The sequence below is a fragment of the Ohtaekwangia kribbensis genome, assembly GCF_042676245.1.
GTDB classification, from domain to species: domain Bacteria; phylum Bacteroidota; class Bacteroidia; order Cytophagales; family Cyclobacteriaceae; genus Ohtaekwangia; species Ohtaekwangia kribbensis.
On the sequence record NZ_JBHTKA010000007.1, the window covers coordinates 1,211,099 to 1,268,769 of the forward strand.

37 protein-coding genes (2 of these 37 running past the window's edge) are annotated in these 57,671 nt (G+C 44.9%); 18 read left to right on the forward strand and 19 right to left on the reverse strand.

Features of this window, described 5'->3' with window-relative positions:
- The 6 genes from ACFQ21_RS20025 to ACFQ21_RS20050 all read left to right on the forward strand — a co-directional run.
- Nucleotides 1–560: the 3' portion of a glycoside hydrolase family 88/105 protein gene (locus tag ACFQ21_RS20025; RefSeq protein ID WP_377581708.1), read on the forward strand. The gene continues 544 nt to the left of window position 1, outside the view; only the last 560 of its 1,104 coding nucleotides appear in the window; the start codon falls outside the window, past its left edge; its stop codon occupies nucleotides 558–560.
- 46 nt (nucleotides 561–606) lie between these two features.
- The gene (locus tag ACFQ21_RS20030) at nucleotides 607–1,851 is read left to right on the forward strand and encodes a DUF2264 domain-containing protein (protein ID WP_377581710.1); all 1,245 of its coding nucleotides are present in this window, start codon (nucleotides 607–609) and stop codon (nucleotides 1,849–1,851) included.
- A gap of 12 nt (nucleotides 1,852–1,863) precedes the next feature.
- On the forward strand, nucleotides 1,864–5,958 hold the full coding sequence (locus tag ACFQ21_RS20035; protein ID WP_377581712.1) for a hybrid sensor histidine kinase/response regulator: 4,095 nt from the start codon (nucleotides 1,864–1,866) through the stop codon (nucleotides 5,956–5,958).
- A gap of 29 nt (nucleotides 5,959–5,987) precedes the next feature.
- Nucleotides 5,988–7,244 (forward strand): family 43 glycosylhydrolase, encoded by a 1,257-nt coding sequence (locus ACFQ21_RS20040; RefSeq protein WP_377581714.1) that lies wholly within the window; start codon nucleotides 5,988–5,990, stop codon nucleotides 7,242–7,244.
- A gap of 156 nt (nucleotides 7,245–7,400) precedes the next feature.
- Nucleotides 7,401–9,266 carry a glycoside hydrolase family 35 protein gene (locus ACFQ21_RS20045; protein ID WP_377581717.1) on the forward strand — a complete coding sequence of 622 codons (1,866 nt, stop codon included), beginning with the start codon at nucleotides 7,401–7,403 and terminating at the stop codon, nucleotides 9,264–9,266.
- A gap of 36 nt (nucleotides 9,267–9,302) precedes the next feature.
- Complete coding sequence (locus ACFQ21_RS20050; RefSeq protein ID WP_377581720.1) at nucleotides 9,303–11,159, forward strand: glycoside hydrolase family 2 protein; 1,857 nt, start codon at nucleotides 9,303–9,305, stop codon at nucleotides 11,157–11,159.
- Between the two features lie 113 nt (nucleotides 11,160–11,272).
- Here ACFQ21_RS20050 and ACFQ21_RS20055 read toward each other — a convergent pair whose 3' ends face one another.
- The 7 genes from ACFQ21_RS20055 to ACFQ21_RS20085 all read right to left on the reverse strand — a co-directional run bounded on the left by ACFQ21_RS20055 (nucleotide 11,273) and on the right by ACFQ21_RS20085 (nucleotide 23,883).
- Entirely contained in the window at nucleotides 11,273–12,808 is a 1,536-nt protein-coding gene (locus tag ACFQ21_RS20055; RefSeq protein ID WP_377581723.1) for a RagB/SusD family nutrient uptake outer membrane protein, read from the reverse strand.
- Between the two features lie 19 nt (nucleotides 12,809–12,827).
- Nucleotides 12,828–15,866 carry a SusC/RagA family TonB-linked outer membrane protein gene (locus ACFQ21_RS20060; protein WP_377581725.1) on the reverse strand — a complete coding sequence of 1,013 codons (3,039 nt, stop codon included), beginning with the start codon at nucleotides 15,864–15,866 and terminating at the stop codon, nucleotides 12,828–12,830.
- A gap of 305 nt (nucleotides 15,867–16,171) precedes the next feature.
- Nucleotides 16,172–17,299, reverse strand: a complete 1,128-nt coding sequence (locus tag ACFQ21_RS20065; protein WP_377581728.1) for a glycoside hydrolase family 43 protein — start codon at nucleotides 17,297–17,299, stop codon at nucleotides 16,172–16,174.
- A 23-nt stretch (nucleotides 17,300–17,322) separates the two neighbouring features.
- On the reverse strand, nucleotides 17,323–17,790 hold the full coding sequence (locus ACFQ21_RS20070) for a CAP domain-containing protein (protein WP_377581730.1): 468 nt from the start codon (nucleotides 17,788–17,790) through the stop codon (nucleotides 17,323–17,325).
- A 93-nt stretch (nucleotides 17,791–17,883) separates the two neighbouring features.
- Nucleotides 17,884–18,720, reverse strand: a complete 837-nt coding sequence (locus tag ACFQ21_RS20075; protein WP_377581733.1) for a glycoside hydrolase family 16 protein — start codon at nucleotides 18,718–18,720, stop codon at nucleotides 17,884–17,886.
- Nucleotides 18,721–18,880: 160 nt separating this feature from the next.
- Nucleotides 18,881–22,996 carry a hybrid sensor histidine kinase/response regulator transcription factor gene (locus ACFQ21_RS20080; RefSeq protein WP_377581735.1) on the reverse strand — a complete coding sequence of 1,372 codons (4,116 nt, stop codon included), beginning with the start codon at nucleotides 22,994–22,996 and terminating at the stop codon, nucleotides 18,881–18,883.
- Nucleotides 22,997–23,046: 50 nt separating this feature from the next.
- Nucleotides 23,047–23,883 (reverse strand): glycoside hydrolase family 16 protein, encoded by an 837-nt coding sequence (locus tag ACFQ21_RS20085; RefSeq protein WP_377581737.1) that lies wholly within the window; start codon nucleotides 23,881–23,883, stop codon nucleotides 23,047–23,049.
- A gap of 256 nt (nucleotides 23,884–24,139) precedes the next feature.
- On the opposite strand from ACFQ21_RS20085, the gene ACFQ21_RS20090 reads away from it, so the two are divergent.
- The gene (locus tag ACFQ21_RS20090; protein ID WP_377581739.1) at nucleotides 24,140–25,651 is read left to right on the forward strand and encodes a right-handed parallel beta-helix repeat-containing protein; all 1,512 of its coding nucleotides are present in this window, start codon (nucleotides 24,140–24,142) and stop codon (nucleotides 25,649–25,651) included.
- A 73-nt stretch (nucleotides 25,652–25,724) separates the two neighbouring features.
- Here ACFQ21_RS20090 and ACFQ21_RS20095 read toward each other — a convergent pair whose 3' ends face one another.
- The 3 genes from ACFQ21_RS20095 to ACFQ21_RS20105 form a co-directional block, all read right to left on the reverse strand.
- Nucleotides 25,725–26,291 (reverse strand): DUF4240 domain-containing protein, encoded by a 567-nt coding sequence (locus ACFQ21_RS20095; protein ID WP_377581741.1) that lies wholly within the window; start codon nucleotides 26,289–26,291, stop codon nucleotides 25,725–25,727.
- Nucleotides 26,292–26,441: 150 nt separating this feature from the next.
- The gene (locus tag ACFQ21_RS20100; RefSeq protein ID WP_377581743.1) at nucleotides 26,442–27,305 is read right to left on the reverse strand and encodes a helix-turn-helix domain-containing protein; all 864 of its coding nucleotides are present in this window, start codon (nucleotides 27,303–27,305) and stop codon (nucleotides 26,442–26,444) included.
- A 115-nt stretch (nucleotides 27,306–27,420) separates the two neighbouring features.
- Nucleotides 27,421–28,329: an alpha/beta fold hydrolase gene (locus tag ACFQ21_RS20105; protein ID WP_377581745.1), complete on the reverse strand. Its 909-nt coding sequence runs from the start codon at nucleotides 28,327–28,329 to the stop codon at nucleotides 27,421–27,423.
- A 378-nt stretch (nucleotides 28,330–28,707) separates the two neighbouring features.
- On the opposite strand from ACFQ21_RS20105, the gene ACFQ21_RS20110 reads away from it, so the two are divergent.
- The 4 genes from ACFQ21_RS20110 (at nucleotide 28,708) to ACFQ21_RS20125 (ending at nucleotide 32,496) form a co-directional block, all read left to right on the forward strand.
- Entirely contained in the window at nucleotides 28,708–29,544 is an 837-nt protein-coding gene (locus tag ACFQ21_RS20110) for an SDR family NAD(P)-dependent oxidoreductase (protein ID WP_377581747.1), read from the forward strand.
- Nucleotides 29,545–29,594: 50 nt separating this feature from the next.
- Nucleotides 29,595–30,512 carry a helix-turn-helix domain-containing protein gene (locus tag ACFQ21_RS20115; protein WP_377581750.1) on the forward strand — a complete coding sequence of 306 codons (918 nt, stop codon included), beginning with the start codon at nucleotides 29,595–29,597 and terminating at the stop codon, nucleotides 30,510–30,512.
- A 117-nt stretch (nucleotides 30,513–30,629) separates the two neighbouring features.
- The gene (locus ACFQ21_RS20120; protein WP_377581753.1) at nucleotides 30,630–31,472 is read left to right on the forward strand and encodes an SDR family NAD(P)-dependent oxidoreductase; all 843 of its coding nucleotides are present in this window, start codon (nucleotides 30,630–30,632) and stop codon (nucleotides 31,470–31,472) included.
- Nucleotides 31,473–31,572: 100 nt separating this feature from the next.
- A complete protein-coding gene (locus ACFQ21_RS20125; RefSeq protein WP_377581756.1) occupies nucleotides 31,573–32,496 on the forward strand; it encodes a helix-turn-helix domain-containing protein in 924 nt (307 codons plus the stop codon).
- A 115-nt stretch (nucleotides 32,497–32,611) separates the two neighbouring features.
- Here ACFQ21_RS20125 and katG read toward each other — a convergent pair whose 3' ends face one another.
- The 7 genes from katG to ACFQ21_RS20160 all read right to left on the reverse strand — a co-directional run bounded on the left by katG (nucleotide 32,612) and on the right by ACFQ21_RS20160 (nucleotide 45,280).
- Nucleotides 32,612–34,855, reverse strand: a complete 2,244-nt coding sequence (katG, locus tag ACFQ21_RS20130; protein ID WP_377581758.1) for a catalase/peroxidase HPI — start codon at nucleotides 34,853–34,855, stop codon at nucleotides 32,612–32,614.
- A 245-nt stretch (nucleotides 34,856–35,100) separates the two neighbouring features.
- On the reverse strand, nucleotides 35,101–36,348 hold the full coding sequence (locus ACFQ21_RS20135; RefSeq protein ID WP_377581761.1) for a family 43 glycosylhydrolase: 1,248 nt from the start codon (nucleotides 36,346–36,348) through the stop codon (nucleotides 35,101–35,103).
- A gap of 209 nt (nucleotides 36,349–36,557) precedes the next feature.
- Nucleotides 36,558–38,033, reverse strand: a complete 1,476-nt coding sequence (locus ACFQ21_RS20140) for an arabinan endo-1,5-alpha-L-arabinosidase (protein WP_377581764.1) — start codon at nucleotides 38,031–38,033, stop codon at nucleotides 36,558–36,560.
- A gap of 146 nt (nucleotides 38,034–38,179) precedes the next feature.
- Nucleotides 38,180–39,721 (reverse strand): RagB/SusD family nutrient uptake outer membrane protein, encoded by a 1,542-nt coding sequence (locus ACFQ21_RS20145; protein WP_377581767.1) that lies wholly within the window; start codon nucleotides 39,719–39,721, stop codon nucleotides 38,180–38,182.
- Between the two features lie 48 nt (nucleotides 39,722–39,769).
- Entirely contained in the window at nucleotides 39,770–43,180 is a 3,411-nt protein-coding gene (locus ACFQ21_RS20150; RefSeq protein ID WP_377581769.1) for a SusC/RagA family TonB-linked outer membrane protein, read from the reverse strand.
- Nucleotides 43,181–43,318: 138 nt separating this feature from the next.
- Nucleotides 43,319–44,359: a FecR family protein gene (locus ACFQ21_RS20155; protein WP_377581771.1), complete on the reverse strand. Its 1,041-nt coding sequence runs from the start codon at nucleotides 44,357–44,359 to the stop codon at nucleotides 43,319–43,321.
- Between the two features lie 252 nt (nucleotides 44,360–44,611).
- Nucleotides 44,612–45,280, reverse strand: a complete 669-nt coding sequence (locus ACFQ21_RS20160; RefSeq protein WP_377581774.1) for an RNA polymerase sigma factor — start codon at nucleotides 45,278–45,280, stop codon at nucleotides 44,612–44,614.
- 376 nt (nucleotides 45,281–45,656) lie between these two features.
- Between ACFQ21_RS20160 and ACFQ21_RS20165 the strand changes: the two genes are divergently transcribed.
- Together ACFQ21_RS20165 and katE are read left to right on the forward strand one after the other, a co-directional pair.
- Nucleotides 45,657–46,211 carry a YciE/YciF ferroxidase family protein gene (locus ACFQ21_RS20165; protein WP_377581776.1) on the forward strand — a complete coding sequence of 185 codons (555 nt, stop codon included), beginning with the start codon at nucleotides 45,657–45,659 and terminating at the stop codon, nucleotides 46,209–46,211.
- 42 nt (nucleotides 46,212–46,253) lie between these two features.
- Nucleotides 46,254–48,443: a catalase HPII gene (gene katE / locus ACFQ21_RS20170; protein WP_377581779.1), complete on the forward strand. Its 2,190-nt coding sequence runs from the start codon at nucleotides 46,254–46,256 to the stop codon at nucleotides 48,441–48,443.
- 117 nt (nucleotides 48,444–48,560) lie between these two features.
- Here katE and ACFQ21_RS20175 read toward each other — a convergent pair whose 3' ends face one another.
- Both ACFQ21_RS20175 and ACFQ21_RS20180 read right to left on the reverse strand, forming a co-directional pair.
- Nucleotides 48,561–49,610, reverse strand: coding sequence for an alpha/beta hydrolase (locus tag ACFQ21_RS20175; RefSeq protein WP_377581782.1), 1,050 nt, complete (start codon nucleotides 49,608–49,610; stop codon nucleotides 48,561–48,563).
- 400 nt (nucleotides 49,611–50,010) lie between these two features.
- Nucleotides 50,011–50,721 carry a helix-turn-helix domain-containing protein gene (locus ACFQ21_RS20180; RefSeq protein ID WP_377581784.1) on the reverse strand — a complete coding sequence of 237 codons (711 nt, stop codon included), beginning with the start codon at nucleotides 50,719–50,721 and terminating at the stop codon, nucleotides 50,011–50,013.
- Between the two features lie 69 nt (nucleotides 50,722–50,790).
- Here ACFQ21_RS20180 and ACFQ21_RS20185 point away from each other — a divergent pair, with 69 nt between their 5' ends.
- The 5 genes from ACFQ21_RS20185 to ACFQ21_RS20205 all read left to right on the forward strand — a co-directional run.
- Entirely contained in the window at nucleotides 50,791–51,183 is a 393-nt protein-coding gene (locus ACFQ21_RS20185; protein ID WP_377581787.1) for a YbjN domain-containing protein, read from the forward strand.
- 41 nt (nucleotides 51,184–51,224) lie between these two features.
- Nucleotides 51,225–51,926, forward strand: coding sequence for a PspA/IM30 family protein (locus ACFQ21_RS20190; RefSeq protein WP_377581790.1), 702 nt, complete (start codon nucleotides 51,225–51,227; stop codon nucleotides 51,924–51,926).
- Nucleotides 51,927–51,950: 24 nt separating this feature from the next.
- Nucleotides 51,951–52,631 (forward strand): hypothetical protein, encoded by a 681-nt coding sequence (locus tag ACFQ21_RS20195; protein WP_377581792.1) that lies wholly within the window; start codon nucleotides 51,951–51,953, stop codon nucleotides 52,629–52,631.
- 61 nt (nucleotides 52,632–52,692) lie between these two features.
- Nucleotides 52,693–54,720, forward strand: coding sequence for a flotillin family protein (locus ACFQ21_RS20200; RefSeq protein WP_377581794.1), 2,028 nt, complete (start codon nucleotides 52,693–52,695; stop codon nucleotides 54,718–54,720).
- 140 nt (nucleotides 54,721–54,860) lie between these two features.
- Nucleotides 54,861–57,671, forward strand: partial view of a DNA repair ATPase gene (locus ACFQ21_RS20205; RefSeq protein WP_377581797.1) — the 5' portion only. The gene runs 2,031 nt beyond the window's last position; 2,811 of the gene's 4,842 nt are visible here — the first part of the coding sequence; its start codon is at nucleotides 54,861–54,863; its stop codon lies off the right edge, out of view.

Here is a 57,671-nt window from a genome sequence, read left to right on the forward strand (position 1 = left end):
TTCTCAACACGATGTTCTGGGATGCGCATGAATTTCTGTATGATCCGCAGGAACATCTTTTCTATCGCGATCAATCGTACTTTAACAAGAAGACACCGCAGGGTAAAAAAACATTCTGGGCTCGGGGCAACGGTTGGGTTATGGCCGGAACCGTACGTGTATTGCAGGTGCTTCCCAAAGATAATCCGGCCTATGAAAAATATATAGCCTTGCTTCGCGAGATGGCAGCCTCTGTAAAAGCTATACAGGGTAAAGATGGTCTGTGGCGCCCAAGCCTGCTGGATGAAAGCGAAGTGCCGCACCCGGAAACCAGCGGTACAGCATTCTTCTGCTACGCATTTGCCTGGGGAATTAACCGGGGATTGTTAGATAAAACAGAATATTTACCGGTTGTCAAAAATGCATGGGAAGGACTAAATAAATACGTCACGAAAGAGGGTAAATTACAGTGGGTACAACCCATCGGAGCTTCACCCGATAAAGTTACCATTGACAATTACCAGGAATATGGTGCCGGTGCATTTTTACTGGCCGGAAGCGAAATTTATAAAATGGAATAGCACACGGTATATATACCTATATATCAATGTACGGGAACGATAAAAAATGATCAGGAGAAATTTTTTAAAAGGCTTTTCGCTGCTGGGAGCCGGCAGCACGTTAGCACCGCTGTTGAGTATCAAACAACCGGAACTATATTTCAAAGAAGTCCGTACCGACCGTGAGTACTGGGTCAACATGGTAACGCGTGTCGCGGAGCCGGTCTTATCGGCACTGCAGCAGGATCGTATCAAAGAACTGATGCCTGTAGAGTGTGTGGAGGGAGAGTTGTCTTCGCGAAAGGAAGTTACGTACCTCGAGGCATTGGGACGCACGCTGGCCGGACTGGCGCCCTGGCTTGAGCTCGGTGCTGATCAAACCAAAGAAGGTCAGCTTCGACAGAAGTTCATTGCGTTATCAGCGAAGGCTATTCAGCATGCTGTTACACCTGCAGCGAAGAGCTATATGAACTTTACGCAGTTGCGTCAGCCACTGGTTGATGCCGCGTTTCTCGCACATGCACTGTTGCGCGCACCGAAGCAACTCTGGGGCAATCTTGATGCGGCAACACAGCAACATCTTGTTACAGCACTTCGCTCAACCCGTGTTATAAAACCGTATTATTCCAACTGGCTTCTTTTCAGCGCGATGATTGAAGCTGCGCTGTTGAAATTTACCAACGACTATGATACCGTGCGTATAGACTATGCGTTGAAATCGCACGAGGAATGGTATAAAGGCGATGGTATATATGGCGATGGTCCGGATTTTCATTTCGACTATTACAACAGCTACGTTATCCAACCGATGCTGCTGGATATACTGAAGGTGTTGAATGAAGGAAAGGACGATGGCAAAGAATTGTCAGCGAGGGTACTCAAGCGCGCGCAACGCTATGCTGAAATTCAGGAACGACTCATATCACCGGAAGGAACATTTCCTCCGGTCGGTCGCTCGCTGGCCTATCGGTGCGGTGCATTTCAATTGTTGAGTCAGGTGGCATTGCAAAAGCAATTGCCTGCGCATATCAAACCGGCACAGGTTCGCAGTGCACTTACTGCGGTGATCAAAAAGACACTGGAAGCTCCGGGAACGTTCGACACCAACGGCTGGTTAACGATTGGTTTGGCCGGACATCAGGCGGAGGTCGGTGAATCCTATATTTCAACGGGAAGCTTGTATTTGTGTACCGTTTCTTTTCTTCCGTTGGGTTTACCAGCAGACGATGAATTCTGGAATTCTCCTGATGCCGATTGGACAAGTAAAAAAGCTTTTGCAGGAATGAAGTTCCCGATTGACAAGGCGATTTAATATCTTCAAGGTATGTACCGGACTGAATATAGCTTCCGTCTTTTATTTTCGATAGCGCTGATGCTGGCGTGTGGATTTTCTCATGAGAGTTTCGCGCAGCCTATTCGTGACAAGATCATCAAGCGCTATAGTATAAAAGACGGATTGTCTCAGGCGGTAGTGAACAGTATATCGCAGGACGATAAGGGATGGATGTGGTTTGCCACAGACGATGGACTGAACCGCTTCGATGGCTATGCCTTCACGGTATTTAAGTTCGATAAGAGCGGACCCAACCAGTTTCACGACAACTTCGTGCAACGGATATTTAAAGATTCACAAGGAAGATTGTGGGTGTCATCCCGAAGAGGACTATATCAATTCGATCTGTCTACACAAAAGTGGACCGTGTTTCTGAATCCAAACGGCAAAAACGATGTATCCTATATTTCCGAAAGCAATACCGGTAAATTGTGGATCGGCTGGTATTTTGGTGGTATAGGTATATTCTATCCGTCTACGGGTAAATATGATACAACGCAAACTTTCAAGCTGAACAGTACAGCGACCATCACTGTTTTCGAAGACAGCTATGGCTATATATGGTCGGGCGCACAGAATACGGGCCTCGATGTATTCCGCACGCGTGAAGGAAAAAATCATGAAAAGATTGAAGCATATTCTGCCAGCGACATCTTGCCTTCGCAGTATGTGAAATGTTTCCTGGAAGATCACCTCGGCAACATCTGGATCGGTACCACCAAAGGACTCGTACTTTTCATTCGGGCAGAGGGTAAATTTGTTGTGCTCGATACTATACTTCCTGCGCAGCGTGGTGTGTTTTCATTGCTGGAGGATAAAGATAAAACGCTCTGGATCGGAACACAGGGAAATGGTATCTATACCGTAAACCTGCAGGACTTCGATGGTCGCAAGGTAGATCGATTGTCATCGCGACACGTTACCGCCCTGGATGCATTTGATATATCTCAGCATACCATCCGGTCTATATATCAGGATCGTGACAACAACATCTGGATCGGTACCCACGGCGATGGTATCTATATGGTGAGCAGTGAAGAGAAGAACTTCATGAAGGTGGAGGTGAAACGCATTGTCGGTGCTGCCGAGAGCATGGTGCCCTTCTATGGATTGTGTAATGATGACGATGGTAATATATGGGCTGGTACAGACTCCAAAGGGATCTATAAATTTTCTGCTGAAGGTAAACTGCTGCGTCATTACGATGCAGATGGAAAGCCGGGGAGCATTGGCGATGATGTAGTCTATAGTGCACTTCGCGATTACCATGGTAATTTATGGTTTGGAACGTTGGCACATGGTATATATCGATACGATGAGAAAACCGATTTATTTGTACACTATCCGCGGTCAACGAATGATGCTCCGGTACCGCTGGGACATCGCGTATCGCTTCTCTTCGAAGATTCAAAACGAAATATATGGGTAGGAGCAACGCGCGGTGGCCTCAGTATGCTTGACAAAGCAGACAGGACCTTTAAAATAAATAAAGATGCCTCTATATTTTCGACCATCGATGTGCGTGCCATGGCAGAAGACAAGAACGGAAAATTATGGTTAGGGTGTTATGGCAACGGTCTGTTGTCCTATGATCCGGACACACGGCAGGTGGAGAATATTTTCTCGGGCACGGAGTCTACCAACCTTTTGCAGAGCAACGTTGTACACGCGTTGGCCATTGACAAGGACAATACACTCTGGATCGGAACCGGTGGTGGACTCGGTGCTTATAACCTGAATGATAAAACGTTTAAGCGCTATACCGATGAAGACGGTTTGATCAACAACACGGTCTTTGGTATACAGATTGACGAACAGCAAAATGTATGGTGCAGTACCATCAGCGGTATATCGCGATTTGATCATGCTACCAAAACTTTTTCCAATTATACTTCCAACGATGGTTTGCAGGTGGGACAATTTACTCCGGGCTCATCGTTGAATAATATACCGAAAGGATATATAGGCTTTGGCGGAACGTATGGTTTCAATTTGTTTTACCCGCAGAAAGTAACGAATAGCAAAATCGTACCCGACATAAAACTTTCGGGGTTTCGACTGTTTAACAAGCCGGTAAAAATTGGTGGCGACACTGAAGATGATATTCTTGAAAAGGTAATTGATGAAACGGAGCATCTCACGTTGCGGCACGATCAGGCTTCGTTTACGTTCGAGTTCACAGCACTGGACTACAGCGGGCCAGAGAAATGCGAATATGCCTATAAGCTTGAAGGCGTTGATGCAGACTGGAACTATATCGGTAATCAGCGAACGGCATCGTATCGCTATTTGTCACCGGGTACGTACGAGTTTAAAGTGAAAGCTACGAACCAGTCCAATACCTGGCCGGCAAAGTTTGCTCACGTTAAGGTAACTGTAGCCCCACCGTTGTGGCGTACGCCCCTGGCATACGTTACCTATGCACTTATACTCGGACTGGCCGGCTGGAGTATATTTTCCATTCGCAAGCGGCAGCTCTATCTGAAGAAGCGCGTGAAGAGCGAGAAGAACAAACGCAGACGCGAGCGTCAGGTTGTGCACGACAAGCTCGCTTTTTTTACTGAAGTGTCGCACGAGTTCAAAACACCGCTAACGCTGATCATTGGGCCGTTGGAAGAAATGATGTCCAAAGAGAACAATGATACACCCAATAGCAAGAAGTTGCACATGGTGCATCGCAATGCGCACAAGCTGTTAACACTTATCAACAAGCTGCTTGATTACAGAAAGATCGAGAGCGGCAAGATGATGCTCACCATCCGCCAGGTCGACATTGTACCGTTCATTGAAGATATATTCATAAATTTCAAGGAGTTGTCCAACCGGCCGAATGTACACTTTGAATTCTATACGGAAGAGAAATCCATCTATACCTGGATCGATCCGGAAAAAATGGAAATGGTGCTGACCAACATCGTTTCAAATTCTTTTAAATATATAGGGGAAGGCAACGCGATCAGTATCACCGTAAAAAAGGAACTGTGTGTTGATGGTAAAGAGTGTGTTTGTATCGAAGTAAAAGATAATGGCATTGGTATCGAGAGAGACCAGGTGCGGTATATATTTGACTGGTTTTATCACGGCAACGCCAATAATCACATAAGCTCCGGTATAGGGCTGGCTTTGGCCAAGAAACTGGTATACCTGCACAAGGGTGAAATATATGCTGATAGCACGGTAGGATCAGGTTCCGTATTCAAGGTAAAGATACCCTTGGGTAAAGATCACTTTGAATCGCACGAGGTTATCATCGATACGGATAAGACAACCGAGCTCGAAGCCGAACTGCAGGAGCAGGAAGAATACGAAGAGGGACAGAGCACGCATGCAAAAAAAGGACTTAAGACAATCCTCCTGGTGGAAGATGATGAAGAGGTACGTTCGTTCCTGAAAGAGTATCTGAGTCCCGGCTATCGAATTATTGAAACGAGTGATGGCAAGCAGGCCCTGGAAGCTGCGTTCGATAATAATCCGGACCTAGTCTTGAGTGATATCATGATGGCTGAGATGGATGGTATGGAACTCTGCCACGCTCTCAAGCAGAACATCAAGACCAGCCATATACCGGTTGTACTTTTAACAGCGCGTGCAGCACATAGCCAGCACAAAGCAGGATTGGAGACAGGTGCAGATGCCTATATAACAAAGCCGTTCAGTCCGGAGATATTGTCGCTTACGATCAACAATCTTTTGCAGGCGCGCGAAAATTCAAGACGCTATTATCGGACACTCTTCCTCACAGACGAGAAGCCAACGATCGCCTCTCCGGATGAAAAGTTATTGCAACAGATATTTGAAGTTGTAAAAGTAAACATGAACAATGCTGACCTGAGTGTTGATGCTGTTAGTCATGAAGTAGGCTTGAGTAAAACTATTCTTTATAAAAAGATAAAGCAGCTTACAGGGCTATCGCCCATCGAGTATATCCGTTCCTTGCGGATTTCAGAGGCAGCCAAACTGTTGCGTACACAGCAATATAAAGTATATGAGGTGGTATATATGGTGGGATTTTCAGATCTCAAATATTTTCGAAAGTGTTTTATCAAAGAATTCGGATATCCGCCATCACAGCTTCTTGAAAAGTAAAATGTTAAATGTTGCAAACCTATAGCAGAATGTATCGGATTTTTATACTGTTCATAATATCAGTTGTATTGAGTTTTGTTGCCAGTGCTCAATCAGAACAAAATGAAGCGAAACCGGAGCCGGATAATATACCGCTGCGTTCGCAGTCAACATATGTTAAGCGTAATAATATGGTGTATAACGATTCGCTTAAGCTTGTCTCACTGCCGGTAAAGCCCGGAACGAATCTTAAAACATTCGACCCTGCGTTTGCATCAGATGCCGGTGTGAAAATATATCCTTCCGGCAAAACCGATTTCAGCAAAGGTCCTGTAGAGTATACCGTTTCAGCGCAAGGTAAAACAACCCGGTATAAAGTGGAAGTATATATAGCGGGCAACCCCGTGCTGGAAGGTTACTTTGCAGACCCGGATATACTATACTCGTTCAACAAGAAAAAATTCTATTTATATCCTACCAGCGATGGTTTTCAGAGTTGGTCAGGCACGTATTTCAAAACCTTCTCATCAAGCAACCTCATCGATTGGAAAGACGAAGGTGTTATTCTCGATCTAAAGAAAGATGTACCGTGGGGACCTCGTAATGCCTGGGCACCTACAGCGATCGAACGTCTTGTGAACGGGAAATATAAATACTTCTTTTACTTTACAGCTGCACAAAAGATTGGTGTGGCAACTGCTGATGATCCTGCCGGACCGTTCAAGGATTCCGGTACACCATTGATTGATTTTAAACCGGCCGGTATTACCAATGGACAAGAGATCGACCCGATGGTGTTTGCTGATCCCGTCTCCAAAAAATATTATTTATACTGGGGAAATGGATACCTGGCGGCAGCCGAACTCAATGACGACATGCTCTCCATCAAACGTGAGACACTTACCTTGATGACTCCGGATGAAACGTTTCGCGAGGGCACCTATGTGTTTGTGCGAAACGGTATATATTATTTCATGTGGTCGGAGGATGATACGCGGAGTCCTAACTACAAAGTCAGGTATGCAACCGCATCGTCACCGCTGGGACCTTTAACGATCGGAGAGGGCAACATCGTGATCCGGAAAAATCTGTCAGCACAAATTCATGGCACCGGCCATAATTCAGTGATACATGTACCGGGCACCGACAATTGGTACCTGGTATACCATCGGTTTACCTACCCGAAAGGTATAACGATGGGACGTTCGGCTGGATTTAATCGCGAGGTTTGTATCGATGAACTCCGGTTTGATGCGGCTGGAACAATTATAGAGGTAGTACCGACTCTGCAGGGAATTGCGCATTGACACATGTCGTTTACCTCCGTTCTGTGTTACTATACACCCTGAACAAACCCGATAAGATCAAAGCACCAGCAAAGTATATCAATTTGCCCCCTTCATAACATGTGACAAACGTTGAATTTTAGCATAGATATTTAAACTATTAGCCCTTTGTTTATTATGACTACCAACCACAACTCCCGGTTTTTCCGAACCCCTGTTATTCTCTTGCTCATGCTCCTGCTGGTGTCTCATTCCGCATGGACACAAACGAGTAAACATACCTTTGCCTTAGGCGACTCCACATTTCTGCTGGATGGAAAAACTTTCCTGATGATCTCGGGAGAGCTTCATTATCCGCGTATACCCAAAGAAGCATGGCGCCACCGCATGCGCATGGCAAAGGCTATGGGGTTGAACACGATCGGTACCTATGTTTTCTGGAATGTACACGAACCCGAAAAAGGCAAGTATGATTTTTCGGGTAACAATGATATAGCGGCCTTTGTAAAGATCGCGCAGGAAGAAGGACTGTGGGTGGTGCTGCGACCAAGCCCGTATGTTTGTGCCGAATGGGAATTCGGAGGATATCCATACTGGTTGCAGAAGGAAGAAGGACTGGTCGTTCGAAGTCTGGAACCGAAATTTATCACGGCTTATCGCAAGTATATACATGAAGTAGCCAGGCAGCTTGCACCGCTCCAGGTTAATCACGGGGGTAACATTTTAATGGTGCAGGTTGAAAATGAATATGGTTTTTATTCAAATGATAAAGCATACCTCGAAGAGAACAAGCGCCTCTTTATTGAAGCGGGTTTTGATGGCTTGCTATATACCTGCGATCCGGCTCCGAAAGTAAAGGATGGACATATACCGGGATTGTTACCCGCTGTAAATGGATTGGACAATCCGAAAGACGTAAAAGCACTTGTGCGTGAATATCACAATGGTAAAGGGCCGTTCTATATAGCGGAGTGGTACCCGGCATGGTTCGACTGGTGGGGTACTCCGCATCACACCGTTCCTGCCAAAGATCATGCTCCTAAACTTGATGCTGTACTGGCGGCTGGTATTTCCATTAACATGTATATGTTTCATGGCGGTACTACACGCGGATTTATGAACGGTGCAAACTATAACGATAAGAATCCATACGAGCCGCAGATCAGCAGCTACGATTATGATGCACCGCTGGACGAAGCCGGCAATGCTACTGAAAAATTCATGGAGTTCAGAAACGTGATTCAGAAGCATCTTCCGAAAGGACAGGTGTTGCCTGCTGTACCCGCACCTAAAAAAGCAGTAGCCCTTCCGTTGATTAACTTTTCAGGTGAATTGAATGCATTCGATATCGTATCTGCACCTGTAAAAAATGTACGTCCGCTTACATTCGAAGACCTGAACCAGGCGTATGGTTTTGTTCGGTACAGCACAACCCTGACGAACAAGAGTGGTGCCGGTATTCTGAAGATCAACGAGCTTCGCGATTATGGAATTGTTTTCATCAACGGCAAACGTGTTGGGGTATTGGACCGCAGACTTCGTCAGGATAGCCTCTCCGTTGTGATACCTGCCGGTGAGGTAAAACTGGATATACTCGTAGAGAACTTAGGCCGCATCAATTTCGGACCCTATTTGTTGAAGAACAGAAAAGGCATTACCGCTTCGGTAACGCTCAACAAGACTGAGTTACTGAATTGGGAGATGCGTTCATTGCCATTCAACAGTATTTCAAATCTCAAATTTACAAGAGCAGACAGGAAACTAACAGAAGGTCCGGTTATCAAAGTGGGAGAGTTTACATTAAACGAAGTTAACGATACCTACCTGGATATGCGTAAATGGGGTAAAGGTGTAGTGTGGATCAACGGACATAATTTGGGAAGATACTGGTCGATTGGTCCGCAGCAGACTATATATGTACCGGCAGAATGGTTAAAGGTTGGCAAGAACGAAGTTTATGTGTTGGAACTGCTGGAAACTTCTCAAAAGAGTATCGAGACATTGGCTAAACCAATTCTTGATTCAATCTCATCCGCTAATTAGAAACTATAGTTATGTTTAGGGTGTAATTCACGTGTTATGTTACCAGACTTATATCGATCAACTCTAAGATATGCATCGCTGTTGGCGTCTATTCTGTTGTCCATTGCTTCAAATGCACAGCAGGGCCTGATCGCCAATGTTGCCGCCAGAAAAACAGTAAGCCTCAATGGTGATTGGCAATATATAGTTGATCCGTATGAGACGGGTTTCTATAACTATCGCTGGCAGGAGCGGAGTGAGAATGATCGCGAGGCCTATTGGAACACGGATGTACCCGAGAACAAAACAGAGCGCAAGGAACATGGCTATACGGACGAGTATATACTACAGGTTCCGCAGGATTGGAACTCGCAGGATCCGAAGTTTCTATACTATGAGGGAACGGTGTGGTATAAAAAATCATTTAATGCTACGCTGCCATCGAACAACGAAAGTGTATATATACACTTTGGTGCTGTGAACTACGAGGCACACGTGTATCTCAATGGCCAGAAGCTGGGTATGCACACCGGAGGTTTTACGCCATTCAATTTCGAAATACCGCGTGGACTGCTAAGAGAAGAAAATAATTTCCTGGTAGTAAAGGTCGATAACAGGCGGCACAAGGATGCTGTACCAACCTTGAATACCGATTGGTGGAACTACGGTGGAATTACCCGTGATGTTAATCTCATTACGGTTCCTGCTACGTATATCCAAGACTATTTCGTTTCGCTGGACAGAGCATCTATTCATGAGAAACAGAAAACAATCAACGGCTGGGTGGTTCTTCACGGCGCTATCCGCAGTGATGTTACCATTGAAATACCCGAGTTGAAAGTAAAAACGAAAGCGGTGTATAAAACCGATACAGCATACTTTTCGATCAAGATAAAAAATCTGCAGTTGTGGACGCTTCAGTATCCGAAGCTATACCAGGTGATTGTCTCATCCGCAAACGACAGGGTTATTGACAAGGTTGGCTTCCGTACCATTGCAGTAAAGGGAAAGCAGATACTGCTTAATAATGTACCCGTATTTCTGCGCGGTATATGTATACATGAGGAAATACCGCAGGAGATGAGAAGAGCCAACGGGCGCAAAGATGCGCTGCAGTTACTCGGTCAGGCAAAGGAACTGAATGCAAACATGGTACGCCTGGCGCATTATCCGCACAACGAAGCGATGATGAAAGTTGCTGACTCACTCGGTATACTGGTGTGGTCTGAGATACCGGTATACTGGACAATTGATTTTGCAAATGCGGAAGTATTAAACAAAGCAAAGCAGCAGTTGCAGGAAATGATACAACGCGATCGCAACCGGGCCAGCATCGTGATCTGGTCGGTCGGAAATGAGACACCGGTGAACGAGTCGAGAACTAATTTTATGCGTGAGCTTGTATTCCGTGCCAGGGCATTGGACAATACACGCCTGGTTAGTGCTGCTCTCGAAGTACACAACGTAAACAGTACACAAACTATCGATGATCCGTTGGGACAATACACGGATATAGTATCGGTAAATGAATACCTTGGCTGGTATGGTGGACTGCCCAACAATTGTCGCAATGCAAAATGGGCCGTTAAGTATGACAAACCTTTATTCTTCAGCGAGACAGGAGCAGAGGCTCTTGGTGGTTTTCATGCTGATTCACTCACGCGTTGGAGTGAAGAATACCAGGAATGGTATTACCGTGAACAAATTGAAATGATGAAGCGCATGCCTGATAATTATGTAGGTATATCTCCGTGGATACTCAATGATTTTCGTTCACCAAAACGCAACAACCCGCTCTACCAGGAGGGCTGGAACAACAAAGGTCTCTTCGATCAGAAAGGCAACAAGAAGAAAGCGTTTTATGTGCTGAAACGATATTACGATGAAGTAGAAAAGGGGAGGAAGTCTCAATAGCAGACTATACAACGAGATAACCACGTATATATACTTCAACGCAAAGTCTCAAGTACACGGTAAAAAATAGAAAAGCCTCAGCGTTATTCTGAGGCTTTTTGTTTGTTCCGGCATTACCGCCACTCGTCATGTTGTATCAGGTTCTTGTTAACGTTGATCTCGCTTTGCGGCAATGGCCAGCGATATGATATAAACTGACGCGGGTATGCATCCGGGTAACCAAGCGCTTGTATGGCGGTCAGTTCATTCGCCATATACCATTCATAGCGTTCGCCAAGTTCTTCCCAGCGTACCAAGTCGAAGTAACGTAATCCCTCGAATGCCAGTTCTACTCTGCGTTCATGTTTAATTACTTCGAGAAGCGCTTCCGCAGTGAGGCCCGTTCCTTCTACATCTTCAACATGCGGCATGTCTACACGGTCGCGCACCTGGTTGACCAGTCCAATCACTTCACTTTCACTATAGCCACCTGCACTTACCAGTGCTTCAGCACGCATCAAGAGTATATCAGCATAACGTATTACATAGAAGTCCTGTGGCGAATCGAAATGATCTTCATCATTATTCTCCTCGGTATATTTGCGCTGATAATAAAAACCTTCCTGGTCCGTAACGGCATTACCTTTCCACGTGTCATTGTTGGAAACAAGGGTTGTACGGAAACGCGGATCACGGTTCGCAGAAGGATCAGCAGGGTCGTAGAGTGCAGATTCTGTTATTGGCAATCCATCGGTAGTGTAAAACTCTTCTGCAAGGTTCGGTAATGCACGTTGATAGTCGATCATCCCCCAGTAACCCGCGAAGGCAGAGCCATCATCGAGGAAGCGATCAAATGTAACGGCGAAAATTACTTCCTTGTCCTGTTCATGATCTGTTGTAAACAACGTGCTATAGTCAGCCGCTAAAGAATAATAACCAAGGTCGATCACTTTTTTAGCAGCCTCTGCAGCCTTGGTATATTCGTTATGATAAAGATATATACGGGCCAGTGTAGCGAGTGCAGCACCGCGGCTTATTCTGCCATATTCCGTGCCTGGAATTTCTCCCGGCAATGGTAAATCATTTACGATCGCTTCCACATCGCTTGTGATGAAGTTCACGATTTCATCGTGTGTATTTTTAGGCACCGATGCTTCCTGTACACTTTGTGGTTCGGTGATCAGCGGAACATCGTGAAAGGTCATCGCCAGAAGTGTATATACAGTAGCGCGAATTACTTTCGCTTCGGCTATCATACGATTCGCTGCCTGCGGATTGATGTTTGGAATCGTTGGGACATTGGCAATAACCTGGTTGGTGCGGCCTATAGCACGATACGCTGAACGCCATGTGTCGCCTAAGATCCATGATGTAGAGTTGTGCGTACCTTGTGCTATATCTCCGCCCGGCATCCATTGCCATGCGGTATATCCGTTGTCGGAGAGATAGTCGAGTCTCATCACACCGCCTGTCCACGGGTCTGAATCAAACAGCCATTGATCCTGCAGGGCAGAGTAACACCCCATGAGTGCCATCTTGGCATCATCTTCCGTTGTCCAGAAAGAATCGGAGCTTAAGTCGTTAAGCGACTTGCGATCAAGGAACTCGTCTGAGCATGCCGAGAATATAGTCAGCAGCGCGATCGTGATATATAGCTTGATATATTTCATATCGAAATGATTTACAAGGTTAGAAAGTAATGTTGAGACCGAATGAGTATGACTTCAGACCCGGGTATGCGCGGTTGCGTTCATCGCCTGTCGGACGCTCGGGATCAAACTCTTCAACATCGGTGAAGGTGACGAGGTTTGTACCGGTGAAGTACAGTCGCAGGTTTTGCATGGACAATCTTTCCGTCCACGCTTTCGGGAAGGTATATCCGAGTTGTACATTCTTCAGTCGCAGGTACGAAGCATCGCGCAGCCAGAAGCTCGACATAGCAAAGTTGTTGCTGTTGTTACCGAAGCGCGGGTACGCAGCATCTGTGTTTGTAGGAGTCCAATGATCCAGAACAGAGCTTGTAAATTGCCCAACGTTCTCTGTGTTATACCAATAGAAACGTTCTATACCGGATACACCCTGGAAGAACAGACTTAAGTCGAAGCCTTTATAGTCAGCACCCAGGTTAAATGCATAACTGAGTTTTGGAAACGGTTCACCGATGATCTGGCGATCATAATCGGCCGTGATCTTTCCATCCGGTATACCATTGGGACCGCTTATGTCTTTATACTTGATATCACCGGCACGCAGCGTTCCGAATTGCGTGGGCGCGTTCGCGAGTTCTTCTTCGGTATAGTATCCATCAGCAACATAACCGTAGTACGCACCGATGGGTTGACCGACTACATTTATCGTGTTGCCGCTGATCCAGTTCTCGAGTCCTGCAATGTCCGTAATTTCATTTTTTACCTGCGAGAAGTTTACACTGGCTGAGTAACCGAGATCACCTTTCCGATCCTGGTATGCTATATTTAGTTCCCAGCCTTTATTATCAACGGCTGCTACGTTTTGATACGGACCATTGTTAACACCCAGTGTTCCGGGTATAGGCAGGCGAATCAGAATGTCAGATGATTTCTTGTTAAAGTAATCGGCTGTGATCTGTAGTCGATCGTTCAGGAAATTCATATCCAGACCGATGTCTGTGATTGTAGTCTTTTCCCATGTTATATTTTCATTGGCAAGATCATTAATCGCTACACCTCCTGATACAATGCCACCGATCAGGTAATTGTTACCGGTAGCAAAATTCTGCGTATAGGCATAGTTACCAATTTCCTGGTTACCGAGTTGTCCCCAGCTCGCGCGTAGTTTCATAAAAGATATAACGTTGTTGTCAGCCAGGAAACTTTCACTGCTGATTACCCAGCCAGCGGATACAGAGGGAAACAAGCCATACCGTTCTGACTTTGGCATACGCGATGAGCCATCGTAGCGCATGTTCGCTTCGAAAAGATATTTATCATTATATATATAGTTGACGCGACCAAAGAATGATTGCAGGGCAACTTCATACGCATTGCCCGCTACCTGCGGGTTTTGTGATCCGGCATCAAGCTCGTGCAGGTTGTTGTTCGGAAAATTCTGACGATACGCATACATATAGTCGTTGCGTTCATATTGAGCGGTGTGTCCTAACAATACATTTATAGCATGCTGTCCTATAGTCTTGTCGTAGGTGAGGATATTTTCGAGCAACTGTCTTTTAAAGGTTGTGTTAGTGTTGCTCAGGTTGTTGTTTACATTCTGACTGATCACAACACCTTCCGGATTCAATTGTTTATAGGTGGGAACGAATCGTGAGTTTACACCGGAGACATTGATAGCACCCACACTGGTTTTAAACTTCAGCCCTTCGGTAAATTCATAGCTGGCAAACAGCTTGCCTTCCAAACGAGACTCCTGTGTTTCACTAAATCCTGTTGTTGCTGCCCATACGGTATTGCGAAATCCGACACGCGTTGGCTCAGCACCATCTACAAATCCAAACTCACCATTGGCATAACGAACCGGAATAGTAGGCTGCGTAAATCTGCGAATGCTATATACTATACTGTTGTCATCGTTAGACGATGCTGAGTTTAAAGAAGGCTCGTTATACTTTCGGTCATACCCGTACAGGTTGAGTCCTACTTTTAATTTTTTAGAGGCATCTATATCTATATTGGCACGCACACTGGTACGATTGGCATCGGTTCCTTTTAGCACCCCCAGCTGATCCATATACTGTGCAGACACCATATACTTTACATTCTGCGAACCGCCACTGATCGATGCATCGTAAGTTTGCATAATGCCGGTGCGGAATGTCTCATCCCACCAATCGGTATTCGCGAAATGATCGGGATCGGATCCGTCTCGCATCGCTTGTATCTGTTCAGCGGTATACGTGGGTGTGCCTCCGGTGGCAACATTCCATTCGTTGCGTATAGTGGCCCAATCCCATGAGTCAAGAAAATCCGGTTTCATGATCGGACTTTGAAAAGCTACGTTACTGTTCAGGTTGATACGTGCCTGTCCTTCCTTACCTCGTTTGGTTGTGATGATGATAACTCCGTTTGCTGCACGCACACCATATATAGCGGCAGAGGCTGCATCTTTGAGTACACTTATACTTTCAATATCAGCTACCGGTACCTGGTTGATCTGACTTTGAATTCCATCGACAATCACCAGCGGCTCTGCACCGGAGTTAAATGTACCGATACCACGGATGCGGATCTGAGGATCATCATTCCCCGGCTGACCGCTGAAGTTACTCACCGTTACACCCGGCATGCGTCCCTGAAAAAGACTAGCTGTGTTTGATACCGGTATAGATTTAACATCGTTGACATTGACGGATGCTACTGCACCCGTAAGGTTTGCTTTTTTCTGTTCTCCGTATCCGACTACCACTACTTCCTGCAGGGATTGAATGTCTGTCTCAAGCGAAACATTTACGGTTGTGTTGCTGCCTACGAGCACTTCCTGGTTTCGGAAGCCGACAAACGAGAAGACTAGTATAGCATCGCCATTGGGTATAGCTAATGTATAGTCGCCATCCGCGTTGGTGGTGGTACCGGAAGATGTACCCTTAACGATGATGCTTACACCGGGAAGCCCGGTTTGATCTTCTGAACTTACAACACGCCCGGAGACGGTGGTTTGTGCGAAGGCTGTTGTTGTAAACGCCAGCCACAGACACATCAGCAAGAGATGTGGTGTTTTAAAATACGTTAGCATAGTGATAGGTTTGAAAGGTTGGTGATAGTCAATGAGGACACGTGAAGCAGCCCTCATCGCTGATCGCTGTTTACCAGCGACTGTCGAAGAAGAGTAAAGTAGTCTCATGCGATTGAATTTGGTGTCTACAATAGTCGCAATCGTTTGCTCGCGACATAGAGAGAAATACATCAGAAATAGGGTGAATGCGTTCAAAATAAATTATGAGAGGCGTTTTCCGTACCATGAAAGGAGAGGAGTGAGCGAGGCTACTCCTCATCTTATACTACATATATAGAAAGGAACCGGGTGCAGGGTGAGCATGACTATGGATTGGCAAGTTGCTCCAGGCTCCATTTGTCAAACCACTTGATCACGGGTTTGTCGCCATCAAATGTCAGCGGAAGCCATATATACCGGCCATCGATAGCGTTGTCGGGTACCCACCGGTCTGCCATAAAAATATATTGGTCTTTACGGCCCTGCACCGGAAGGATGTATGTGCTTTGAGATTCGAATGTGCGTCCTGCATTTTCGCCTTGGGCCGGATTGCCAAGTGATCTCCACGGTCCCCAGATTGAGTCTGAGACAAATGAGCGTGCAGCGTTGGGTTCCCACCCGGTGCAACCTGATGTAACAAGTATATATTTACCGTTTCGCTTTATAAGTGCAGGTGCTTCGTTATGTCCGGCAGGTGCTATCGTTGCCCACTTGCCGGTAAACGACAGGTAATCGTCTGTAAGTTCAGAAACGTGAAGCGTCAGGTTTTCTTCTGCCGAGTGAATGTGATACGCTTTGCCATCATCATCCACGAACAACGTCATGTCACGCGACATTTGTCCTTTTTCAAAATCTCTTCGAACAAAGAGTCCTTCGGCAACTTCTTTTCTCCACGGATCTGTGTGAGCTTTCAGTTCACTTTCATTCACAGCTTTTGTTTGCCATGCTTTCTCAAAATTGATCGGCCATGTTTTACGGTTCGGTCTGTAGGACCGTATATAGGTATAGGGACCTGTCGGCTTATCGCTAACGGCCACAGCTGTTCGCGCGGCACTATAGCCCTGCTCTTTTAACTCGAGGTGAAACCACAACACAAACTTCCTGGTCTTCGCGTTGTAAATTACCTTGGGACGTTCAATGACGCAGCCTTTTGTAATTTCTGAAGTCGGGTCGTCTACTACCGGAAGAGCAATGCCTTCATTCTTCCAGGTGTAAAGATCTTTTGATGAGTAGCAGCTTATACCAATCCACGCGCGGTTGCCGGCTTTACCTTCAGTTTTAAATTCGCCGAACCAATAGTATGTGTCTCCATAGTATAGAATGCCACCGCCATGCGCGTTGATGTGTCTGCCATCGCTATCCGGCCATATAGCTCCGGGTTGAAATTGCTGTTGTCCATACGTATGGATAAAGCAGCAGAGTACAAGAATAAAGAGTAGTGTTTGTTTTTTCATTTATAGTTTCGTTGAAATAAGTCTTAGCGTTTCTGGCCGAGCTCGAGTGTCCAATACGATTTCACCTGTGCGACTCCCATTTCGTTGGCTTCACGTTTCATCAGTGCTTCACAATGACTGGGACTCTGCAGCCATGCATTCACCGCTTCGTTTACGGTGGTACATCCGGCTGCTATAGTCTCGGCAAGAAAATTACCTTCGTATCCGGCTGTGGTTACACGCTCTTCCGGCGATATACCTTGTGGTGAGACATGCGAAAAATAGTTGTGCAGGTACATATCCTGCGCATGCGCGAAAGCCGCTTCCGATAGTGGTATATTTATAGTAGTAAGCGGCTGAACCGGTGGATATACTACCGTGCCACACGTGCATCCTGCCGCGCGAATGGAATTTACCCGGTCGAGCATAGCACGTTTGATATCGGGCGAAAGGTCATCGGATGCGCAGGCAGCTGCGCCAAGCAGTAAACAGATGAGGATCGTATACTTCAAAGGATGAATTTCTTGTGGGTATATATAGTGGTATATATAGGCAGAACAGTCATCTTTTCAGACGACTGTTCCTGTTTCGTTCCTGGCTATGGATCAAAAAGCTTTTGTTCGTCCTACATAAATATTACGAGCCTTCAGGTATGTATCGCTGGTTGGACCGGAGCTTCCGCTCGATCCTTCCATCTGAAGGTTGACGATTAACCACATAGGACTGTTAACAAAATTCGGTGCGCGGTGTACAGCTTTCCATGCACCATCGATGTAGTAATGAATGTCTACATCCGTAGCATTTACCTTGGTAATCCAGGCACGATAGGTGTGCCAGTTCCCGGCATTGCTCACCGTAGTCTGCGTTGACTGCGTGTGTACATTTGTCCAGTCCGGACCATCCATCGTGTTTTGCCAGTTCACGTTGCTTCCTTTGAACTCCATGATGTCAGACTCTGGCGGCCATGAGTTCACACCGGTAAGCCAGAAGGCTGGCCATGTGCCGCCTGCAGTGGGTGCCTGAAATTCTCCCTTCACTTCGTAATCCGGATACTGGTCATTGATGAGGATCTGATGTTTAGCATGCACGGCTCCGGAATGATAACGGATCGGCAAATACGGTGAGTGCGGACTGTTGCCTTCATTCCAGGTAATGCGTGTAGCTTTGAGATTAAGAACTCCCCCGGTAGTAATATAGATGTGATTGTGATCGGTTGTACTTCCGTACATCCGCGCGCTGCCATTGTGGTCTGAACCCCACGGGTAAAGATAATTCCACTTGGACTCAAAGGTTGTGTAATCCGTGAAGGAGTTGTCCAGCACAGTTTCCCATGCACCAACTCGGGTGTCCTCCGGGGAGGAATTTTTTACGGGTTCTTCCGAACAGGAGCTTGTCAGCATGCCGATCACGGCAAGCGATGCAACGGTGAAGAGGCGTCTCATAAATTAAAATGGGTTAAGGTGAAAATATACATGCAAAGGTTGGCGACAACGGTAGCAGTTGTAGGGTGTATTATCTCAAATAATGGTGGGGATCAATTCAGATTTGATCTGAAACGCTATAAAAATCAGCGCAACAAATTGTGCACGCAGTTGCGTGTAGTCACACCGTTATGTTCGTATTGGCTTTGTTTGCCTTGCGGTATTCGGAGGGTGTGGTATGATACACGCTTTCGAAACAGACGCGGAAGTACTTCAGATCGTTAAAGCCGACATCGTAGGCGATCTCGGAGATGCTCAACTGCGAACTGGTCAGCAACTGGGCGGCTTTCTTGATCCGGATAACTTTAATGAATTCGGAAAGTGAATAGTCGGTGATGGATTTGAGCTTGCGATATAGCGTTGCTTTACTCATGGCCATTTCTTCCTGCACCGCGAGTTTGATCTTGTCGGTGTCAGCTATATATTTTTCAACGATGGACTTTAAGTCCAGTATAAATTTCTCATCATCATTCGCAACTACCTGCTCTTTGGGTTGCAACAGGAATTCGCGTTGATAGTATTCTTTCAGTTCCTTTACTTTCTCAAGCCGTGTTCTTACGCGGGCTTTCAGCAGATCAGGGTTGAAAGGTTTTTCAATATAGTCATCGGCTCCGGTATGCAAACCACTGAGCTGATCTTCCACCGCGGTCTTTGCCGACAGCATGATGACCGGCACATGCGAGGTGGTACGATTGCTCTTTATCTTCTGGCAAAGTTCCACACCACTGATGCCGGGCATCATTACATCGAGTATAACAAGTTCTATAATTTCATTGTTCAGAACCTGCAGTGCGTCTTCGCCATTATAGGCAATCTTGCAGCGATAGTTTCCGGCAAACAACACACCGAGGTAATCGGCCATCTCTTTGTTGTCATCAACAATCAGGATCTGTGTAGTGGACTCAAGCATGGATTGACGACTCGCCTGTTGCTCCATAAAGAGATCATGGATCTGTTCTTTCCAGTAATCGCTTCGTAAGGTAGCCTGTTCGCCTTCACGCATGTGCGCATAGTCAAGCTTTTCGAACCAACGTCCGAGGGGCAGACTTACAAAAAATTTACTGCCGGAACCCTTCTTGCTTTCAACGCGAATTTGTCCGTGGTGGAGATTTACCAGGCTCTCCACCAGGGCGAGTCCTATACCTACACCGGTGTTGGTGCGGCTGTCTCCGAGTTGGTAGAAACGTTCGAAGATGCGCGAGACATTTTCCTGCGACATACCAATGCCATGATCTTCCACAAGTAAAATGATATACTCATCCTGTACCGATACCCGAATGGAAATAACTCCTCCCTTGGGGCTGAACTTAACAGCATTTGAGATCAGGTTCAGAAGAATCATCTCCAGTTTTTCCTGGTCTATATAGGCTATACATTGCTCGCGGTCGCTGTAAAATTCAAATATATACTTGTCGTCACCGCTGCTGAGTTTGAACAGACTATAGATCTCACGACAGAACGCCACGACATCTACCGGGGCGAGCAGCAGATCCATATTTTGCGTTTCCACTTTGCGGAAGGTGATGAGCTGGTCCGACAAGCGAAGCAGGCTCTTAACATTACGTTTCATAAGCCTGGCTTTCTCGCGATAGGCTTCGGGCAAGGTCTGCGACAACAGCATTTCTTCCAGCGGTGCAGCGATCAACGTTAAAGGTGTGCGTAACTCGTGCGATATATTGGTAAAGAAGCGAAGCTTGAGTTGGTTTAGTTCACTCTCCTTTTCACGCAACACCTGTTCCATCCTGAGCTTGTTCCGCAGATTGGTCTGCGCATTGATCAACCGGAACAAACAGACTGCTACGAGCACGGAAAAAAGTATATATCCGGTATACGCCCACCACGTTGCCCAGGGGGGAGGAAGGATGGTGATCTTTATTTCCTGTATAGCAGATGTCTCCTGGTCGCTGTTGGAATTTACCCGCAGGCGAAATATATAGGTGCCGGCATCGAGGTTGGTAAAGGAAGCGGTGTGCGATGTATGTTCGATCCACCGATCGTCATAGCCTTTTAGCTGATACGAATACTGGGCGCGGTTCGGAGAGAAAAAATCAGGAGCGGAGAATGTTAATGTAAATTTTTTTACGTGATGGTCCAGTACAATTTGAGAGGTATACTCCATGGATTCCGGAAGAATCACGTTGCCGAAGTATTCATGTCCTACACGAACATTGATATCATCATTCAGGATCAGGCCGGTGAAGCGGGGCGGTATTGTATTTCGATCGGAGCGGAGACTGTCCATATTAAACCACGTGAGTCCGTTGGTAGAGCCAAAGTATAAATGGCCCTGCTTATCGTTAAAGACCGAGTTCAGCAAAAAACTGTCGCCAATCATACCATCGTATTCCGTATATACTTTGACCGTACCCGACTCCAGGTCAAGCATATTAAGACCGTTGCTGGTAGAGATCCAGAGATGCCGATCCTGGTGTACACCGGTAATGCCTTGTATATAGTTGGATGAAAGGCCATCCTTCACGGTCCACTTTTTTTGTTCCTTTACTCCGGATGCATTCGTGCGGATTTGCCAGAGGCCGTTATAGGTTCCCGCCCACACGTTACCTTTCGCATCTTCGTATACCGTGCGGATGATTTCGTTTTCCAACAGCGGTTTTGTTTTTTGGTGATAGCGGCCATATATAGCATCAGTCGTGTAATTCAATAGTCCGTTATAGGTGCCGATCCACAGTCGTTCCGATTGTGTGCTTGCAACGATGGTGGTAATGCGCTGGCCCTGCTCACCATATATATCAAGATTATCATGATGAATGGATTCTATATCACCGTTCGCATTCAGTGAAATGCAGCTGATGCCATTGCGTTGAGTCCCAACCCATACACGATGCTGTGCATCTTCTGCAAGAGCTGTAATCTTGATACCACCGATGTGATGCTGTCCTTCGCCCGGACGAAGCGATTCATACCGGCAGTTCTTCAGATCTTTATCACAACGTAATCTATAGAGTCCAAAGTCGAGATCGCCAATCCACCAGTTGCCGAATCCATCGTATAGCAGTGCAGCTATATTATTTTTCCCATTGTAGTAAGCATCCAGAAACCCGGGACGATTAAGTGCCTCTACATTACTGCCGCGAATAATGTTCAAGCCTTCGCCTCGTGTACCAACCATCACATTGCCCTGCGTGTCCATCGCTATAGCATCCACCTTCTCATTGCTGAGACTTCTTGCTGCATAAGGATCGGCTCCGATGTTTTGAAAGCCACTCGTATTGGCTTTGAATATATTTACACCGCCACCATCAGTCCCTACCCATATCAACCCGGAGCGATCTTTAAATATGCAGAGTACAATGTTATTGCTGAGTCCCTGCCGGTTAATGTTGCGCGCAAATCTGGCTATATCTTTTTCTCCATTCCAGATACGCAGGCCGCCATCCCAGGTGCCCATCCAGAGTTCGTCCTGCGGCATGGCACGCAAGGTATATATATCGTTGAGTTTGGTGGAATGAATGCTGGTATTCAGCTTGTGTTGTGCGATCTTCGGACTTTTAAAATATCCTTCCGAGATATCTACTTCGAAAAGTCCTTCACGCCACGTGCCGAGGTAAATTTTGTCTTTCGCTATACTCTTCTCGATGGTGGTAACTCCGGTGGAAACATCCAGAATGGTAGTACTCGTTTGACTTACCGGGTTGTATAGCACCAGTCCTTTATACTCAGCAGCAATCCAGAATAAACCTTTATCATCTTCAATTACTTTTCGGATCGCCAACTGGCTGACGTGATTTTCAAATGTACTGTCACTTGTTTTCCGATAGAGACCGCGGCTATAGTCACCGGCCCAAATTATACCTTTACTGTCTTCAAACAGTTGAACGATGCGATTCTCCCCGGCATTGGTAGCGTTGCTGTCTTTGAGTATAAAGTGTGAGAAACTTTCTGTGACCGGATCAAAGCAGTCCACACCATTGTGTGTTCCGATCCAAAGCTTTCCGTGACTGTCTACAAAAAGTGTTTCGATCGCGCTGCTTGAGAGGCCGCCTTCTTCTTTCTGGTAGCTTACGAACTCATGTCCGTCATAGCGATTCAGACCACCGCGCGTACCAATCCAGATGAAATCCTGTTTGTCCTGAACGATCGAAGTAACTTCATCATTCGACAGACCATCGTGCATACCAAAATGCTTATGCAGATATACCGGCTGTGCTGCAAGCGGTATATACATGCCTGTGATCACAAAAAGTATAATATATCTCACCAGCATACGTGCCATCATCTCGGTCTCCGTTGGATAAAAAACTTTACGCGCAAGTTAGCAGTACAGTATCACTTGTTCTTTTGATACAGCTTTACATAATCAATATAGAGGGCGTTGGGCCAAACCGTTGCGCTGTCCGGTGACTCTGATCGCTGTCCGTTGTTCAGCACCAGGTACATATTTTCATCCGGCCAGCCTTTTGTTTGAGAGGCGAGTAACTCGTGTACTTTTTTGCCATCTATATACCAGGTTGCAGACTGATCTGTCCACTCAAACCCGTAGATGTGCCACGCATCGCAGCGAAAAGTTTTATCGAATTGCTTTAACCATGCCGAATGCCACTGATTCTCTGCAGAGTAAAGATGGACACCCATGTTGTCGAAGCCTACGTCTTCACGATAGCCGAAGTATTCAAATATATCCCACTCGGGGCCCCACGTTAAGTCTTCCGCGATGAGCCACAGAGCCGGCCATACTTTATCTCCGGTCGGAAAACGTGCTTTGATCTCCAGGTATCCTTTGTTGAAATAAATCTTGTGCATGCTCATAACCCAACCGCTCGTGTAAGAATACGTGCCGGCCGGATTATGGCCTGTGTAACTGCGCTTTTGATTGCGCAGAACCAGGCTACCGTTTTCCAGATACGAATCTTCTGTGGTGATATACCCTGCGTAATGGTCGTTCAGCAGGTGATCGCCCTTCGCACCCGGAACCAGGTCGCCATAACGGGAGTCGCGCAGTGACCCCGCAGTCCAGGAGGCAGTATCAATTGCTGAGACTTCAAATTCGTCTGACCATTGTAAGGTATATCCATCGGGAACATGCGCGCTGTTAACCGATGGAGACTGACAAGACACAACCGAAAGAACAAGAATCGTGATGAGCAACCGCAGCATGAATTTCATGTTTAAATAATGTAGCAAGTTAGCAGCCCTATAACCGGCAATGGGGGTGAAAGTAATTGATTAAAGGGGGAAATGTCTCATTTCACGGCTTTATCTCGTTTTATCACGAATAGGACAGGGACAGAAGTCATTTCCGGATCGTGACTTACATTCAACCTTATGTTTGACTAAATATACCCTGTCGTGCTCATGAATCTTCTCATACTTTTGCATGGATTTGAAATCAGGCCGGCTACAATCTTTTATCACGTATACCATGCATATAAGACAACAAGCGTTGTGGATAATTCTTTGCTTTCTGTCCTACGCGGGCTTCGCGCAGAATATATACTACCTGGACAGCAAGAATGGTAATGATAAAAACTCGGGATTGAAACCAGCGGGCAGTTGGGCATCGCTTGCCCGTGTGAACAACATGGTATTTAAACCGGGAGATAAATTACTGATCAGGTCGGGTACAAGCTACAGCGGACAACTGGTGCTTCGCGGTTCTGGAAAAGAGGGTATGCCTATACTTATTGATACCTATGGAAAAGGGAGCAAACCACGAATCGATGGAGGGGGAGTTACGGCTTCCGTTGTATTGCTGCAGAATGTTGAGTATTGGGAAGTGTCTAATCTGGAAATTACCAACACAGGCTCGCAGCGAGAGGCAAGACGAACCGGTATTGCCGTTATAGCGCGGAACTTTGGTGAAAGCCACCATATTTACCTTCGGAATTTATCGATCCATGATGTCAACGGAAGTCTTGTAAAAAACGAAGGCGGTGGCAGTGCTATATTATGGCATAACAGCGGAGATTCTATACGCTCGCGATTTATAGATCTGCGGATTGAAAACTGTCATCTCTATAACTGTGGGCGTAACGGTATCATTGCGCATGGTTATTCGAACCGCGCCAGTTGGTACCCTAGCCTGGGCGTTGTAATTCGAGGAAACCTGCTGGAGAAAATTCCGGGCGATGGTATTGTTCCGATCGGATGCGATGGCGCGTTGATTGAACACAACATCATGCGTGATTCACCGGACATTCTTTCGCATGAGGAAGCCGCTGCCGGGATATGGCCGTGGAGCTGTGATAATACGATCATTCAATTCAATGAAGTGTCAGGACATAAAGCCAAATGGGATGGGCAGGGTTTTGATGCTGACTGGAATTGCCGGAACACCATCATACAGTATAATTATAGTCATGATAACTATGGAGGCTTTTTACTGATCTGCAATGAAGGAAGCAGCATCGGGAAGAGTTCAAATATAGGTACTAGCGGTACGATTATCCGATACAATGTGAGTCTCAATGATGGCTTACGGCCTTATCCTACTGAACGTGCCGGTATATTTTCTCCGGTGTTTCACATTACCGGTCCGTGCAGCGATACGCAGATTCATAATAACATCATCATCGTGAAGCCGAAGACTTCCCGTGGTATAGATCGCACGCTCGTCAAAATGGAAAACTGGGGTGGACCGTGGCCTGATAAAACGGTGTTCCGTAATAACATTTTTTATTCGCTTGATTCGTCTCAATTCAACTTCGGTCAGGATATAGCCACAATATTTTCCGGAAATACATTTTACGGAACTTTTAAAAACCTTCCGGCTGATGCAAGTGCTATAAATAAAGATCCGATGTTTGAATGTATACCATCCACGCATCAACGGGAGGCTATACGAAAGTGCCTTCGGTTATTATCACAGTCAACCAGCAAAGGAAATGGCGTGGATGTTAATTCGGAGATTTTCAAATCCTTCTTTGCTGATTGATGTGACGGTAAAGTATACTTGGATTCTATAGACTTTATTTGCTGTTGCTTTCTTGTGTGCGGACGAATGGAAACTAATCTTCCACGAACATTTCATACAGCTTCGGGCAGATTTTCTTCTGGCTCTCGGGCTCTTCTTCTTCCCAGGTGAGTTCTATATCCGGGTTTGCACGATGCACATTCTCTTCATCGATATAGTCGTAGAGGTCCAGTTCTGTCTTATTTTCAAAAGCAGTTATCGGTACGTATGTAAGCCCTTCGAACTCATAGTCGTTGCCGGTTTCTACAACGTCTGCGAGTGAATCAGGATTGGACACGGCCTTATGGTATATATCTTTCCCGGCTGATATTAACCAGAGTCTGAAATATTCAAAGCCATCGTCTGAGGCTCCACCGTTGATGATATAGGCTGCGCACCATAGTTCGGAAGTATACGCTTTGTCCAGAAAATAATGAGTTCGAAGGTAGAAGCCGACCATTTCTTTTGGTGAGAGCTTTTCGACTTCCTCAACCAGGTATTCTTCCATCTCATCCAGGTCTTCTGTGTTATCTTGCGCCTGTTGGATAAGGGACCAGTAGCGATCTTCATCGAGCAGTTCCGAAGTTTTTTCAATCGGTGTTTGACTTTTTGACTGTGCCATCGTGTAGGGGGTTATTGCGTAAATTAGAAAAAAAATCAGAAAGGTGTCAGAAGAAAATTAGGTTTAACAAAAGGTTAACCCGAAAGTACGCTATAGCGGTATAACTTTTAATTGCTATTGTAAACTATAGGCGAGGATATTCCAGGGCTTCTATACCTTGCCGGCTTTCAGGTATTTTGTTCTGAAACCGGAAGGCGATTCACCCGTCTTGATCTGGAACTGTCGGCTGAAATAGGCAGGATCTTCATATCCCAATTCATGCGCAATTTCTTTTGCCGTCATGGAAGTATGCACGAGTAGTCTTTTGGCTTCGAGTATGATCCGGTTTTTAATGATCTCGTTTGGTTGCGGTAAATTCATGCGCTTGAATTTGTGTGTCACCGTTTTGGCTGCCATCGAGAGAACATCTGCATAGTCGGCAACGGTATGCTTTTCTTTATAATGTACATCAACCAGCAGCGTAAATTTTCTGAAGAACTCCAGGTCATGGTTTTGTTCTACGATCAATTTTTCCAGGTGTTGTTTCTTCCACAGGCGCGTAGCTTTAATGAGTAACTGCTTCAAGTATGTACGGATCATTTCTTCCAGTGATGTATCGCGCAGTTCGAACTCTTCTTCTATTTGTTTGAATAAATAGTTGATGAAAGCACTGTCTTCTTTGTGAACAGTTACCAGTGGTATATTATTGATATTGTTATACAGCAGACCGTCACAGGCGACTTCGTTGTCGTGTATCTGAATGCAATAGAAATCACGGTTGTAAAAAATAAAAAATCCTTTCTCCGGACCACACGCTTCGATTTTAAGAACCTGGTTCGGTGCAACAAAAAAGAGCGAAGGCTGCCGCGTAACATATACTCCAAAATCTATGGTGAGTTTATAGCCTTTCGGCAGATACAATACTTTTATATACGGTTTGTACGTGCTGCTGTTGATGTCATCAACATTGGTTTCGCTTACCTGTACCATGCCTAACCTCTTAAAAGTACTTTCAAATAAATTGGCTTTGTTCATGTCTTATCGAAATGAGTATATGCGTGAAAGATATAATTATTATCGCTATCGCTGAAGTTTCTCTTTATAAAAACAGATGCAGCGTGTTGTGAACGCTGCATCTGCAGGGGGCTGTTTACCGGGTAGCAAATTTCTCTAATTCAGTGTTGAACTTCTGCATTTCCTCTATGAAGAGTGCATGACCGCTGTTCTCAAACTTTACGATATAGGAGTTCTTTATCCCCTGGTGAAGTTGCTCCGCGAAAGCAAAGTCGCACAACTTGTCTTTTACACCGTGGAAGATCGCTACCGGTATTTTTATCTTCGCGAGCTCGGGTCGTAAATCGAGTTTGGCGAGTGAACGGATTGATTCGGTAGCGGCATACGGTGATGCTTCCATGTTGATGCTTCTTAACCAGCTCGACATACCTTCGGAGATTCCGGTTTCAGTAGCGGCCATAGCCTTCCCAAAATTGTCAAGCACCTGCGGTCTGTCCGTTGCCGTTAATTGAATGAATGCCTGTGCATCTTTCTCCGTCAGCCCATAGGGAAAACCAGGACGTTGTACCCATGACGGTGCCGCTGCTGCAAACAATGCCAGTTTACTGACGTGAGCACTGTTATACTTGGTTACATAGTGAAGAACAACCGCACCGCCCATGGAGAAACCTCCCAAGACTGCGTTTTCAATTTTCAGTTTCTCCAATACGGCTTTGATATCATCGGATGATACATCGAAGTCGTATCGGCCATACGGTTTATCGGATTTACCAAAGCCACGGAGTGAGATACCAATCACTCTGAAACCTCGCTGCACCAGGTATTGATATTGATACTCATACATGGCGTTGTTAAGCGGCCAGCCGTGGATCAGCACAATCGGCTGACCTTCGCCCAGGTCTACTACATGCAGCCGTACATTTTTCTCTACTTCAATATATTCCTCTCTTCCGGCTGATGCTTGTACTCTTTTCCCCTGAGAGAAGGTTTGTCCGCAAAGGAGTATGGTTGCCAGGAATGCGATTGTTAAAATTTTCGTTTTCATTTTCTTTGGGTTAAAGTGATTTGATTAAATTAGTTTTGTTTTTGTTTGTAATTGTTTTGATGATACAAAGGTGCTATGTATCAATCCCATTAAGAATGGATGAAAAGCCACGATGCTTGTATATTTTTCCCTCGGTAGGTAATTGATACGTCAATATTTTTTGAAGCAATGCCGTTAACCGGAATACGAATAGGAGAGACCGATTCTATGTATATATAGTACTGTGCATCTCTAAAGACACTTCACTCGATATGCATAATGGTAGAAAAGATCACATCATTGTTTCGGCTACAACGACCATTGATTTAGCTACAACGGCCGCTGCTGCATGCGCCACCTTTGTAGTGTAATTATTCAACAACAAAAACATAAACAATAATGAACACTAAAAAAGTATGGTTCGTAACCGGAGCATCAAAAGGTCTCGGTCTTACATTGGTGAAAAGACTTTTAAAAGAAGGCTACCGTGTAGCAGCAACATCCAGAACAGCAGAAGCGCTGAGCAGAGAAGTGGGCTCCTCTGTAAATTTTCTTCCCCTGGAAGCCGATGTGGTAAATGAGAAAAGTATAGGCAATGCCATTGCCAAAACATTGCAGACTTTCGGAGGTATAGATGTGGTGGTAAACAACGCAGGCTACGGTCAGTTGGGAACAATTGAAGAACTTACGGATAAAGAGTCGCGCGAGAACTTCGATGCCAACGTGTTTGGTGTACTGAATGTGATCAGGCACGTGATGCCTCACCTGCGTGCGAAAAAGTCGGGACACATCATCAACATTTCTTCTATCGCAGGATTTTTAGGAGCGTTTCCGGGCTGGGGCATATATAACGCCACTAAATTTGCAGTAGCCGGATTAACAGAAGCTTTTTCTGCTGAAGTGAAGTCGCTCGGAGTCTCTGCTACCATTGTATACCCGGGCTACTTTAAAACTAATTTTCTTCTTAAGGGATCGTTACGTTTTGCAGCAAATCCTATTGCTGACTATAAGGAAGCCAGGGAGCTTGACCAGATGCATCTTGAAAAAATTCCGGGTAATCAACCGGGTGATCCTGAAAAAGGAGCGCTTGCATTGATTACATTAGCAGAGAACCAAAACCCTCCCTTGCATTTCTTCATGGGAAGCGATTCATTCGGAATGGCAAATAGTAAAATTGATATATTGAAAAACGAACTCACGGCCAACGAGGCCCTGAGCAAGTCAACTGATTACTGAACTATAAAAAGAGGTGGAACTATACTTTAGTTCTGCCTCTATATATATCTATGAAACCCAGGAACATTTACACCTTCAATACCATTAGTGAATTTCACAAGATGAGTGGTTTGCCCAAACCGGAACATCCACTGGTTAGTTTGGTGGACTATAGTTTGGTTGAATACCAGACCAACGAGAAAGAAATAAGTTGGGTACAAAACTTTTATTCGGTTGGATTGAAACGTAACATCCAGGGTAAATTTCGTTATGGACAGCAGCAATATGATTTCGATGAAGGACTGATCTCATTTGTAGCACCTGGACAAGTGGTACATCTTACCGTTGAAAGGCCCAAGGTAAAACCAACAGGTATGTTGCTGTTTATTCATCCGGAGTTTTTATGGAATACCCCTTTGGCAAAAGATATAAAGCAATATGAATTCTTCGGTTATGCTGTGAACGAAGCGTTGTTCATGTCAGAGAAAGAAGAAATCATTATCACCGAACTAATGCAGAATATACAGCGGGAGTATCACGCTAATATTGATAAGTTCAGTCACAACATCATCATTGCTCAGATTCAACTGCTGTTGAATTACTGTGAACGTTTTTATCAAAGGCAATTTATAACCCGGAAGAAAAGCAGTCACCTGGTTCTTGAACGATTGGAAAAGATTCTTGACGATTGGTTTAGCAGTGAAGACCTCATTGAAAAAGGTTTGCCGACTGCGCAGCAGATTGCTGAGGTTTTAAATATATCGCCCAATTACCTGGGCAGTTTGCTAAAGGCGTTAACGGGACAATCAACCCAACATCACATTCATGATAAGCTTATTGAAAAGGCAAAGGAGAAATTGTCTACCACTAAACTTTCGGTAAGTGAAATTGCTTACCAGCTTGGCTTCGAGCATTCGCAGTCGTTCAACAAATTATTCAAGAGCAAAACGAACGTATCGCCTTTGGAATTCAGACATTCCTTTAATTGAAAGTATACTTTTCACTTCCCAACCTTTTCTCATTTAGGTTACAACAACCCTCAATTTGGCTACAAAGCAGATTTTAACTCTGCAGACTTTTGATGCGATAAATTAAAAGTCTTATTTATGACGCAACAGAAAGAAAATTCAAAAGCTAAAGTTTGGTTCATAACAGGAACTTCGCGCGGGTTTGGACGCATCTGGGCTCAGGCTGCACTCGAACGTGGCGACAAGGTCGCAGCGACAGCCAGAAATGTAGCGAGCATTGCTGATCTTCAGCAAAAATATAGCGAGAACGTTTTAACGCTTGAACTAGACGTTACCAAACCTGAACAGGTAGAGAAAGCCGTGAAGCAAGCCCATGCTCACTTCGGAAGGATTGACGTTTTGCTGAATAATGCCGGCTATGCACTTGTAGGTACCATTGAAGAAACGAATGCTGATGACGTTCGCGCCCAGTATGAAACAAATATTTTTGGTACACTGTCGGTGATCAAAGCCGCTTTGCCGCTGATGAGACAGCAGGGCCGGGGACATATACTGGGTGTATCAAGCAGCCTCGGTCATGTAACATTTCCGGTGGTTGGTTATTATTGTTCTTCGAAATGGGCATTCGAAGCTATTCATGAAAGTCTTGCTGCCGAGATTAAACAGTTCGGTATTAACGTGAGCATTATAGAGCCGGGGGCCTATGCAACGGAGTTTGGAAGCCAGGATTCGTTGAAGTTCACACAAGGCCTCGATGTATACGCTTCGTTTAAAGAGCAGTTCATAGGCGGTATGAAGACAATGGAACAGGGAGATCCTCATGCAACACCACAGGCTATCTTCCGCATCGTGGATGCCGAGCAACCACCGCTTCGTTTTATCCTGGGCAGCCAGGGTTTGTCGTGGATCCGCGGAGCCTATAGTGAACGGTTAGCGACCTGGGAAGCATGGGAGGAGGTCTCTAACGCTGCGCAAGCGTAAGTACGTATTGAACCTGTACAACTAAAAAGTGTTTATAGGTATATATAGGATAATTGATGTCTGGTAGGCATCAGTTATCTTTTTATAACAAATTCTGAATATGAAAAGGAAAGAAGATGGTCCACTGCGGTTTACGTCTTTACTTGAGGCACATCGTGCCTTTGGTTTGCCCGCGCCCAAGCATCCGTTGATCAGTTTGCTCAAAAATATGTCATCAATGGCGGAGGGCTCCCGATCCAGCGCCTCGCATGTGTTGAACTTTTATAAGATATCCTATAAGCCGAACCGCAAGGGGAGGTTACGGTATGGACAGGGGTATTATGATTTTGATGAAGGTGGTTTACTGTTCGCTGCTCCGAATCAGATCCTTGGCGACCGTAATATTGAAGGTGAAGTTAACGAAACATGTTCGTTATATACTTTACTGATTCATCCGGATTTTCTGTTGAATCATTCGTTGTCCAAAACGATCAAGCAGTATGGATTCTTCTCTTACTCTGCCAATGAGGCATTGCATCTGTCGGAGGATGAAAAACAAACTATCATTTCTATTTTTGAAATGATTGAATTAGAGTTGAACAGCCGGATCGATGATTTTAGTCAGGATGTAGTTATGTCGCAACTGGAGCTGTTGCTGAATTATGCGAATCGTTTTTACAAGCGGCAGTTTATTACACGCAAGGCGGCCAGTAATGATATACTATTGAAACTTGAAGATATACTCACGAAGCACTTTGACAGCGGGCAAGCTTCCGGTATACCAACCGTTAAATACCTGGCCGATCAGTTAAATATATCACCGAGCTATCTGAGCGACATGCTCCGTATACTCACCGGAAAAAATGCGCAGCAGCACATTCATGATAAGCTCATTGAAAAAGGGAAGGAGATGCTTTCCACTACCAGTCTGTCGGTAGGAGAAGTTGCGTACGCTTTGGGGTTTGAACACTCGCAGTCGTTCAGTAAGTTCTTCAAAACCAAAACGAAACTTTCGCCTTTGGAATTCAGGCAGTCTTTTAATTGAGAGTGTGCAAAAAAAGTAAAGCTATATATAGCCTTATACGCAACCGCTTCAAATATACTATAATAAAAAAGGAGGCCGCTTGCGCGAACCTCCCTTCACAACAAACTACTGATTATTAATCAGCTAAATCAAAGCGATCCAGGTTCATCACCTTGTTCCAGGCAGCGATGAAGTCTTTTACGAACTTCTCTTTTGAATCAGACGAGCCGTATACTTCTGCGAGTGCGCGGAGTTCGGAGTTTGAACCGAAGATGAGATCGACACGAGTGCCTGTCCATTTTACTGCACCGGTTTTACGATCGCGGGCTTCAAATATAGTTTGCGCTTCGTTGGTCGCATTCCACGTAATACCGAAGTCAAGAAGGTTAATGAAATAATCGTTCGTGAGAACTTCCGGTGTCTCGGTAAACACACCGTGTTTCGATTTATCGAAGTTGGTATTCAATACGCGCATACCACCTATCAATACAGTCATTTCAGGAGCTGTGAGCGTGAGCAATTGTGCTTTGTCTACAAGCAATGCTTCAGCCGCTACCTGGTGATGAGACTTCACATAGTTACGGAAACCATCCGCTGCGTGCTCCATTACCTCGAATGAATCGACATCGGTTTGTTCTTGTGATGCATCCACACGACCTGGTGTAAAAGGAACCTTCACATCGTGGCCTGCAGCTTTGGCTGCTTTCTCTACACCGGCGCATCCTGCCAGCACAATTACATCCGCGAGCGATACTTGCTTGCCTGAGTTTAGCGTAGTGTTAAATTCCCGCTGTACATTCTCAAGTACTGCTAATACTTTAGCAAGCTGAGCCGGATTGTTTACCTCCCATTTATTCTGTGGAGCAAGACGAACGCGTGCGCCATTGGCACCACCACGCTTATCAGAACCACGGAACGTTGAAGCCGATGCCCACGCAGTTGATACAAGCTCTGATACTGACAGACCGGTTGCCAGGATGCGTGCCTTTAAATCAGCTATATCTTTATCTTCGATAATCTTGTGCTTTACAGCCGGCAGGGGATCTTGCCAGATCAACTCTTCAGCTGGTACCTCAGTACCGAGGTAACGTGCGCGTGGTCCCATGTCGCGGTGTGTAAGTTTATACCAGGCACGTGCAAAAGCATCAGCAAACTCGTCAGGGTTCTCAAAGAATTTGCGGGAGATCTTTTCATATATAGGATCCATGCGCAGTGCAAGGTCTGTAGTAAGCATAGTAGGAGCATGACGTTTTGTTTTGTCATGCGCATCGGGTACTGTGCCGGCACCTGCACCGTTCTTCGGTTTCCATTGATGAGCACCTGCAGGACTCTTGGTAAGTTCCCACTCAAAGCCGAACAGGTTCTCGAAGAAGTTGTTACTCCATTTCGTTGGCGTAGTAGTCCATGCACCTTCGAGACCACTGGTAATAGTGTGTACGCCATGACCATTGCCAAATGTATTCTTCCAACCCATGCTTTGCTCTTCGATGGTGGCAGCCGCAGGTTCTGCCGCTACATATTTACCAGGATCAGCCGCACCGTGTGTCTTACCAAAGGAGTGACCACCCGCAATGAGTGCTACGGTTTCTTCATCGTTCATCGCCATGCGTCCGAATGTCTCGCGGATGTCGCGTGCTGCAGCTACCGGATCAGGATTTCCGTTAGGACCTTCCGGGTTTACATAGATGAGTCCCATCTGCACAGCGCCCAATGGTGCTTCCAATTCACGGTCTTTGGTATAGCGACTATCACCAAGCCATTTTGTTTCAGAACCCCAATATACATCTTCCTGTGGCTCCCAAACATCTTCACGTCCACCCGCGAAGCCAAAGGTTTTAAAACCCATCGACTCGAGTGCACAGTTACCGGCAAGGATCAGGAGATCTGCCCACGAAAGTTTGCGACCATACTTTTGTTTGATAGGCCACAACAGCAGGCGTGCTTTGTCAAGGTTAGCGTTATCGGGCCAGCTGTTGAGCGGAGCGAAACGTTGCTGACCAGCTCCTGCACCACCACGACCATCACCTACACGATAGGTACCGGCACTATGCCACGCCATGCGAATAAAGAACGGACCATAGTGACCATAGTCAGCAGGCCACCAGTCTTGTGACGTTGTCATCAAATCAAAGATGTCTTTCTTCACCGCTTTCAGATCTAACGACTTGAACTCTTTAGCATAGTTGAAGTCCTTCTCCATCGGGTTTGAAAGTGATGACTGCTGGCGCAGGATGTTTAATCGTAATGCATTGGGCCACCAGTCGCGGTTGCGTGTTCCACCACCGGCTGTCTGCTTTAATGCTCCACCATGAAACGGACACTTCACTTCACTGTCGTTGACATTGAGTGACTTTTGTTTTGTTGGCGTTGTATTTTCCATAAGGATAGATAAAATGATTAGTTACATATTTGTTTTGAGGCACCTAAAGTCCAGAGATCGCGGCTATTGATCAAATCGATTGTCTTTATGAATGTATAGGATTTGTCTATAAAATCAAACCCGGCCATGGAATCTTCTAATACAACATTCCAAAATGGGTTGCTATTGAATAAATAAAGGCATGCAAAGTATAGATTGCATGCCTTTATTATCTTAATATGAAGTGTGTTCGTACGAAATAACTATTATTCTATCGTTACTCTCGATGAGATTGTTTTAGCGTTTCCTTCTGAATTTTCTTTGGTAAGGTGAATAATATATATACCTTTTTTCAATGTGGAAACATTGATCTCGTGATCGAGTTCTTCTGCTGCACGGATTCCAAGTTCTTCGGTATATACCTCATTTCCTTTTAAATCCATCAGCTTTACCTGCACAGTTGCTTTTTCCGGCAGTCGTGTGCGCACCGTGAGTATATTTTCTTTTACAGGATTCGGGAAGAACGAAACGATTTCACTGAGTTCTGTTTTTAAATCATCTTCGGCAAGTTGTTCGTCTGCAGCTACACGCGCGCCACCACCGCTCACTACCGGCCAGCCGTTACTCCAGCTCAATGTAGTGATTCGGAGTTTGGCGTTGCCATTATCATTACCATCATAAAAATGATACGTTACTTTTCCCTGGCCATAGCCGAAATGTCCCGGGCCTATATACCGGCCCGTTGTTACAACCAGGTTTGTACCACCACCATTGTTCAGGTCATTTCCATTCTTATCTAAATAAGGACCCGTTATACTGGCGGAGCGACCAACCTGGATTCTGTACGTTGTACTATTGATACCCTGGCAGCACGCACCGCGGTTAATGAAAAGATAATAGTAGCTTCCGTTCTTTACTATATAGGGTGCTTCACAATCACCACTCGCTAAAGCATAGCGTGTGGAGTTTCTCGGTTTGCCGGTAGAGCTGATCGCAGCTAGCCGTATACCTCCGAAGAATGAACCATATACCAGGTAACTTCCTGCATATATAGCAGGGTCAATGGCATTTTCAGATGTGCCGGAGTTGGAATAGACCACGACACCCTGATCTGTCCACGGGCCGGAGAGTGAATTTGCTGTTGCCAGACCAATGCATGAATTCTTTGATCCGAATGTAGAGCATGAATAATATAGCCGGTATTGATTGTTTACAAATACAACTTCCGGTGCCCAGAATGTTCCGGCAAAGTTAGGAACGTATGTTGTGATCCATGAGGGCCAGCTCGTCTTGGTATAGGGAGTTGGCTCGGCACGCCAATCTGTAAAATTGGTGTTGCTCGAAGACATGCACCAAACGCCATCACCGGTAGTAAATATCCAGTAACGTCCTCCGCTCGTAACCATGGTGGAGGGATCATGACTGGGGGGTTGTGCTTTTAAAGCAGTAGCGGTTAATACGATAAGGATAAAGAGAATTTTTACTGCGTTGCATGACAACCTCCGGGACGCCATACAACAGGATTTACAGGAGTGAATCATATAATTAAAGTTTAGTTGGTGGATACTAATTTTTTGATACGGTATACCTTGATTTAATCCACTGGAAAATTTTGACATAGCCATTTCATCCAGCGGTATATATAGCTATACGCTGCTATTAACAGTACTCTTAAAAAGTAACAGACTGAACTTCGATATCGGGGCTTAAGCCAACTCCGTCTTTATTTTTTTCCCCACACGGCAGTGCCTTCGGTATTTAACCCGGTAAACACAAGACAAGCTTTTTTATTCTCCCAATCTCTGCCGCGTTCTACATATACACTATCGGTAGTAGCATCATGCCAGTGGAATCTTATCCAGGGAGCACGATACGACCACGTGTCATTTGCATTTCCATCGATCGTCTTGTCACTGCCGAGAATAAAATTGACAGCTACCTGCATATCCGGAGAAGTTTGTTCAGCAGAGTACCCAGGCACTACGTTGTAGCCCAGTGTGATCATTTCCCAGGTGCCCGCGAGATTCTCTTCCGTGATGGGTGTCTGCTCCGTTGCCGCATAACGCTGCGGTGATGCAATGGGCCAGCCATCGCTTGTCCAGAATAATTTACGGACGTGTAAATCCATAAAGTAGAAGTTAACTCCCGGTCGTCCCTGATGGGCTATATAGTATTGCTCACCATCGTTGAACACGGAACAGTGTGAAGTTCCCTGCCAGCCGCCATGTCCTTTAAATTGGTACGGTGCTATAATCATCGGGCCGTGGTCTTGTTCTATATTCAGATCTACTCCGTCAAAATCATAGAAAGGACCTTCCGGTGCATCCGACTTTCCTACACGAACATTATACTTGGTCGAGAGCCAGTCGTACGCCACGAAGAGAAAATACTTTTTTAACGTACTGTTGTAAATGATTTCCGGACCTTCCAGGTTTCCATTCACAGTGCCATTCGTAAAACCGCGCTGTGCTATACGTTTACCTTTGTCGCCTGAAGAAGCTGGCAGACCAGTAGCTGCATTCAGTTTAACGATATATATACCGTCCCAGGCAGAGCCGTAATATAGCCAGTGCTCACCACCGGGCGTAACAAGTACCGTAGGATCTATAGCATTAGTCTGAATCGTGTTGTTATCCAGCGAAGTAACAACGATCTCTTTTTCTGTCCACGGGCCGATCGGGTTTGATGCGGTGGCCAGACCAATTACACTCAGTCGTGGCTTGGCTGACGAAAGCGAGTAATATAGTCTATATTCGCTTCCGACTTTCAGAATATAGGGCGCCCACAAAGCATTGAAAGGCGTGCCTCCGTTTGCCTTGATAAAATCAGAACCTTTCTTCGGCAAGCCATCGAAAACCCATCCTACATATTGCCATTCAACAAGATCTTTCGACTTTCGGATCTGTATACCGGGCGGAACTTCTGTGCCGAAGCCTACATCCGTGCTATAGCAATAATACGTGTCACCATCTTTTATAATGGAAGGATCGTGAACGTTGTAAGGTCCCCATTTGGCATAGTTGCTGAACGGTGCTACATCCGCATAGGTATCGTTGATGTTATCGATATTAAAAGCAGGAGGCGTTACGATTACAGTGTCTGTGCCATCGGTATCCGGATCATCATTTGAGCATGATGTTATACAGATGGCCACCACAAAAAGCACACACACGATAGAAGTATATTTCAGATATAGCATAGTCTGTTTAGTATTTTTTGACGGGACAACCCGACAACTGCAATGCATGCGATCAGTCATCATGTTTATATTTTCCCGGTCGGATATAGTATATTGATAAAGTGTTCCTGTCTCCGAGGACAAAAAACACTTTATCAATTCATAATTTAGTTTGCCGGGTTCGGTGATAGTTTTTTGTTGACATCGAGTTCCGTCTGCGGAATCGGCAGGTATTCATTGCCCGGGCTCCACAAATTGAAGTCTGCATCGTGAGTTTTCAGCATGGCGAGTTTATTGGCATCATAGAACCAGCCCCAGCGAATGATATCGTTGATCCGTTGGCCTTCAATGGCAAACTCCAATGCACGTTCGTGCGCAATCTGGTCGCGCATTTCATCTTGTGTCATGCCCGGTTTGGTTGTGGCCAGGTCAGGAAGATTCGCGCGGTCTCGTACTTGCTGAATATAGGGATAGGCAGCGGTTGTTTGCTTTAGCTCGTTCAGAGCTTCCGCATACATCAGCAATATATCCGCATACCGGAGCACGCGATAGTTTATTCCTGAATTCAGATCATACTCATTTGCATAACCTGCTTTGCCATCGTTGGTATATTTGCGCGGATATATTTTATCGGGTGCATAGGGCCATGCATCCCCATATACCGTTGTGGAGTTATCATCCGGTTCATACGAAGCAATGGTTGCCAGCAGGCGCGGATCAGATTTGTCATCTTTGGTGCGCTCCAACTTGTACTCGTTGTAAATCCATTGTGTCGGGAGAAAATCAGAATAGCCGCGACCGTCCATAGAGTATGTGCACGCCTGTGCGGAAGCCTGCTTCCAGTTGGCAGCCGGATCGCCACCCCAGTTCATAACGGTACCACCAACCTGCGATGGATCTGCAAATTGAACTTCGAACAAAGACTCTGAATTGTTCTCATTCGCATCGGTAAAGTTATCGCGGTAGTTGGCCACCAAACTATATCTGCCTCCGTCAATCAACTCTTTGAATTGATCAGCCGCTTTCTGCCATTCTTTTCTGTAGAGATACGATTTGCCAAGCATACCGGTAGCAGCACCCTGTGTTGCACGACCAATTTGTCCTGCATCGAGCCCGGTAACATTACTATAGGAAGCCGGGAGTAAATCTTTCGCTTGCTGAAAATCAGCGTATATCTGGTTCCATAGTTCTTCTTCTGTTGCCGTTGTCGGGTAATAGTCTTCCGGTGTTTTCGGAGTTGCCAGCACCAGCGGAACGATCTTATAGAAGTTAGCGAGTTTAAAGTAGGAGAGACCTCTCAGAAAATGTGCCTGTCCTAATATTCTGTTCTTAAGCGCTTCGTCCATGTCAATGCTCACCGTATTTTCCAATACCTGGTTGGCTCTCCAGATCACGCGGTAATAATCTGCCCAGATCCATTGCACCGGTCCGGACGTAGTGGGTATTGTAAAGTTGGAAACCTGAACAAGATCCGGCCATGGACTATCGCCTGTTACATCATCACCACGCCCATCGCTTAACGCGGGCGTCATGCGGGTATAGGTTCCGTCAATGATCAGGGTAGCATATATAGCATTGCAGCCGGCTATAGCCTGACTTTCTGTTTGCCAGAAGTCTGAAGTAGTCTGGCGGTTGGGGTTTGATATATCCAGTTTATCGTCACACGCAACCAGTGCTATTGTTAATAGAAGGTATATAACTTTTTTCATGTGTTTCAAAGTTTTTAGTTAGCGTATAGGGTAGAAGTTCAGCTTCGATCAGAAGCCAAGTTGTACACCTACCATAATCGTTCTTGGTTTAGGATATGACCCGGCATCGAAACCAGGATTCCAAACACCGGAGGTGAAGTCCGGGTTATACCCTTTATACTTTTGAAACGTGTATAAATTCTGACACGTGATATATACTCTGGAGTTCGTCAGTCCTTTTACAAGATTATCTTTCAATTTATACCCTAACGAAAGTGTATTGATCCGGAGGTATGTTCCATCTTGAAGCCAGTCTTTCCGGTTGTTGTCGCCTCCGTTGTTATTCGGGTCACCCGTTACCAGGCGCGGAACATCCGTATTCGTATTGGCAGGTGTCCAGCGGTTCAATGCATCTTCATGATAGTTCATATAGTCTGTCGTATGCATCAGCAATCGATAGGTCCAGTTGTTGATTACATTGCCAGTGCTGCCGGAAACGAAAAGCGTCAAGTCGAAATTCTTGTAGCTGGCCGAGAAGTTGGAGCCATAGTAAAAGTTAGGCAATGCTCTTCCGAGATATACTCTGTCTTCTGCATTGATTACGTTGTCGCCTGCATCCGGAACACCATCACCATTGGTATCTACCGTGAGCTGATCGGTGAATTTCAAATCACCCGGTGCTGTGCCTGCATTTTGAAACGCATGGCTCGCGATTTCGTCCTGTGATTGAAATATACCTTCCACATTATAGCCGAAATGCTGACCGATGGAGCTTCCTACCTGCGTTTTGGAACCTACACCGTATACCGGTTCATCGAAACCTCCGAGGGAGAGTACTTTGTTCTTCAGTGTATAGGCATTCGCAGAAATGTCGAATGTAAACTCACCGGTCTTCTTGTGATAACCTACCGTGAATTCAAAGCCTGTGTTCTGTAAACTTCCCGCATTCACAACGGGATTGCCGTTGGAACCAGTGGAGGCCGGGATCGGTACACCTACCAGTACATCTTTTGTTTTGTTACGATAGTACTCTACCGTCAGATCAAATTTGCCTTCCAGGAATGCTACATCTATACCGGCATTGCTGGTTATTTTAGACTCCCATTTTATGTTGGGATCAACCAAGGCTGTTTGTGTTGCGCCTGTTACTTTTTGCCCATTATAGTTATAGGACAAGTTTGGGTTTATGGTTGCTGCGTACAGATAGTCGCCAATGCTTTGATTGCCGAGCTCACCATAACTCACTCTCGCCTTCAGTTCGGAGATGAATGCCGGTAACTGAAATACTTTTTCGTTGTGAAGTTTCCAGGCCAATGCAACGGATGGGAAATTTCCATACCGGTTGGATGGAGCAAAGCGTGAAGATCCATCTCTGCGAATAGTAGCGGTCAGTAAATATCGGTCATCGTAATTATAGTTTACGCGGCCGAGGAAAGATGAAAGTGTATTGCGATACGAAGAACCACTGGCTGACTTGTTACTTCCATTATCGAGCACGGGGTAATAGGGACTTGACAGGTTTTCAGTATGACCACTTTGTACATCCGTGCTGCCAGCCTGGTACATCTGTCCTGCAAGTATATCTATACCATGACGACCAAAGGTCTTCTGATACGTTATCGTGTTTTCAACGAGGCCAGTGGTATATATCCGGGTTCCTTCATCCAGTCGTGGTATGGCAGACTGGAAGAAGAAGCCCAGGTCCAGCACGGGTTGGAAGAAATAATCGCGCGCAAATGTTTTATCGTAGCTCAGGTTCAGTTTATAGTTGATGCGGTGACCGTTTTTGTTAAGCAATTTTGTCTCGGCATATACATTCGCAAAAATCCGATCGACATCGGTATAATTTTTCACGAGGCTGTTTAGTCCGGGTATATTTAATACAATAGCACGCTCTACATTGGATGAAGTTCCACCATAACCACCAACGCGGTTGGGGTCATACAATGGCATGGTAGGAATGGCCATGAGTAAATCATTGATGAGCGGAGGTCTGTTACCATTCAGAAATGCTGCCGAGTTTGTTAATGCATTTTCATGCGAATGCGTATAGTATACCGATTCGCCTATTTTGAAAATACCTTTCTCCGTGGTTGAGTTAATGCGTATAGCGTAGCGATTGAAAGAAGGGCCATTGCCGACAAATGTTCCCTGGTTGTTCAGGTAATCCAGCGACAAATTATAGGTTGATGTTTTACTTCCCCCGGAGAAATTCAGGTTATGATCCTGGCGTATACCGGTTTTGAGACCAACATCCTGCCAGTCGGTATCAATGTTGCTGATGAACAACGGAGAATTAGGATCGTTACCCGGTGCCAGCGTTCCACCGCCATTCAACTGCGACTCGTTGTTCAGCATCTGGTACTGTACCCGGTTGGTAACGGGCATGTGTTGCCAGACTTTATCAACACCATAGTATGCATTATACTCTACCCGTAAAGGTGTTTCTTTTTTTCCCTGCTTGGTAGTAATGATCACCACACCGTTTGCTGCACGCGATCCATATATAGCTCCGGCCGATGCATCTTTCAACACCTGTATCGACTCAACATCATTCGGGTTGAAGTCGCGCGGGGTTGTACCGATGGGTACACCGTCAATCACATAGAGCGGTTCAGCGTCTCCGAATGTTCCTATACCGCGAATGCGAACACTGGGGAAAGCGCCTGGCTGTCCATCGCTGGTAACAGCAACACCGGCTGCACGTCCCTGCAGTAACTGCGCTATATCATTTGTTGCATATTTTCTGATTTCATTGGTGCCGACAATAGCAACCGAACCGGTGAGGTCCGATTTCTTTTGCGAACCATAACCGATAACAACAATTTCATCCAGCGCGGTAACATCTGCTGTGAGTGTTACATCCAGAACAGATTGTGTACCGACTGGAACCTCTGTCGTCTGGAAACCAATGAAGCTGAATACAAGCACTGCGTTGTCATCGGGTATATCTATAGTATACTTTCCACTGGCATCGGTCACTGTGCCGTTCGTTGTTCCCTTTACAACAACATTTACACCGGGCATAGCCGATTGATCATCCGAAGACGTAACGGTACCGGTTATCTGCCGCTGCGTGATTTCGGTAACCGGTGGTGTTGGTTCTTTCGATTCTTCAACACGGGTTACATGTATATTGTCGTTGATGCGTCTGAAGCGAAGATCGGTTTTCCCCGCGATCTCGCCCAGCAGCGTAGCCAGGTCTTTCTTTTCGGTTGTGATGGAAAGACTGTCCGTTGCTTTCAGGTTTACATTGTTGTAGGCAAAATGCAAACCGGTTGCCTTTTCGATTTCATGGAAAACATCTTTTATGGGACGATGCTGTACGTTGATCGTGACATAGATGTTCTTCATGCTTTTACGTTGTGCCATGGTGCCGTTATAGGACAATAGAACGGTCATTGTCGTGCACTGTAGAATCAGACCATAAAATGCATACTTCGTCATGGTCAGTACTTTTTTAAGTAATGATGGTATCATACCTTTGATATGTTTGTGTTATACAAATGTTTGCGGCATCTCCCGGCGACCTGCGAAATCCTGGGGGAGTTGCATTCGAAGAGCTGGATTATATCCGGCTCTTCAACTTTCAGGTTGAGTCATCAGCGTGCATCATCGTTATAGGTTTGGTTTAGGTTTGGATATGTATACAGTCTTGCCATCCACGCGAAATGAAAAATGCGAGGAGTATGATATACCGTTTAGTACCGTGATCAGCGGCTCCTTGTTGAACTCGCCTGTATATAATCCCTTTACTTTGAAATCTTTTTCAATGTTAAAATCAACGCCATACCATCGCGACAGGTAGGTGGTCACTTCTTCGAATGTGGCGTGATCGAAGACAATTATACCTTTGCGCCAGGCTAACAGGAAAGCAGGATCGAACGTTGACTTCTTCAGTGTCTTTTGATTCTCATTATAGCTTGTCATGTCGTGGGGCAACAGCAATTGCGAATTGCCTTCCTGCGTCATCACACGCACTTTACCGGTTACTACCGCTACGTGGTTGCTCTTTTCACCTTCATATGAGCGAATATCAAATGAAGTACCCAGTACACACGTAGAAAATTTTTTGGTATGTACGATAAAGGGAGCACGTGCATTTTTTGTTACCTCGAAGAACGCTTGCCCGGTGAGATATACTTCCCGTACTGTATCAGAAAAACGAGTTGGGTATTTCAGTTCACTAACGGAGTTAAGGGTAACGATCGAGCTGTCCGGCAGCATAATGGTTTTCTTTACTCCGCCCGGTACCGACTCATAATTATACTCGATCGCTTGTGCTATAGGAGCGGTGTCTTTACCCTTTGTTAACGTGAAATAACCAACCAGTGCAATGCTTGAGAAAATGATGACCGATGCCGCTGCCAGCAGCCACCCGTTGGAACGCCCCGAAGTATCGTTATCTTTTTGTTTAGCATTTTCCTGAAGGAGGTTATCCAGGATTTTATAGTAGGTAGTATCGTCCATACTGTGCGTCTCCTTCATTTCGAATGAAAGCAGCAGATCGCGGGCAGCGCCTAGCATTTCTACCTTGTCGGGATTTTGTTTAAGCCAGTGTTGCCAGTATGCGGATGACTCTTTGGTAGGGGACAGAACCCACTGCACAAAATATTCATGTTTTAGAAAGTCGGTCTCAGTCTGCGGGTCAAATGCCATAGGGGAGGGTATATTATTTAGTCTCTAAGTCTTCTCTTTGGATATATAGAGACACACCGCGATGAAATGACTACATCGTTTGCAGGCTTTTTTTCAGAAAGAGTAAAAAAATGTTTTCGGGGCAGAAAATGAGGCAAGGCAGCACTAACGTTCAGCCTGCGATCAACACGCTATCATTACAGGAGGGCTATATATAGATGGTATGATACCCGATATATGTATATCAGGTATACCGCAGCGGGAGATTCTGAATTAAAAAAACAGTGAAAGAAAGCTAATAAATATTGTCAATTCTTTTTTCCATGCGGAAAGAAGCTGCGATAAAGAATCGAGGGCACGATATACCATAGTGCGCGCTGATTTGGTAGTAGATAACTTCATCGCCTTGGCAATTTCGGCATAGTTCAGATCTTCAAAATAATGCAGGACCAACGCCTCACGCTGTCGCGAAGGAAGCTTGTTGCAAAAATGCATTACAATTTTTTTCTGGTCGTTGTTCAGATTCGGATTGACCGAGAGATACTCTGCATTGATTGAGATCTGAAAGCTTTCATCTTCCATATCTTCCGGAAGAACAAACTTGCTGTTGTGTTTGAGTTGTCGCACAAGCGATCTTCGAAAGGCAGCATACAGATAAAATTTTACCGAGGTTGCCACACTCAACTTTGATCGCGTTCGGATCAATGTTAAAAAAACATCTTGTATAGTATCCGCGATAAGCTCTTTATCATGTGTGAACTGCCTGCCGTAATTAAAGAGTTTATTTGCGTACTGATGATAGAGTGAGACAAGTGCTTTATCATTACCCTGCAGAAAATCAATCCAGACTTGTCCCTCGGAAGTGCTCACTTCAGGCTGAACAAACTGGTCTGAACCAGTTTCCCGGAAGGTTTCTTGAACATGTAGACTTTGCTCAGCCATGGATTGCTTTTATTGAAGTGTTTTATGAACACTTATTAACCTCATGCATATATAGCGAGTATTTCAAACGTTTGCAAGGAAGCGGATAAATTATTTATGTCGCCCCGCGAATTTGCCCGGAAATGTGGGTTTGAAGGGAATCAAGGAAGGTTCAAACCATGCCAGGATCAAAGATGACGGCTGCAGGATTTGTTTCAACGCAACAAAGATCAACTCAAATTGATTGTATTTAATAACATATAGTCTGCGAATAGTAAGATGGTGTTTTGAATTCACGCGTGCTCCATGCGATGAGTATATAACTGGTTAAGTATAAACACCACACTACGCCAGCGGCATAATTATTTCCCGTAGTTCTGTACTAAAAAAATTACCCATGGCTACAACAACCAAAAAAACTACGAAGGCAAAAGTTGCAGTGCAAACCAGAGAAGAGTTTCAATCAGCTCTGTTGGTTCTCTTCACCGATGAGATTAAAGATATCTACTGGGCAGAAAAACATCTTACCCAGGCGCTGCCAAAGATGGAGCGTGCCGCCACTTCCGATGGATTGAAAGAAGCATTTGCCAATCACCTGCAGCAAACACAGCTGCATGTTGAAAGACTCGAACAGGTATTTGAACTTTTGCAGGAGAAGATCCAGGCCAAGAAATGTGATGCAATGGAAGGACTTGTGCTGGAAGGAGAAAGTATCATTGAAGATACCGATGAAGGTACAGCTACGCGTGACGTAGGTCTTATTATCGCTGCGCAAAAAGTTGAGCACTATGAAATAGCAGCGTACGGCAGTTTAACACAGCTTGCCAAAACGATTGGTCGTGACGACATCGCGGTTATTCTCGCCAAAACATTAGCGGAAGAAAAAGAGACCGATGAACTTCTTACAGCGATTGCTGAAAACACAGTTAACTACGATGCTGCCACGGAATAGTGGCAAAGACTATATCTCAATCATTATATAACCGTTTCGTTCATGGCAAAGAAAAAAAATGTATCAGCTTCGGATACGAATCCTGTCAATGATAAAATTGTTGGACTGGAAGTACACAAAGAAGATAGTTCGAATGAATTGATGACAACCAACCAGGGTGTACGCATTAACGATGATCAAAATTCACTGAAGGCCGGATCACGCGGTGCCACACTCCTGGAAGATTTTATACTTAGGGAAAAGATTACTCATTTTGATCATGAGAGAATTCCGGAGCGTATAGTTCATGCGCGGGGCTCTGCCGCGCACGGTGTGTTCCAGGTATATAAATCATTGGCTAAATATACCCGGGCAAGTTTTCTGACAGACCCCGATAAAGTTACGCCTGTATTTGTACGGTTCTCTACGGTAGCAGGATCGCGCGGCTCAACCGATCTGGCCCGCGATGTAAGAGGCTTTGCTGTTAAGTTCTATACAGACGAAGGTAATTTTGACCTGGTAGGTAATAACATGCCTGTATTTTTTATCCAGGATGCAATCAAGTTTCCTGATCTTGTTCATGCTGTAAAACCTGAACCGGATAATGAGATGCCACAAGCTGCATCTGCGCATGATACATTCTGGGATTTTATTTCATTGATGCCCGAGTCAACGCACATGATCATGTGGCTGATGAGTGATCGTGCTATACCAAGAAGTTACCGGATGATGGAGGGATTTGGTGTACACACGTTTCGGTTGGTAAATGAAAAAGGCGAAGCGCATTTCGTTAAGTTCCACTGGAAACCTCTTTTGGGTGTACACTCCGTTGCCTGGGATGAAGCGCAGAATATATCCGGTAAAGATCCTGACTTTCACCGAAGAGATTTATGGGAGGCTATAGAGAGCGGTAATTACCCGGAGTGGGAGTTAGGCGTGCAGATAGTTCCGGAAGCAGATGAACATAAATTTGAATTCGATCTGCTCGATCCGACCAAGATTATTCCGGAAGAAATTGTGCCGGTTGAGCGCATCGGTAAATTAACGTTGAATCGTAATCCGGATAATTTCTTTGCCGAGACTGAACAGGTTGCTTTCCATGTAGGGAACATTGTGCCCGGTATAGATTTCACTAATGATCCACTGCTGCAGGGAAGATTATTCTCCTATACCGACACGCAACTGATTCGCCTGGGCGGTCCGAATTTTCACGAGATACCGATTAACCGGCCGGTGGCACCCATTCACAATAACCAACGTGATGGCTATATGCGGCAAACCATTAATCGTGGCAAGACAAGCTATAGTCCTAATTCACTTGGTGGAGGTTGTCCTTTTCAGGCAAAAGCGTTGGAAGGAGGTTTTGCTTCGTATGCTGAGAAAGTAGATGCGCGCAAAGTGCGTGAACGAAGTCCCAGCTTCATGGATCACTTCAGTCAGGCGCGGTTGTTCTATAACAGTCAGTCCGAGCCGGAGAAGAATCATATAGTAGATGCCTTACGATTTGAGTTAGGTAAAGTTGAGACAGTATCGGTACGCGAAAGAATGCTTGTTATACTGGCACACGTAGACAATGGCCTTGCCAATGAAGTAGCGCACGGGTTAGGTTTGTCAATTCCTAAAACACTGAATGGTCATCTTAATCAAAGTATACCGGCTGACGCAGATCCTCAAAGCTATCAGCCGATTGTGAAGGAAGGTTCTCTTGCCCGGTCAGAGTCGTTAAGTATGACCGGCACAATTAAAGATTCGATTCGTACGCGGAAGATTGCTATACTTGCTGCTGATGGTGTTCATGAACCATCGTTGACCCTTGTACGCGAAGCACTTGAGAATGAAGGCGCGATTGTAGAAGTAATTGCTCCTAAACTGGGGAAAATTATAGCAGAGAATGGTGCGGAGATCGCTGTCAGCAAAACATTTCTCACCGGTGCATCAGTATTCTATGATGCAGTATATGTGCCTTCGGGAATTAACAGCGTAGCCACACTTTCTGCCGAGCCAGCCGCGGTACATTTTCTCAACGAAGCCTTTAAACATTGCAAAGCTATAGCAGCCGATGCCGATGCTTTACAAATGCTTCAGCAAACGTACTTTGTCAAAAAGTTACCAGAAGACAAGAGCGAGAAGACCGCCCTGCGCGAAGGCATTATACTACACGACAACACCAAAAAACTTGCGTCAACATTCATCCAGGCAATAGCCCTTCACCGATTCTGGGACCGCGAAAAAAACCGAAAGGTCCCCGCATAAAAAGAACAAGTCATCATAAAAGTATAAACCACCGCAAGGTGGTTTTATACTTTTATATACTTATACCTAATTTTTAAATCTTAAATCTTCCAATTTTCCAATCTTAAAAATTTACCTCTACTTCAAACTCTCCCTAAAAAAACTCTCCAGCTTATCAAACGGTATAACATTCACACGGTCATACAAATCAACGTGACTTGCGTTGGGGATAATTACCAATTCTTTAGGCTCGTTGGCTGCTTTATACGCATCTTCGCTGAAGTAACGCGAGTGTGCATTCTCACCTGCAATGAGCAACACCGGACGTGGCGCTATTTCTTTAATATAGGTTAGCAACGGAAAATTCATAAACGACAATGGATTGGTAGCTGTCCACGCAGCATTCGAGTTGATAGAGCGAGGATGAAAACCGCGTGGTGTTTTATAGTAATTGAAATAGTCTACAACAAATTGAGGTTCGTTACCTTGTAGTTTTTCAGGTAATCTGTTTGAGCTCGGAGCATAAGTTCCCTGTTCTGCATCTTTCCAGCGTTGCTCTGCGAGTTGCTGCAACATGTTGGCGCGTTGCTCTGCCGTAAGTCCGTCAAAGTATCCGTTTGCCATTACGCGACTCATGTTATACATACTGGTTGTAGCAACTGCTTTTATTCGCTTGTCAATGGCAGCAGCGTTTAATCCCATACCGGCAAATCCACATATACCAATGATACCGATCTGGTTTCTGTCAATTGTTTTTTGCAATCCGAGAAAATCTACTGCTGCGCTGAAGTCTTCGGTGTTAATATCGGGCGATGCAACATTACGGGGTTCACCACCACTCTCTCCGGTATAGGAAGGATCGAACGCAAGCGCAGCAAAACCACGTTCAGCCATAGTCTGTGCATATAGTCCGGATGATTGTTCTTTCACTGCGCCAAACGGGCCACTGATGGCGAGCGCTGCTAACGACTCACTGCCGCGATTCTTCGGTAAGTATAAATCACCAGCGAGTGTAATTCCGTAACGGTTTTTAAATGTTACTTTTTGCCTTGTTACTTTATCACTGAGTTGAAAAGTATAGAAGTCTTTTTCTCCTGTCTGTTTCATTTTTTCTTTTGTTTTTGTTTGTGAATAAGCCTGCCCCGCCAGCAGGAGGGATGCGGCTATAAGTGTCATAACCTTTTTCATACTTTCTTGAGTTGTTGTGCGCAAAGGTAGAGTCACTCCCTGCGACAGAATTAAAGAGAATCAAACCAATCATTAAGAATTTCAAACTGTGGAGCGGGGAATGATCGGCGTATATTACCCTTGAGCATGAGTCTGTATTTGAAAATCTTAATGATCTGATTGATTTTCTTAACCTGAATACTGGTTATAATTTCGACTTTGCAGCCGTTAATTTTTATCTATGAAAAAGATAGCGACTATACTTGCAAAGATTTCCGAGTGGATTGATGGTCAGACTTCGTTTCCGGATTTGAAACGAGTTACGCCATAAGTATAAAGATATTCCTGCAGGTGTATACCGTGAGGTCAATAAGATATATATATAGTTGTCAGGTTGCAGATCGATGCAGGAGTATCTTTTTTATTTCTCGTGCTGATACGTTGCAAACAATTTCCAGAACCGTTGCGTAAACTTGAAGTCGAATGTCTCCCGTTTGAAGTCATTTAAGACAAGGTCAATTTTTTCATCTTTCATTTGATACTGGCCCAGCATGATCTCATGCCCGTCAATAAAAAGACCTGTCTTGTGCTGACAGAGATGAATATTCTGTTGGGTCACTTCTTCGAAAATCAACACATCACCTATACTATAGTTTGGGAGCGATTCGTGGTGCGCGATATTCGGATTAAAGCTCAGCGCTACCATATTGCGATTGTTTACTTCCGGCAAAATGAGCTTCGGAAAGTTATCCTGATCATTGAATGACAATTGCTGGTAAGAGCACTTCATATATATAGCGTCATTAATGAATGGCACCTGCCGGAGTTGAAGATTGATGATATTATTTTCATCCTCAATTAACGTATCCCCGTTATATTTCAGTATCTCGTGTATGGAGAGGTTCTGCGTAATGAATTGATTGAGCGGTATGCAAAAATAATTGGCAATCTGTATAACCGTTTCGATCCTCGGCTCAGCCCTGTTCTCCTCATACGAAGAGATATTTCCCCTTGTCAGGTCAAATAAATCTGCAAAAGCCTGTTGGCTAAGTCCTTTGGTCGTTCTGATCTTTTTAATATTGGCGCCAATCTTCGTCATGTCCTCAAATATAATTGTAATTTCTATTATCACAATGCTAATATTTTTTGCAATTTTAAAAAGTACTTAATAGATTTGTTCTGTCAGCAGAAACTATACGGCATGAATCACTTTGAGACTATCGAAGATTTCGCACTCAGGCTTAACTGTAGGATCCTATATAAGAGTGAGCAGCATGGCATTCTGAAAATCGATAATCAACCCGATGGCATTCATAATCTGATTCTGGGTATAGCACCGCCCATTCTTATTATGGAGCAGTTTCTCTTTTCTTTCCGGCAAGACAACCTGGACATGTTCAAAAAACTACTTCAAAAAAACAGGGATACCATTCACGGTGCTTTTGTTATTAATGAAGAAGGCGACCGGGTACTGTTCCGGTATACCATGCAGCTTCAAAATCTGGACTTCAATGAATTTGAAAGTGCCCTGAACTCGCTTGGATTATTACTGAGCGAATTCTCTCAACAGATCATTGATTTTTCGAAACTATAATTTAGATGCACGATTGTATTTAAAATCTAAAATCATCAGTCATGAATATTTTCAAAAGACTTTTTAGAATAGGACAGGCTGAAATCCACGCAGCAGTTGATAAGATGGAAGACCCTATCAAGATGACAGAGCAGGGCCTTCGTGAATTGCGCACCGATCTTACCGAAGCAACTGAAGCTTATGCCCAGGTAAAAGCACTGGCTATACGTACTGAAAACAATCAGCTTCAGGTTCAACAGGAGTCAAAAAATTATGCTGAAAAAGCTATATTGATCATGCAAAAAGCGCAGTCAGGACAGGTAGACCTGATCAAGGCTGAAGAGCTTGCGCGTGAAGCTTTATCGCTCCATAAAAAGTACTATATAGAATCGGAAGAGCTCGGCCTGCAGGTAACGGCATTGCAACAATCTTCCAGGGAAATGCTGCGCAATACCGAGATTCTTAGAGAGAATATGGAGAAGTGGGAGAAAGAGTTGCGTACGTTAAAGGCGAGAGTGAAAGTCAGTAAAGCGACTGAACAGGTAAACAAACAACTCGCCCAGGCCGATAACAACGGAATAGTCTCGATGCTCGAACGCATGCGATCAAAGGTGGAAGACCAGGAAGCTGTCGCAAAAGCGTATGGTGAAATATCCCGTGAAAAAAATAGTAAGAAAGAAGAATTGGACAGCCTGCTGAAAGATGATTCGTTATCCATTGAAAGAGATCTTCAGGCTATCAAACAAAAATTAGGTATATCGTAAATTGTTAACCTGTTCAACGTACCGATGTCAAGTATAATCGACCTGCTTTTTCATCCGCTGAGTAATGCGATCATGACGATTCTCACGGGCGTAACTGCTATATATTGGATCACTACATTCTTTGCCGGAGATCTGTTCGGAGATGCCGGAGCTGATACAGACTTGCCAGTACATGGCGCAGACTTGGATACAGATGTAGATGTTGACGGTGATGATGTAGCGGGAGACAAAAGTTTTTTTCAGAAAGCATTGGAGTTTGTGAACATCGGCAAAGTGCCATTCATGGTGGTATATTCTGTTTTCAAATTCATCGCGTGGATTATTACGTTAACATCATCGGTATTTCTGGGGCTCGCAAGCTGGGGCTGGAAATCGGTCGTTATACTTTTTCCTGTTTTCTTTGTCACGTATCTGATTACCCGGTATGCAACTAAACCGTTGATCAAAGTATATGATGCTATGGGCTATAATGGAGAAGAACCGCAGGAATTATTGGGAAGAATCGCCCGGATGCGTTCAACAATTTCAGGCGATACGATCGGAGCAGCAGAAGTAAAAATACAAAGTGATATTATCCGCATCAATGTAAAAAGTAAAACAGGTGAGTCGATAGCGTACGATGCCGAGGTGATGATTATGGACGAATCATCCGATAAGAAATTTTACCTCGTAGTGCCTGAGATCACACTGTCCAACATCGTTTGACCTTTACTCTATATATAAACCTTTACAACTAAAATTCTAACCTTTAAACTTTTCCTTTACTATGGATCTACTTGGTGGCATTAGCTTATTGCTTCTTGGCGGAATTGTATTCTTTATCTTTATCATTCTCTTTGCCTTCGCGACTTTCTACAAAAAGATTCCGCAGGGTAAAGCAATTGTGCGCACAGGTGTTGGCGGTGGTAAAGTCGCCTTCAACAAAGGGATGTATGTAATTCCTATTCTTCATCAGATGGAAATTATGGATATATCTGTAAAGAAACTGCAGATCGATCGTCTCGAACAGGATGGTCTTATCTGTAAAGACAATATCCGCGCTGATATCAAAGTAGCATTCTTCGTTCGTGTAAATAAGAACGTTGATGATGTGTTGAACGTAGCCCAGATCATTGGTACCGAAAGAGCCAGCGACATTGAAACACTTTGCAACCTCTTCGAGGCAAAATTCTCGGAAGCACTAAAAACAGTAGGTAAAAAATTTGATTTCATCGAACTATATGAAGCTCGCCGGGAATTCAGAACTGAAATTCTGAACATCATCGGAACTGACCTGAACGGATATATACTTGACGACTGCGCGATCGATTTCCTGGAACAAACCGAAATAAAATTTCTCAGTCCGCAAAATATACTCGACTCACAAGGTATCAAGAAGATTACCGAGCTTACAGCTGCGCAGAATATAAAAGCCAACCTGATCAAGCGTGAAGAAGAGAAAGTGATCAAGAAGCAAGACGTTGAAGCACGTGAAGCTATACTCGAGTTGGAACGTCAGATGGCAGAGAAAGAAGAAAAGCAGCGCAGAGAAATTGACAACGTAAAGGCGCGCGAACAAGCCGAGATCCTCAAAGTAAGAGAAGAAGAAAGACTCAAGTCTGAATCCGTTCGTATCAAGACAGAAGAATCGCTTGCTGTACAAGAGGAAAATAAATTACGCCAGATCATCATCGCAGAGAAAAATAAACAACGCACCGATGCTGTAGAGACTGAGCGTGTGGAAAAAGATCGTGCATTGGAAGCTACCGAGCGTGAGAAGATTGTAACCCTGGCGCAGATTGAAAAAGAGAAAACAGTAGAAGTTGAGCGCAAGAATATACAGGATGTTATTCGCGATCGCGTGCGTCTTGAAAAAGGTGTGGTAGAAGAACAACAAGGCGTAAAAGATCTGGAAGCTTTCCGTGAAGTAGAACGTAAGAAGACTGTAGGTATAACACAGGCCAGTCAACAGGCTGAAGAAAAACTGATCTATACCGTGAAAGCTGCGGAGGCAGAGAAAAAAGCTGCCGAAGAAAAAGCGAAACAGTTGATCATTGATGCAGATGCCAAGAAAGAAGCTGCCGTGAAACAAGCGGAGGCCCGTAAAATATTAGCCGAAGCTCAGGCACGTGAAGAAGCAACGAAAGGACTTTCTGAAGCAGAGGTTATGATGGCCAAAGCAGATGCATCCGAAAGACAAGGTATAGTAGATGCTACCGTAATTGAGAAAGTTGCTGAAGCAAAACGCAAGGAAGGTTTAACCGAAGCGGAAGTAACCAAAGAAAAAGCGTTGGCAGAAGCTGCCGGTATCGAGCAAAAAGCAGAAGCGATGAAGAAACTCGATGGTGTCGGAAAAGATCACGAAGAGTTCAAGTTGCTGCTTGCAAAAGAAAGAGATATAGCATTGGCACAGATCAATACGCAAACACAGATTGCCGAAGCACAAGCCGCTATATTAGGCGAGGCGTTGAAGTCTGCGAAAATTGATATCGTAGGGGGGGAGACCATGTTCTTCCAGAATATAGTGAACCAGGTTTCGAATGCGAAAGGCTTTGATCGTTTGATCAACGAAAGTGAAAACGCAACCCAGATCAAAACTGCTATACTTGGAGAAGGTGGAAATGGTGGTGACCTGTTGACTCGCATCCGCGACTTTGCTGTGAAGTATAATATAACTTCGAACGATATCAAGAACCTGACCATTTCAAGTCTCATTCTGAAAATGCAGCAGAACAGTTCTGACGAAGATCGTCCGTCATTACTCAGCCTCGCCAACCTGGCAAGTAGTTTGGGATTATCGAACAGAAAGCTGTAGTACGTCAATCATCGATGGTTCTCAGCGCAGCCGGATCATACACGCGAATCGGGACTTCATAAGAGTCCCGGTTCAGCCGTGATCATGGCAGTAATTTTTACAGATGTATAGATGTTCATCAGCGTTTATCTTTTTCCCTAATGGCAGGTACTGAAAACACAAATACGATATTAGATTCCGGTACATACGAGATTATCCGGAAGCGACTGGAAGAACAACGGTTGAATCTGGCAGAGCGACTGGCAAAGTTGAATAACGCCCGCAAGGAAATATTCAATACCACCGGTTTTCAACTGATCGCCAATCAGCGCATCACGACTATAAACAGTGGTGTAGCGCGTGGCATCATGGCCTTTGGTAAGCTTACCATCTTCGGGTATAACGTTCATTTCGGTTTACGTGAAAACATCAAGCTCAGTGATGTTTTCAGTATATATAAATTCACGGGCGATCATTTCGCTCCGGAGCCGCTTACGCTGATTGAAGACGAAAGCTTCATTACAGACTTCAGCAATCTTTACAAGTACTATAGGGACTCGATCTTTGCCAAGTTTGTAAAGACGGAGAATCATCTTTACATGATTTTTCAAACCAGCAAAAATCCTGACGACCGAAAAGCTTTTAAATGGTTGATCAAGGATGACAAGCTGGTATATCTTGATGACCGCAGTATTCACGAAGTAAAGCGTTCACCACAGCATGAATTCGATTGGATCAAAACCGATCTCGCTAATCGCAGGTTAGGTTTACATCCGCATATTTCAATTTTAGACAAAGTATTCATCGAAGCAGTTCACGGTGATATTACTTTTAAAATTGAAAACAATACCGATTCAGGTAAGGGAATTTACTCGGAGCCTGTCTTAAATAAAGATCAGCAGCTGGATGATGCAGAGTATCATTATGCTGATCTCGGAAATCTCATACCGATCAAAATAAAACCGTATGGAGAAAACTTTCGTGCCTATATATTTAATGTACGAACGAAACAGGTCCTCCCCATTAATACCCTGCTTGATGCAGGCGTGTTGTTACCAGACAACCAGGGTATAGTTTTTCCGAATGGTTATTATCTGCAAAATGGCGAGCACAAAATATTCGAACTCAATGTAGCGGAGCTGGAATATAGCAACAGTGTTACGTCTCCCAATGGGGAAGACTACCTGTATATATTCTATCAGCGGCATACGAATACATATGTACTGATGTCGTACAACATGATCGCGCAACAAGTAGAGACCCCGATCGTGTGCAATGGCTTTACCGTATTCGGTGATGGAATGTTGGTTTACTTCCGATCGGAGAATGAAGCGGTGAGACATCACCAGGTGCAGATCTGGCAAACGCCTTATACAGCTACGCTCCAGGAAAATGCAGCGATGAGTAACAACGTGCTGTATAAGATCGGAAATAAAGATATAGTGAGCGCGATGAGCGAAAGCCAGGAAGTAATACAGCTTTTGCAGAAAGAAGACAGCTACGAAGATCTTTACGAAGATATACACAAGCGCACGAATGATATTGTCGATTCGTATTTCTGGTTGAAGGATGACGGCACGTTCGATCTCGCTACTCCGCTGACGCAAATCCGGAATATAGCCAACACCGCTATCGATGAGTTTGCAAAAGTGCAGGCGCAACGGCAGCATGCCAAGGACAATCTCGTGGCCATGCAAAAGCGGGTGGACCAGTTGGTGATCGATGTAAAAGGTGCAACCATCACATCGCTGGATCAACTTGTAAAACTGCTCGCAACAACGCGGAGCATGCAAGGTGCTGTTATTGATCTGCAGAATATCCGGTATATTGATACGAATGCCGTTAGCGCGTTAAAAGATATACTCGCACAGTATAACAGTTCACTATCACAGGATACGGTTACGTTCTTATTGAAGGAGGAGGCTCTGGCGCCCTACGCAGAAAAAGTTGCCGAGCTCAAGAAAGCAGCAAGCCTTGTAACCAAGGTGATCGATGCGCAACCGGTAGAGCAAGCTATAAAAGAGATTTCTACCGGACTGGAGATGCTCATCGATATTCTGAACAGTCTCAAAATTGAAGACACTACGCAGACTACGCGTATCGTTGAAAAGATCTCGCTGATATTCGCATCACTCAATGAAGTGAAAGCAGAATTGGTACGCGTAACGACTGCCTTGAAAGCGCAGGAGTCGACCGGCCAGTTTTATGCACAGCTTACGTTGCTCGATCAAAGTATAGTAAACTTCCTTGACCTCTCTACAACACCTGAGAAATGTGAAGAGTATTTCACGAAGGTGGGCATTCAGGTGGAGGAACTCGAGAGTAAATTTGCCGACTTTGATGAATTCGTTCTGAAGATAGCCGATAAACGTGACGAGGTCATCAAAGCGTTCAACGGCAAAAAGGAAATGCTGATCGCGCAATTGAATAAGCGTACAACAGCATTGGAGCAGATCGGCCTGCGTGTTCTGAAGAACATTGAAAACAAAGCACAGTCGTTTAACGGCAAGGAAAGTATATATGCATTCTTCTCTACTGATTTGATGGTAGACAAGGTGCGTAACCTGATGGACGAGTTAAAGGAACTCGGTGATGTAGCGAAAGCAGAAAATCTCGAGAACCTGGTGAAGGTAGCACAGGAAACTGCCTTACGAAATCTCAAAGACAAGACTGATCTTTTTGTTGATGGCCAGAACATAATAGCACTCGGTAATTACAAGTTCATTGTAAACAAACAAGTGCTTGATCTCACGATCATTCGCAGAAATGAGAATTTGTTTTTTCATCTCCTGGGAACAAGCTTCTATAAGCAGGTGTCTGCTGAATCGCTATACCAGCATCGCGCTATATGGGAGCAGGAGTTGATATCTGAAAATGCGGAAATATACCGTTCGGAATACCTCGCATATCAAACATATCAGGAAAGTCTGCAGCAGAACGATTCATGGAACTACGAAACTTTCCTTAACGAT

What these genes read in the sequence shown, in the direction of transcription:
- ACFQ21_RS20030 (WP_377581710.1), top strand. Translation starts at nt 607, where the DNA reads ATGATCAGGAGAAATTTTTTAAAAGGCTTTTCGCTGCTGGGAGCCGGC.
- ACFQ21_RS20035 (WP_377581712.1), top strand. Translation starts at nt 1,864, where the DNA reads ATGTACCGGACTGAATATAGCTTCCGTCTTTTATTTTCGATAGCGCTG.
- ACFQ21_RS20040 (WP_377581714.1), top strand. Translation starts at nt 5,988, where the DNA reads ATGTATCGGATTTTTATACTGTTCATAATATCAGTTGTATTGAGTTTT.
- ACFQ21_RS20045 (WP_377581717.1), top strand. Translation starts at nt 7,401, where the DNA reads ATGACTACCAACCACAACTCCCGGTTTTTCCGAACCCCTGTTATTCTC.
- ACFQ21_RS20050 (WP_377581720.1), top strand. Translation starts at nt 9,303, where the DNA reads ATGTTACCAGACTTATATCGATCAACTCTAAGATATGCATCGCTGTTG.
- ACFQ21_RS20055 (WP_377581723.1), bottom strand. Translation starts at nt 12,808, where the DNA reads ATGAAATATATCAAGCTATATATCACGATCGCGCTGCTGACTATATTC.
- ACFQ21_RS20060 (WP_377581725.1), bottom strand. Translation starts at nt 15,866, where the DNA reads ATGCTAACGTATTTTAAAACACCACATCTCTTGCTGATGTGTCTGTGG.
- ACFQ21_RS20065 (WP_377581728.1), bottom strand. Translation starts at nt 17,299, where the DNA reads ATGAAAAAACAAACACTACTCTTTATTCTTGTACTCTGCTGCTTTATC.
- ACFQ21_RS20075 (WP_377581733.1), bottom strand. Translation starts at nt 18,720, where the DNA reads ATGAGACGCCTCTTCACCGTTGCATCGCTTGCCGTGATCGGCATGCTG.
- ACFQ21_RS20080 (WP_377581735.1), bottom strand. Translation starts at nt 22,996, where the DNA reads ATGATGGCACGTATGCTGGTGAGATATATTATACTTTTTGTGATCACA.
- ACFQ21_RS20085 (WP_377581737.1), bottom strand. Translation starts at nt 23,883, where the DNA reads ATGAAATTCATGCTGCGGTTGCTCATCACGATTCTTGTTCTTTCGGTT.
- ACFQ21_RS20090 (WP_377581739.1), top strand. Translation starts at nt 24,140, where the DNA reads ATGCATATAAGACAACAAGCGTTGTGGATAATTCTTTGCTTTCTGTCC.
- ACFQ21_RS20095 (WP_377581741.1), bottom strand. Translation starts at nt 26,291, where the DNA reads ATGGCACAGTCAAAAAGTCAAACACCGATTGAAAAAACTTCGGAACTG.
- ACFQ21_RS20100 (WP_377581743.1), bottom strand. Translation starts at nt 27,305, where the DNA reads ATGAACAAAGCCAATTTATTTGAAAGTACTTTTAAGAGGTTAGGCATG.
- ACFQ21_RS20105 (WP_377581745.1), bottom strand. Translation starts at nt 28,329, where the DNA reads ATGAAAACGAAAATTTTAACAATCGCATTCCTGGCAACCATACTCCTT.
- ACFQ21_RS20110 (WP_377581747.1), top strand. Translation starts at nt 28,708, where the DNA reads ATGAACACTAAAAAAGTATGGTTCGTAACCGGAGCATCAAAAGGTCTC.
- ACFQ21_RS20115 (WP_377581750.1), top strand. Translation starts at nt 29,595, where the DNA reads ATGAAACCCAGGAACATTTACACCTTCAATACCATTAGTGAATTTCAC.
- ACFQ21_RS20120 (WP_377581753.1), top strand. Translation starts at nt 30,630, where the DNA reads ATGACGCAACAGAAAGAAAATTCAAAAGCTAAAGTTTGGTTCATAACA.
- ACFQ21_RS20125 (WP_377581756.1), top strand. Translation starts at nt 31,573, where the DNA reads ATGAAAAGGAAAGAAGATGGTCCACTGCGGTTTACGTCTTTACTTGAG.
- katG (WP_377581758.1), bottom strand. Translation starts at nt 34,855, where the DNA reads ATGGAAAATACAACGCCAACAAAACAAAAGTCACTCAATGTCAACGAC.
- ACFQ21_RS20135 (WP_377581761.1), bottom strand. Translation starts at nt 36,348, where the DNA reads ATGGCGTCCCGGAGGTTGTCATGCAACGCAGTAAAAATTCTCTTTATC.
- ACFQ21_RS20140 (WP_377581764.1), bottom strand. Translation starts at nt 38,033, where the DNA reads ATGCTATATCTGAAATATACTTCTATCGTGTGTGTGCTTTTTGTGGTG.
- ACFQ21_RS20145 (WP_377581767.1), bottom strand. Translation starts at nt 39,721, where the DNA reads ATGAAAAAAGTTATATACCTTCTATTAACAATAGCACTGGTTGCGTGT.
- ACFQ21_RS20150 (WP_377581769.1), bottom strand. Translation starts at nt 43,180, where the DNA reads ATGATACCATCATTACTTAAAAAAGTACTGACCATGACGAAGTATGCA.
- ACFQ21_RS20155 (WP_377581771.1), bottom strand. Translation starts at nt 44,359, where the DNA reads ATGGCATTTGACCCGCAGACTGAGACCGACTTTCTAAAACATGAATAT.
- ACFQ21_RS20160 (WP_377581774.1), bottom strand. Translation starts at nt 45,280, where the DNA reads ATGGCTGAGCAAAGTCTACATGTTCAAGAAACCTTCCGGGAAACTGGT.
- ACFQ21_RS20165 (WP_377581776.1), top strand. Translation starts at nt 45,657, where the DNA reads ATGGCTACAACAACCAAAAAAACTACGAAGGCAAAAGTTGCAGTGCAA.
- katE (WP_377581779.1), top strand. Translation starts at nt 46,254, where the DNA reads ATGGCAAAGAAAAAAAATGTATCAGCTTCGGATACGAATCCTGTCAAT.
- ACFQ21_RS20175 (WP_377581782.1), bottom strand. Translation starts at nt 49,610, where the DNA reads ATGAAAAAGGTTATGACACTTATAGCCGCATCCCTCCTGCTGGCGGGG.
- ACFQ21_RS20185 (WP_377581787.1), top strand. Translation starts at nt 50,791, where the DNA reads ATGAATCACTTTGAGACTATCGAAGATTTCGCACTCAGGCTTAACTGT.
- ACFQ21_RS20190 (WP_377581790.1), top strand. Translation starts at nt 51,225, where the DNA reads ATGAATATTTTCAAAAGACTTTTTAGAATAGGACAGGCTGAAATCCAC.
- ACFQ21_RS20195 (WP_377581792.1), top strand. Translation starts at nt 51,951, where the DNA reads ATGTCAAGTATAATCGACCTGCTTTTTCATCCGCTGAGTAATGCGATC.
- ACFQ21_RS20200 (WP_377581794.1), top strand. Translation starts at nt 52,693, where the DNA reads ATGGATCTACTTGGTGGCATTAGCTTATTGCTTCTTGGCGGAATTGTA.